At 52.1% G+C, this 47639-nt stretch carries 44 protein-coding genes and 1 riboswitch; of the genes, 10 read left to right on the top strand and 34 right to left on the bottom strand.

The window, feature by feature from the left end; genetic code table 11:
- Positions 1-1027: 1027 nt before the first annotated feature.
- The 4 genes from ACI7RC_RS24390 to ACI7RC_RS24375 form a co-directional block, all read right to left on the bottom strand.
- Complete coding sequence (locus ACI7RC_RS24390; RefSeq protein WP_408110778.1) at positions 1028-1576, bottom strand: NADPH-dependent FMN reductase; 549 nt, start codon at positions 1574-1576, stop codon at positions 1028-1030.
- An 84-nt stretch (positions 1577-1660) separates the two neighbouring features.
- Complete coding sequence (locus tag ACI7RC_RS24385) at positions 1661-2833, bottom strand: MFS transporter (RefSeq protein ID WP_408110777.1); 1173 nt, start codon at positions 2831-2833, stop codon at positions 1661-1663.
- Between the two features lie 83 nt (positions 2834-2916).
- Positions 2917-3501 carry a TetR/AcrR family transcriptional regulator gene (locus ACI7RC_RS24380; protein WP_408110776.1) on the bottom strand — a complete coding sequence of 195 codons (585 nt, stop codon included), beginning with the start codon at positions 3499-3501 and terminating at the stop codon, positions 2917-2919.
- Positions 3502-3612: 111 nt separating this feature from the next.
- Positions 3613-4041 carry an SgcJ/EcaC family oxidoreductase gene (locus ACI7RC_RS24375; protein ID WP_408110775.1) on the bottom strand — a complete coding sequence of 143 codons (429 nt, stop codon included), beginning with the start codon at positions 4039-4041 and terminating at the stop codon, positions 3613-3615.
- A 151-nt stretch (positions 4042-4192) separates the two neighbouring features.
- On the opposite strand from ACI7RC_RS24375, the gene ACI7RC_RS24370 reads away from it, so the two are divergent.
- Complete coding sequence (locus tag ACI7RC_RS24370; RefSeq protein ID WP_408110774.1) at positions 4193-4684, top strand: MarR family transcriptional regulator; 492 nt, start codon at positions 4193-4195, stop codon at positions 4682-4684.
- A gap of 120 nt (positions 4685-4804) precedes the next feature.
- Here ACI7RC_RS24370 and ACI7RC_RS24365 read toward each other — a convergent pair whose 3' ends face one another.
- The 8 genes from ACI7RC_RS24365 to fdhF form a co-directional block, all read right to left on the bottom strand.
- Positions 4805-6388, bottom strand: a complete 1584-nt coding sequence (locus tag ACI7RC_RS24365; protein WP_408110773.1) for a 2-hydroxyglutaryl-CoA dehydratase — start codon at positions 6386-6388, stop codon at positions 4805-4807.
- A 40-nt stretch (positions 6389-6428) separates the two neighbouring features.
- Entirely contained in the window at positions 6429-9920 is a 3492-nt protein-coding gene (locus ACI7RC_RS24360; protein ID WP_408110781.1) for a BadF/BadG/BcrA/BcrD ATPase family protein, read from the bottom strand.
- Between the two features lie 176 nt (positions 9921-10096).
- Positions 10097-10528 (bottom strand): YhcN/YlaJ family sporulation lipoprotein, encoded by a 432-nt coding sequence (locus ACI7RC_RS24355; protein WP_408110780.1) that lies wholly within the window; start codon positions 10526-10528, stop codon positions 10097-10099.
- Between the two features lie 106 nt (positions 10529-10634).
- Complete coding sequence (locus ACI7RC_RS24350) at positions 10635-10862, bottom strand: cation transporter dimerization domain-containing protein (protein ID WP_486303985.1); 228 nt, start codon at positions 10860-10862, stop codon at positions 10635-10637.
- On the bottom strand, positions 10789-11373 hold the full coding sequence (locus tag ACI7RC_RS24345; RefSeq protein WP_408110782.1) for a cation efflux transmembrane domain-containing protein: 585 nt from the start codon (positions 11371-11373) through the stop codon (positions 10789-10791). The genes ACI7RC_RS24350 and ACI7RC_RS24345 overlap by 74 nt, the downstream gene beginning before the upstream one ends.
- Positions 11374-11463: 90 nt before the next feature.
- A complete protein-coding gene (locus ACI7RC_RS24340) occupies positions 11464-11826 on the bottom strand; it encodes a Na-translocating system protein MpsC family protein (protein ID WP_408110772.1) in 363 nt (120 codons plus the stop codon).
- A gap of 32 nt (positions 11827-11858) precedes the next feature.
- Entirely contained in the window at positions 11859-12338 is a 480-nt protein-coding gene (locus ACI7RC_RS24335; protein WP_408110771.1) for a helical membrane plugin domain-containing protein, read from the bottom strand.
- On the bottom strand, positions 12338-15286 hold the full coding sequence (gene fdhF, locus ACI7RC_RS24330) for a formate dehydrogenase subunit alpha (protein ID WP_408110770.1): 2949 nt from the start codon (positions 15284-15286) through the stop codon (positions 12338-12340). Before fdhF ends, ACI7RC_RS24335 begins: the two co-directional genes overlap by 1 nt.
- Before the next feature lie 730 nt (positions 15287-16016).
- On the opposite strand from fdhF, the gene ACI7RC_RS24325 reads away from it, so the two are divergent.
- Positions 16017-17201 carry a benzoate/H(+) symporter BenE family transporter gene (locus tag ACI7RC_RS24325; protein ID WP_408110769.1) on the top strand — a complete coding sequence of 395 codons (1185 nt, stop codon included), beginning with the start codon at positions 16017-16019 and terminating at the stop codon, positions 17199-17201.
- A 121-nt stretch (positions 17202-17322) separates the two neighbouring features.
- Here ACI7RC_RS24325 and ACI7RC_RS24320 read toward each other — a convergent pair whose 3' ends face one another.
- The 6 genes from ACI7RC_RS24320 to ACI7RC_RS24295 all read right to left on the bottom strand — a co-directional run bounded on the left by ACI7RC_RS24320 (position 17323) and on the right by ACI7RC_RS24295 (position 22897).
- Positions 17323-17787, bottom strand: a complete 465-nt coding sequence (locus ACI7RC_RS24320; protein ID WP_408110768.1) for a GlcG/HbpS family heme-binding protein — start codon at positions 17785-17787, stop codon at positions 17323-17325.
- Positions 17788-17891: 104 nt separating this feature from the next.
- A complete protein-coding gene (locus ACI7RC_RS24315) occupies positions 17892-19334 on the bottom strand; it encodes an aminotransferase-like domain-containing protein (protein ID WP_408110767.1) in 1443 nt (480 codons plus the stop codon).
- Between the two features lie 112 nt (positions 19335-19446).
- Positions 19447-20967: a xylulokinase gene (locus tag ACI7RC_RS24310; RefSeq protein ID WP_408110766.1), complete on the bottom strand. Its 1521-nt coding sequence runs from the start codon at positions 20965-20967 to the stop codon at positions 19447-19449.
- Positions 20968-20996: 29 nt separating this feature from the next.
- Complete coding sequence (locus ACI7RC_RS24305; protein ID WP_408110765.1) at positions 20997-21596, bottom strand: class I SAM-dependent methyltransferase; 600 nt, start codon at positions 21594-21596, stop codon at positions 20997-20999.
- 60 nt (positions 21597-21656) lie between these two features.
- A complete protein-coding gene (locus ACI7RC_RS24300; protein ID WP_408110764.1) occupies positions 21657-22142 on the bottom strand; it encodes an SRPBCC family protein in 486 nt (161 codons plus the stop codon).
- A gap of 41 nt (positions 22143-22183) precedes the next feature.
- Positions 22184-22897 carry an ArsR/SmtB family transcription factor gene (locus ACI7RC_RS24295; RefSeq protein ID WP_408110763.1) on the bottom strand — a complete coding sequence of 238 codons (714 nt, stop codon included), beginning with the start codon at positions 22895-22897 and terminating at the stop codon, positions 22184-22186.
- Between the two features lie 97 nt (positions 22898-22994).
- On the opposite strand from ACI7RC_RS24295, the gene ACI7RC_RS24290 reads away from it, so the two are divergent.
- The 3 genes from ACI7RC_RS24290 (at position 22995) to ACI7RC_RS24280 (ending at position 25383) form a co-directional block, all read left to right on the top strand.
- The gene (locus ACI7RC_RS24290; protein ID WP_408110762.1) at positions 22995-23873 is read left to right on the top strand and encodes a DMT family transporter; all 879 of its coding nucleotides are present in this window, start codon (positions 22995-22997) and stop codon (positions 23871-23873) included.
- Positions 23874-24054: 181 nt separating this feature from the next.
- Positions 24055-24780 (top strand): MBL fold metallo-hydrolase, encoded by a 726-nt coding sequence (locus ACI7RC_RS24285; RefSeq protein WP_408110761.1) that lies wholly within the window; start codon positions 24055-24057, stop codon positions 24778-24780.
- 3 nt (positions 24781-24783) lie between these two features.
- A complete protein-coding gene (locus ACI7RC_RS24280; RefSeq protein WP_408110760.1) occupies positions 24784-25383 on the top strand; it encodes a TetR-like C-terminal domain-containing protein in 600 nt (199 codons plus the stop codon).
- A 4-nt stretch (positions 25384-25387) separates the two neighbouring features.
- Here ACI7RC_RS24280 and ACI7RC_RS24275 read toward each other — a convergent pair whose 3' ends face one another.
- From ACI7RC_RS24275 to ACI7RC_RS24265, 3 genes are all read right to left on the bottom strand, one after another.
- Positions 25388-26170, bottom strand: coding sequence for an enoyl-CoA hydratase/isomerase family protein (locus ACI7RC_RS24275; RefSeq protein WP_408110759.1), 783 nt, complete (start codon positions 26168-26170; stop codon positions 25388-25390).
- 154 nt (positions 26171-26324) lie between these two features.
- Positions 26325-27395 (bottom strand): branched-chain amino acid aminotransferase, encoded by a 1071-nt coding sequence (locus ACI7RC_RS24270; protein ID WP_408110758.1) that lies wholly within the window; start codon positions 27393-27395, stop codon positions 26325-26327.
- Positions 27396-27852: 457 nt separating this feature from the next.
- A complete protein-coding gene (locus tag ACI7RC_RS24265; RefSeq protein ID WP_408110757.1) occupies positions 27853-28656 on the bottom strand; it encodes a C40 family peptidase in 804 nt (267 codons plus the stop codon).
- A 177-nt stretch (positions 28657-28833) separates the two neighbouring features.
- On the opposite strand from ACI7RC_RS24265, the gene ACI7RC_RS24260 reads away from it, so the two are divergent.
- Positions 28834-29514 (top strand): response regulator, encoded by a 681-nt coding sequence (locus ACI7RC_RS24260; protein ID WP_408110756.1) that lies wholly within the window; start codon positions 28834-28836, stop codon positions 29512-29514.
- A 36-nt stretch (positions 29515-29550) separates the two neighbouring features.
- Positions 29551-30921: a sensor histidine kinase gene (locus tag ACI7RC_RS24255; protein WP_408110755.1), complete on the top strand. Its 1371-nt coding sequence runs from the start codon at positions 29551-29553 to the stop codon at positions 30919-30921.
- Between the two features lie 12 nt (positions 30922-30933).
- Here ACI7RC_RS24255 and ACI7RC_RS24250 read toward each other — a convergent pair whose 3' ends face one another.
- Positions 30934-32376 carry a potassium/proton antiporter gene (locus ACI7RC_RS24250; protein WP_408110754.1) on the bottom strand — a complete coding sequence of 481 codons (1443 nt, stop codon included), beginning with the start codon at positions 32374-32376 and terminating at the stop codon, positions 30934-30936.
- A 149-nt stretch (positions 32377-32525) separates the two neighbouring features.
- Positions 32526-33764 (bottom strand): D-alanyl-D-alanine carboxypeptidase family protein, encoded by a 1239-nt coding sequence (locus ACI7RC_RS24245; protein WP_408110753.1) that lies wholly within the window; start codon positions 33762-33764, stop codon positions 32526-32528.
- A gap of 162 nt (positions 33765-33926) precedes the next feature.
- Here ACI7RC_RS24245 and ACI7RC_RS24240 point away from each other — a divergent pair, with 162 nt between their 5' ends.
- Positions 33927-34541 carry a lyase family protein gene (locus tag ACI7RC_RS24240; protein WP_408110752.1) on the top strand — a complete coding sequence of 205 codons (615 nt, stop codon included), beginning with the start codon at positions 33927-33929 and terminating at the stop codon, positions 34539-34541.
- 88 nt (positions 34542-34629) lie between these two features.
- On the opposite strand, the gene ACI7RC_RS24235 is transcribed toward ACI7RC_RS24240, so the two are convergent.
- The 8 genes from ACI7RC_RS24235 to ACI7RC_RS24200 all read right to left on the bottom strand — a co-directional run bounded on the left by ACI7RC_RS24235 (position 34630) and on the right by ACI7RC_RS24200 (position 39982).
- Positions 34630-35445 (bottom strand): GTP pyrophosphokinase, encoded by an 816-nt coding sequence (locus ACI7RC_RS24235; protein WP_408110751.1) that lies wholly within the window; start codon positions 35443-35445, stop codon positions 34630-34632.
- A 118-nt stretch (positions 35446-35563) separates the two neighbouring features.
- Positions 35564-36154, bottom strand: coding sequence for a histidine phosphatase family protein (locus ACI7RC_RS24230; protein WP_408110750.1), 591 nt, complete (start codon positions 36152-36154; stop codon positions 35564-35566).
- Positions 36148-36912 carry an adenosylcobinamide-GDP ribazoletransferase gene (cobS, locus tag ACI7RC_RS24225; RefSeq protein WP_408110749.1) on the bottom strand — a complete coding sequence of 255 codons (765 nt, stop codon included), beginning with the start codon at positions 36910-36912 and terminating at the stop codon, positions 36148-36150. The genes ACI7RC_RS24230 and cobS overlap by 7 nt, the downstream gene beginning before the upstream one ends.
- Before the next feature lie 10 nt (positions 36913-36922).
- The gene (cobU, locus tag ACI7RC_RS24220) at positions 36923-37477 is read right to left on the bottom strand and encodes a bifunctional adenosylcobinamide kinase/adenosylcobinamide-phosphate guanylyltransferase (RefSeq protein ID WP_408110748.1); all 555 of its coding nucleotides are present in this window, start codon (positions 37475-37477) and stop codon (positions 36923-36925) included.
- A complete protein-coding gene (gene cobD, locus ACI7RC_RS24215; RefSeq protein ID WP_408110747.1) occupies positions 37478-38596 on the bottom strand; it encodes a threonine-phosphate decarboxylase CobD in 1119 nt (372 codons plus the stop codon).
- A gap of 101 nt (positions 38597-38697) precedes the next feature.
- Positions 38698-38982: a hypothetical protein gene (locus ACI7RC_RS24210; RefSeq protein WP_408110746.1), complete on the bottom strand. Its 285-nt coding sequence runs from the start codon at positions 38980-38982 to the stop codon at positions 38698-38700.
- A gap of 265 nt (positions 38983-39247) precedes the next feature.
- On the bottom strand, positions 39248-39442 hold the full coding sequence (locus tag ACI7RC_RS24205) for an alpha/beta-type small acid-soluble spore protein (protein ID WP_019119536.1): 195 nt from the start codon (positions 39440-39442) through the stop codon (positions 39248-39250).
- Between the two features lie 198 nt (positions 39443-39640).
- Positions 39641-39982 carry a DUF952 domain-containing protein gene (locus ACI7RC_RS24200; RefSeq protein ID WP_408110745.1) on the bottom strand — a complete coding sequence of 114 codons (342 nt, stop codon included), beginning with the start codon at positions 39980-39982 and terminating at the stop codon, positions 39641-39643.
- Between the two features lie 134 nt (positions 39983-40116).
- Here ACI7RC_RS24200 and ACI7RC_RS24195 point away from each other — a divergent pair, with 134 nt between their 5' ends.
- The gene (locus ACI7RC_RS24195) at positions 40117-40992 is read left to right on the top strand and encodes a 5'-3' exonuclease (RefSeq protein ID WP_408110744.1); all 876 of its coding nucleotides are present in this window, start codon (positions 40117-40119) and stop codon (positions 40990-40992) included.
- Between the two features lie 14 nt (positions 40993-41006).
- Here ACI7RC_RS24195 and ACI7RC_RS24190 read toward each other — a convergent pair whose 3' ends face one another.
- Together ACI7RC_RS24190 and ACI7RC_RS24185 are read right to left on the bottom strand one after the other, a co-directional pair.
- Positions 41007-42710: a vWA domain-containing protein gene (locus ACI7RC_RS24190; RefSeq protein WP_408110743.1), complete on the bottom strand. Its 1704-nt coding sequence runs from the start codon at positions 42708-42710 to the stop codon at positions 41007-41009.
- 17 nt (positions 42711-42727) lie between these two features.
- Positions 42728-44032 (bottom strand): AAA family ATPase, encoded by a 1305-nt coding sequence (locus ACI7RC_RS24185; RefSeq protein WP_408110742.1) that lies wholly within the window; start codon positions 44030-44032, stop codon positions 42728-42730.
- A 206-nt stretch (positions 44033-44238) separates the two neighbouring features.
- Between ACI7RC_RS24185 and ACI7RC_RS24180 the strand changes: the two genes are divergently transcribed.
- Positions 44239-45636, top strand: a complete 1398-nt coding sequence (locus ACI7RC_RS24180; RefSeq protein ID WP_408110741.1) for a hypothetical protein — start codon at positions 44239-44241, stop codon at positions 45634-45636.
- 77 nt (positions 45637-45713) lie between these two features.
- Here ACI7RC_RS24180 and ACI7RC_RS24175 read toward each other — a convergent pair whose 3' ends face one another.
- The gene (locus tag ACI7RC_RS24175) at positions 45714-47177 is read right to left on the bottom strand and encodes an amino acid permease (protein ID WP_408110740.1); all 1464 of its coding nucleotides are present in this window, start codon (positions 47175-47177) and stop codon (positions 45714-45716) included.
- Between the two features lie 116 nt (positions 47178-47293).
- A riboswitch (Lysine riboswitch) is annotated at positions 47294-47483 on the bottom strand.
- Between the last annotated feature and the right edge of the window lie 156 nt (positions 47484-47639).

Raw genomic sequence — 47639 nt, 5'->3', positions numbered from 1 at the left:
AGGGTCACTTTTTTCAAAGTGTCCTTCTTATGGGTCACAGTTCAGACTTAATTTTCTCATCCTAGTCTGCAGTTGTTTTTCTTTGAGCGGATCAGTCTAAAACTAATTATCCGGAAGCTGCCAGTATTTCGAATCAAAAACTACGTAGGATTAACAACATCAGTCTATAACTTTATTAACTCTGTACAGGAGAGAGTATCGTATCCGGTCTGGCAGCCCTGATAAGTATCGGCTAACAAATAGGGAATCTCGCTGAGAAATTGTGAAATCAGTGGGGGAGAATAATGTAAAAGTTCGTACCTAGGGGGGGACTGAGACGGAGGAGATAGCTAAAGTGGACCAGTTCAGGCTTGCCTAAACTACGATCAACAAATAAAATCTACAAGCATTTTAGAGGAATCTATAAAATTGGATTCTTTTTTAAAATAACACTCAGAACGAAAACAGATTAACGAACCTGTTCATTAAACAAGTACACTTAAATATAATCAAATGTATGTACGTTTGTACCATAACCATAAAATATATAGTTATGTACTTGTGTTTATCAGTAGAATTTCACACGAAAAGCAAAGTCAAAAAATTACTACACAAAAAAAGGATTTTGTGTAGTAAAATATCAGTTTTCAAGCGATTTATGCAATCACTTTGGTTTTATTTTTTCGTAATGACCGAATTTACTCATATAGGCAGCCACTTTTTCTTAAATGGACAGATGTTGTTCTTACACTCTTGTGCCAATGGAGTAATGTTTACGTCAACAGACAATCAGAATTCCGATCTGAAGTTACTGTTATTCCAGCTCATTTTATTTGTTAACATAATATATATTATCGGACTCAATAAATTTATTTGCGTTCCATCCACACCCCAACCGCCAATAATAAAAAAGCTAATTGCTTCATGCTTCCTGCACAAATTTCTTTATCATCTAACGATCTAACCCGCCAAAATCATACAAGCTCTTCCTGTCGATGAGGAAGAGCTTGTTGAGCTAAGTCTCCTGATATAAAAAGATCGTGTCCCGTTAACTGCGAACCCATTTTAATGCGGCAGACCAGCTGATCACTTGATCCAACATATCGTTCACATGGGCAATATGCAAGTCGGCCGGTTTAAATACTGTGTAATTCTCAAAATCCGTGAACAGATTGAGTGCGGGGTGTGTGCGTACGTCTGCCACTTGCAATTCTGCCAGAATTCCGCGCAAATGTTCAGCGGCGCGCGTCCCGCCTGAGGAACCATAGCTGACGATGCCGGCCGCCTTGTTGTACCATTCCGTTCGCGCGGAATCCAGCGCATTTTTTAACACACCTGGAATGCTGTGATTATATTCAGCCGTAACGAACACAAATCCGTCCAAGCTGGATATTTTCTGCGCCCAGGCAGCCACTTGCTGTTGTCCTGCAGGGTCTCCAAAAAACGGCAAGTTGTAGGCGGCAATATCCACGATTTCATACACCGCGTCACCGCGTTGCCCGGCGATTTCCTTAATCCATTCCCCGACTTGCGGGCTCACTCTTCCAGGACGTGAACTGCCGAGAATAATTCCAATGTTCAAATTATTAGTTGTCATTCTTTTTCCTCCTTATCATGCGATAATTCGCAAATCGTTTGTTAGTTATCAATAACTAACAATCCAATCATAAAAATTTGTTGTCTAGGATGTCATATGAAAATCCTCGCTTCTATCCCCCTCTCTGCGAAGTAATCTTCGCCTTACAAAAACAGCGAAAATCAACAAAGATATGAATCCGGAAACAGCGCAGACAGTAAATAAGAATGAGTAGCCCAAATACTGAGAAACCAATCCTAGTATGATGGACCCCAACCCAATCCCCAAATCTATGGCCGTAAAAAAGGAGGCAATGGCCACTCCTTTTTTCGCAGGAGAAACGAGGTTGAGTGTCGCTGCTTGAAGCGTGGGCTGCGCTGATCCGAAACCGATCCCGTAAAGAATCGCAGAAGCGATGATCCCCGTCAATCCATTGGATATACTCAAAATAAAGAGAGCGATGATGGTAATGATGATTGACGGGATAATGATCGATCCTTCGCTATAACGATCTGCTAACTTTCCTGCAACAGGACGAGTTAGCGTCAGTGCAATGGCATAGACCAAAAAGAAGGTGCCTGCGTTGACTTGGATGGATTCAGCGAACAACGGCAGGAATGTAGTGATCCCCCCGTATGTGAAAGCCAGGAAAAATATAGCCGCAGAAATAGGCAGGACGGATTTGTCGAAGAACTCCATTTTTCTCCTGTTATCCGATCGTATAACAGGAACCTTGGTTGCCAGGGCTATGAGAATGGCCGCAACAGATAAACACGCAGCAAGAACAATCAGACTTTGGAAAGAGCCGCTTTGGACGATCCATACGCCGATAATAGGTCCAATGGCCATCGATACTGTTATCGATATGCCATACCAACCCATTCCTTCCCCCCGTCGGTGTGCAGGGATCACATCGGTAATCGAAGTCCCGATGGATGTGGTGGAAATCGCCCATCCGACGCCATGAAGGATTCGCAAAAGAAACAACCAGAGAATTCCGCCAGCCCAGTTGTACAAAAACATTGTGATTGCGAAGAGAATCAGCCCCGTAATGATAAAGAAGCGCCGGCCGTAACGGTCCAATAGCCCGCCGGTAATGGGACGAGCAACAACTGCTGATAACGTAAAAGCTCCAATGATGAATCCCAACTGTGATTCACTGACACCAAGCTGTTTGATGTACAGCGGCAGCGTTGGGAGAAGGATATAAAACCCCAAGCATAAGAAAAACAGTGTAAACGTCAACCCCAGAAATGATTTCGTCCACAGCCTTGTCATACAACATCCTCCCTTCAAAGAATATTATGCTAAGAATCTAAACATGTGTTAGTTATTAGTAACTAACATAAAGCAGAAAAAAATTAGGGCTTTAAGCCCTTGGCTATAATCGCTATCGCCTCACGCAGGTTATCGTCAGGGAACCCAGGCGTGATTCCCTCTAAAAGCAAACCGGAAACAAATTTCCCATAATTAAACCGCATGAGCGTTAATGCCTGGGTCTCAGGATTGCCCTTGATCACCTTGCCCTTTTGCTGCATGACCTGGAAATATTCTGTGACGATTTTCAAAAACTTTAGAGCTTTATTGTGCAGGCTCAAATGAATTTCAGGCATCGTTTTTCGTTCCATGACCGAAATGAGGTATACTTTTTTATTTTTCTTCAACAAATCATGGTACAATTCACTGATCATCAATAAATCGGTTTCTAACTCATACGTAAGGTTCTTTTGGATTAGCTGATCAATCGGTGCGGAGAACAGGTAATTATCAATGATGGCATCCAATATAGCTTTCTTGGAGCCGAATGTCCGAAATACGGTCATTTCACTGACGGATGCAGCGGCGGCGATTTCCTTAACGGTTACCGCCTTATATCCCTTCTCAGACATAAGATCAACGGTTGACGATAGTATTTTATCGGCGGTGTTTTCTGTTTTGGTACTCAACCCATTCACCCTGACTGATAGTTAGTAACAACTAACATTTTTGTTATTATAATAATTTTTTCGTGAGTGATTGTCAAGCGTTCTTTGTCACGGACCTGCTTGTTCTTCTGGTTAACCTCTGCCGCGTGGCAGTTGTTGAATGCGGCAGTTATGGAAAGCGGTAATTTTCCATGCTCCATTTCGTTTTACCACTACATTCGTGTTAATGGAACTCCGGTCGTCTGGATCCGAGTGAGTTTCGGATAATTTGACCTCCCCCAGCCCATGGACAATGGCTACTTCGGATGTGACAAAGCGCGGAAGCAATTCTGTTTGAGCACTGGATTCCAATAAGGATCCCTTAAGCGGACCGTCAAATAACCACTGATGTACCTCGGCAATCTGTTTTCTGCCCTTCAGGTGCTGCCCCGAGAATGTCACATAATCCGCATCCTCTGTAAAGCACTCCCCGAAAGCCGCTCCGTCTCCCCTGTTCCATGCCTCACGTAAGGCAGCAAATATTTCCCCTATCGCTTTCACATCTTTTTCTTGATGTTCCATCTGGATCAGTCCTCTCATTCACGATTTGTTGGTGATACCCACTTGGCTATGATATACTGTGGTCGAATAAAACTTAATTCGTATGATATCTTAACCAAATATATATCTTAATTTATTGAGATATTTTTCATGATACATCGGAGGTTTTGTCATGTCAACTGATTATTCCAATCATTTCGCCGCCGACCTCTCTTCCGCTCAATGGGAATTGCTCCAGGAAATCCGCATCAACAGCGCAAGAGCCGTCATGCTCCACCAAAAAATATCGGAGAAACTGGGTTTAAACGTGACAGATCACAAATGCCTCGATTTTCTGAACAACGAGGGTCCCGCAACTGCAGGGCGGTTGGCTGAATTAACCGGCTTGACTACCGGAGCTGTTACTAACGTGATCGATCGGTTGGAACGGGCGGGATATGTGGTGAGGGATAAAGATCCCAATGACCGCAGGCGTGTGCTGGTCAAACCAGTAGAAGGAGGGATACAACAGATTTCCCCTTTGTTTGACTCTGTATTTCGCGCAACGGTTCAACTACTTTCAACATACAGTGAACAGGATATCCTCGTCATTCTTGATTTTATGAGACGGAGCAATGAAATGGCATTGGATGAAATGAGTAAATTGGATCAGCCGAAAGGATAATAACTAAAAGTGCTTGGGGAAGCCTCTCGGTCATTACCGTGACTTCCCCCAAGAATGAATCCTAACAATCGAATGCCAAAAATCCGCCAGACCTTGCTTCAGGCCTGGCGGAATTTGCTTTTACATCCAAGAACGGAAGCTGTATACGCTGTTTGCCGCCGTACAGGCGACGACGTGACGGCCAGCCTTCAGCGGGTGGCCAAAGGTGGCCCGATCGGTTACGGACCGAAGCTTATCCGGTGACATTCCCTTTTTCGCCAGAGCTTCGTCAAACTCCCTCTGAGCTGCCTGCTTTGCTTTGAACAGCATCATCTGCACCCGGCTGTACACGTTGATCGCTCCGTCTCCCGTCGTCTCGATCGGCAGGAAAATCGCGTCGGGGTACCTCTCGGTGATCAGCGACTGAACGCCGTCCGAGACGCCGGATGAGGGCATGCAGCCGAATGGTTTGACGGAGATCGTCATGTTCACCTTGCGCTTTGCCACATTCAGTATCAGCTTGCCCACTTCCATGTGGCCTTCGCCGCCGCGCAGATGGTTGTTGTAGTGCTCGTGGGCGACGCGGGCGATTTCGTCCATGTCTGGCAGATGGTAGCCGGAAAGGCCGATCAGCTTGGCATAGCCCTGGAACATCAGCCGTATCATCCGGTCTGCCGCCCACAGCATACGCAGTCGCATGAGGGGATTTTTACCCTCAAGACCGTAACGGCCGGAGTCTTCCCCGCGCAGCTGCATGCGCTTGCGGGTGTCGTATCGTCCTTCCCAGATCAGGTAGAGGATCCAGGCGGTTACGGACTGGACCTCCACTTCCGCTCCTTCGCTCTCCAGAAAACGCTGCAGCTGATAGTTGCCGTCTCCCTCCGTGGTCATCGCCCAGAACTCGCCGATAATGCTGACTTTCGGCTTGACCCGCGTCCGGTCCACCTTCACCGCTTTCAGTTCCTTTCGGCAGCGAAGCAGAGCAAAAGTCAGCTGCTTGCGCTGGCGCATGGCCTCGTACAGGTACTTTTTGCAGCGGTCCAAAGCCGCGTCTGTGGCGCCTGCCTCTACTTCATAGGGGCGAATCCGGTAGCCGATCGCATTCAAAATGTCCCCGATCAGGATGCATTTCAAAAAGCTAAGGAAAAAGGAAGTGTCCAGCTTAAGCGCGGATTCGTCTCCAGTAGCCTGCTTTAGTCCGCTTTGCTGTTGGAACAGCAGGACGCGGAAGCCGTCAAAACCGGCGTCGCGCAGCGCTTTACGATACTCCGTGACATACGTGCCAAAGCGGCATGGGCCGCACGAGCCGCTGGTGATGAACAGGTAGTTCTGCACAATCTCCTCTTTCGACTTGCCTTCGACATCCCGCAGGTAGGTCAAGTGTTTGATCAGATTGCCTACTGTGAAGTATGTCGGGTTGCATTGCCCGCGATTGCCAAACTCTTTTCCGAAACGGAGCGAATCGTTGTCCGGACAATCCAGGTGCTGCACCTTGTAACCCAGTCCTGACAGTGCTCCTTCTACAAGATAATCGTGTACCATGGTCAGTCCGCCGAACAGTACGGTCGTTGCAGCCCTGTCCCTTGCCAAAAACCGGCGGGGTACCGGGTCAAACCATTGGGCCCTTTTGTCGGCCAACCCTAGCTCCCGCTCCTGTTCCTCCTGAAAGCGGCGCAATTCGGCTTCAAAAGGATTGTCGACCGGGATTTCCTTCGTTGTTTCCATGTGTCATTCTCGCCCCTTTTCAATTTGTGAGTACCGTGTTTTAGTTGCCTGTTTGCGACATAGCGGAATGCTCGATCGGGATGATCGGCGCAGGGGACTCAAGGCCAAACAGTTCCTGCCGTTTCTGTTCGATCCGCTGTTGCAGCACTGCCTTTTTCTTTGCCAGGTCCTGCAGACGCTCCTCATGCAGCCCCAGGCTGTGAGCATATGTTTTCACACGAATTTTGATCGAGCCGCTCGGCTTGTTGGCGTCAATGTCGTGCAGCGCGGAGTACGGCGTCCCTGCCGTCGAGATGATCGAGTCGATCAGCCCGTACGTAGGGGCGTCGTGTCCGCATTTAAAACTGGACAAGTCGAGCACGGCGATATTGGGGTGACGCGCGGCAAACTTCGCTGCCCAGACCTTTTGCACGCTGTTGGAGCTGAAGTTCTCCGGCCAGACGTCCGTTACTTCCAATGCGCACTGAACGCGCCCGCGTTCGATATCGCCCTGGAAAAAGCGTCGCAGCCACTCCTCGTCTTTGGGGATGGAGCGCATCGAGAGGATCGGGTAACCCAGCACCTGAAACTCTTCCAGAATCCCGTGATTGAGACCGGGATCGGAGTGATAGGGCCGGCCGATCATCAGGATCGCCAGGCGATTCTCCTGTTCGACTTGTTCCAGAATCGCCTTTCCCTTCTCCTGCATCTCGGCGTCAAACATCTCCAAGGCCTGCCACCCTTGGTCGACAGCAAAATCGCTTTCGTCCTCCGTCACCTGCAAGGCATCCCGGAACGCTTCATACAACTGCTTCTTCATCAAGTGCCGCTCTGTAAAGGAAACGGCCGGATCCAGATAGGTGACGCCCCTCGTCTGAAAAAAGTCGATTTCCTTCGTAAAGGCGGCCTTGATCACGTTGGGAGCTCCCGCCACGATCGGACAGCTCGCCGAGTCCATCACATTGGACAAGTGGGTCGGGATATGGGTAATGCACGGAAAGACGATGTAATCCAGCGGCTTTCGCTCGTGGTGCTTGAACAACAAATTGTGAATGTGGGCTTGTGCTACCTTGGACGGATAGCAAGGGTCGATCGAGCCGTACTTTCCCCCCTCCAGCCACATCTCTTCACTGGTAAAATCGCTGAATACCACGTTGTTTTTGTCGATTCCCAGCGACTCGAAGTACGTCCGCCAGAACGGCGCTGTCGACCAGATGTTCAGGACGCGCGGAATCCCGATGCGGATCTTGCCCCGCTGCTCCATCGCCTCTTGGGATGAACGCTGAAAGCCGCGTTGAACCCTGGTCTTTTTCACTCGGCCCATCCCGAGCCAGCTGCGCACGACCCTGACATCCCAGGTCGGCATTTCCGGTTCGGGCAGCGGCTTGGGATCGTAAAAGTGCTGGTACATACGCTGGGCCTCGTACTCCACCAGGTTCGGGTAGTGTTTTTTCAGTTCTTGCCGCTTTTTCGTGAGCTGGATGACCGCTTCCTTGTTTTCCACCGTTCCTTTTTCGCAGCTGAAGCCTGAGATGTAGCGGGCGGTTTGCCCGTCCGGCGTTTGCGAGTCGATAAAGGTCCTGCTGCAGTGGTTGGGACAGAAGGTGCATCGTGTGGTTTCGTCGTTTCGGCTGACGTACTGCAGGTGAATGGCCGCATCCAATCCCAAAAAGGTGGAATACCCGCGCCGCTTTACGACCCTCAGCGTCTCCATCGCCGCCCCGATCGCCCCCGCTTCCCCTGGATGGGGATTGACGAATACCTCCGCGTCGGGAACGCGCTGCTTGATGTAATCGACTTGCGCCTTTACAGCGGCGAGATTGTACTGTGTGCCGCCCTGCAGCACGAACCGGCGTCCCAATTCGGCCATGCGCGGGATTTGCACGACGTACTGCCAGACATTCTTTGGCAAGACGAGCGCAAGTCCGGCCAGCAATTCCTCCTTCGAATACCCTTCCTTCTGAAAATTGACGCGGTCTGCATCCAGGAAGACCGCACATCCATAGGAGAATTTCGGAGAAAGGTCCGCCTTGAACGCCGTTTCCGCATACTCCTGGACGGGAATGCCAAACTGATCGGCCATCGCCTGCAGCAGCATGCCGTTCCCCGCCGAGCACTGGTTGGATAGTCTGAAATTACGGATGTCCCCGTTTTTCATAAAGAGGACTTTGATATCTTGTCCGCCGATATCGCAGATCACGTCCACATCGCCGAATTCGTGAACAGCGCTCATCATATGGGCTACCGTCTCGACGATGTTGACATCGGCTCTGAGCGTTTTTTCCAAGACGTCAGCGGCATATCCGGTGGCGCCGAATCCAATGATCTCAAGCCGGGCGCCTTGCTCCTTTACCCTCTCGCCGATTCGCTTCAGCATTTCCTTGGTATCTTCCAGGGGATTGCCTTTAGACAGCTGATACTCTTTGAGCAAAATCGTGCCATTTTCATCGACCAGTACGGCTTTGGACGAAGTGGAGCCGCCGTCCAGCCCGATGACCGCCCGTACCTCTTGGCCCGGCGTAAAGCTGGCAGGCGTAAAACGGGGAATGCTGTACTTCCCGCGGAATTCTTCCAATTCCTGCTCTTCGCTGACCAGGGGCGGCCCGGCATTCTCCCCTAATTTCGCTTTGCGGCCGTGGGCGATGAATTCCTTCAGCCCTTCAAGCCCGGTGTATGTACCGACGCCGGCCGGCTCATGCATGCCGTACATGACGGCGCCGTAAGCGGAGTAATACTGGGAGTTGTCCGGTACGAAGATCAAATCCTCAATCGGCATATCCCTGGGATAGTCGTACCCGCGTTCCTCCCAAGTGACTGGGATGCGCTTTCGCCAGCATTCTTGCAAGAAAGGCAGGTAAGTATTGGGACCGCCGAGCAAAAGCACGCGATGACGCAGCGTATTGCCGCGGGTGAGTACAGACAGGTTTTGCATGACGATCGCATCGGCGAGCGAACACATGATCTCGTCAGCAGGAATCCCGCTTTTGACCAGATTGACGATATCTGTTTCCGCAAACACGCCGCACTTGGCTGCCACATGGTGCAATTTGCTGTCGTTAAAGTGAAGCTTGCCCACTTCCTCCATCGGCATTCCCACTTTGATCATGCACTTGTCAATGGTCGCCCCCGTTCCGGACGCACACTTGTCGTTCATCGAGGTGAGGGCTTGTTTATCTCCTGTTTCTTCGTTTGCTTTAAAAATGATAATCTTCGCATCTTGGCCGCCGAGTTCTATCACGCTGCCAACATCAGGGTGAAGCTGCTCCACGGCCATCGTGACGGCATTCACTTCCTGGACAAACTTGGCGCCAATGTGCTCTACAATCGGTCCGGCCCCCGAGCCTGTCATAAAAACGCGGATATTTTCCTGGCTGACGTCGGCAAATTCGTTGCCGATCGTAATGAGAAACTCGAGGACTTTTTCTGCCTGTTTGGTATGGTGGCGTTGATAGTCCGACCAAAGGATCTCATTGGTCACAGGGTTGACCACGGTAGCCTTGACAGTAGTCGAACCGACGTCAATGCCGATAATCAAAGCTTTCAGACTGTTCATTTCGCTGTCCACTGCACCACGTCCTTATCCGCATAGATACATGTATATCCTTTCACGTGAATTTGTCATATATACACAGTGGTAACATCAAAAAACCAGAGGGCTCATCCAACAGCAAAAAGGCCAGGGACATCCATCCCTGACCCATTTCCGGTCAACCTGTATATATAACCCGCTCATCCCTTCATTCTATCTTCAATCTCTTTCATCCGTTTCTTCTGTCTGCAGGCATCATCGCGCTTCGTTGACCAGGGTGTATTGCTTAACATTTGTAAATCATGGATGATCGCCTTGTCGGAGGAAATGTGAATGTTTGACTTCGGGAATGCTTCCTTTAACTTCAGCGCTGCAGCCTTTTCTATGGATTTGAATCTAAGGCGGTTAAAGTTGCTTATTTTGATCCCGACATGCAGTTCTTTATCGATTTGGACAGCGACAGCATCGTCGACACCGGCCACTTGCTCCACCATGGATTTTACGGTTTTCTCCACATGAACATGACGGACAGGCGTCTCTTTGCATTCCGCTGCCGACGCAGCTTTGGTCTGCTGATTGGATTGTGTAGCGCAACCGGTTAACAGTACACACAGCGAAAAAACCAATGCCATGATACGCACAGTACATAACCCCCTAACCACAGTACCGTTAGCATTTCACTAAACTTGCAGATTATGGTTGGGAAATTTTTACATATTAAAAAGGAGGCAGCCGTTCTCAGTGGTCCCAATTTCGATCCATACCGAACATTTCCTTGTTATGGGGATGATCGTCGTCCTCCACTTGGATGGGTACATGTCCGATCCGGAACTTCTCGGCGAGAACGGCTTCTATTTTGCGAATCAAGGTCTGGGTCTCCCTTATAGTGGCATCAACGTTGACCTGGATGTGACCGCTCATTGCATTTCGATTGGACGTCAAACTCCATATATGCAGATCGTGTATATCTTTGACATCCGAAATTGAGCGAATCTCCTTTTCGACTTCTTCGAATGAAATGCCTGCCGGTGTTCCCTCCATTAATACCACATAAGTTTCTTTGATGATTGCGCCAGGCACCAAAAGCCACCAGGATCGCAATCAGGAGGCTCAGAATCGGATCGAGGATGTACCATTTCGTAAAGGACATGAGAACTGCGGCGACGATTACCGCAGCAGAAGCTGCGCCGATACCGGGTTCGTTCGGTTTGTTGACTCCCCGAGGAAGGTCGTAGTTGCTCACGTAGAGCGTGCTTCCGACGAAATGCAAGCTTGCCGGGAACTCCAGCGGCCCCTGATTATCGTTGCCGGCCACCTCTGCCACTTTGCCGTCGGATGTCACTTTGACGATGGAATTGCGTTCGTTCGCACATACGTATAGATCGCCTTTCGGACCGAAGGCGATGCCGTCTGCTCCGTACAGAAGCGGGTCTTTCGCCACGCGCTCCACCCGGCCGAATGTACCGTCTTCACTCACCTTGACCCGGTTGATCTCACCGGAGCTCGTATTGGCGATATAAAGGATTGGGGATTGGAATCTATATCATCCAATTGCCCGTTATTTTCGTCATCCACTTTCTCTATCAAGCGGTTTGTCGAATACGAACACGGTCATGGCGATATCCTCTTCGATATTGATGTCCGAAAAAATCCTCAAGATTTTCGCCTTCACCAACTGCTCCAGCTTTTGTATAACCTCAGGATCGTTGTAGATGTTCTTCACCAGCTTCGTCCGCGCTTCGTGAACCATCCGTCTGCCGTCCTTCGAACCAATCATAAACTTTTCGACATTCGTCAGGTTCCCCTTCATCTCACTGATCGCCCAGGAGTCGACGAAACGAGTCAGAATCTCTTTCGGGCCGTTTCCTACATGCTCTTTTCTGATCTCCCGAACCAGCATGCTGAATTCGTGCTCCAGGTTTTTGGCCATGCGATTTCCCTCCTTTTGCAACTGCCGCGAGGTCAGTCCTTCAAGCCTTCCCCTACACCTTTCAGCAGGTTGATGCCAAATGCGACCGCTCGATTGACGTCAGGATCGCGCAGGGCTTTGATCAAATCGAAAATGCCAATCGCCGCTTCCGCGCGAATCCCCTCTTCCGCCTTTTGCAGCCCTTTCGCCAACCCGCTCATCAGCTTTTTCGTCGTCTCGGGATTCATCGCCGTTAACTCCCCGGCAGCAGCCATCGCATTGTTGATCATATTGGTGACAGGGGGGCGTCCTACTTGCCCCACGACGATTTTGGCAATCTCTTCTTTCGCTTCGACGGCGGCGTTGAGCGCCCCGAGAATCCCGCTTTTGTGGAGCTCCTGAAGCAGTTTGATCGTCTCTTGGATGCCGTCGGCGTTTTGCCCAAGTACTTCCATGACACTTTCCACAGCTTGGTCCTGTCTTTCTTTTTCGGTGACAGGCGTTCTCGCGATATGGGTGATTGGTTTTGCCATTATTTTCTCCCTCCCGTTACATTAACATCTGAGATCGGCTCATAATCGGCTCTTGCCCACTTGCGTTCTACTTGGACCCCCAGCTGCGGATTTCGCTTGGCGAAACGAGGATTGTACCTGGGAAGCGGAATCGTTCCTTTTTCCTCGAGGATCTGCATCCGAACCTTCACCTGTTTGTAGGCCGGGGTATGCGTCTGCACGTCAAACCCGCCTCCGGTGAGCAGATTAACGGCACTTTCATGACTTGCCGAGTGCATCGGAACGTAGATGTCTTTCCCTCGCATGCGGTCGGTCACGAGTGCGTGAAGCTTGATTCGCCCATAAGGGGATTCCAGGCGTACGAGCGTTCCGTCCTGGATCCCCCGCTCCGCGGCCAATTCCGGCGAGACCTCCACAAACACCTTCGGGAGCTTGTATTGGAGACCTGCGGATTTGTTGGTAAGGTTTCCTTCGTGAAATTGTTCCAGCAGACGGCCGTTGTTCAGCGTCAAGTCAAATTCTTCCGGAAACTCCATGGGAGCGACGTAATCAAAGAGCGCCAGCCGGGCCTTTTTATCCGGAAAGTTGAAGCCCTTGGTATGGAGAAGCGGCGTATTGCTTCCGTCCGGCGAACCCCAATGGAAGCTGTTCCAACCTTCCAAAACGTCGTAATTGCATTGCGAGAAGAACGGCGTGAGCGACGCCATTTCTGCAAAAATATCGCTTGGATGGCTGTAATCCCAATCGAACCCCATCCGCTTCGCCAACTGGCTGAAAATCCACCAGTCCGGTTTGCTGTCGCCGACAGGGTCGAGCGCTTGATATAGCCGCTGCACACGTCGTTCGGTATTGGTAAACGTGCCGTCTTTTTCAAGCGAGGGCACCGCGGGCAAAATAACGTCGGCAAATTCTGCCGTCTTGCTGAAGAAAACGTCCTGTACCACGAGAAAATCAAGCTTGGCCAGCATTTCTTGGGTATGGTTGGAGTCGGAATCTACCCATGCCATGTCTTCGCCGGCGATGTACATGCCCCGAAGCTCGCCCCGGTCTACCGCCTCCAGCATTTCAATATTGTCCAAACCGCGTTTTCCAGGGATCTTTACTCCGTAGGCCGCTTCAAATTTGGCGCGAATCTCGTCATCTGTCACCCGCTGGTAACCCGGAAAAATATCCGGCATGGTTCCCATATCTGCGGCCCCTTGAACGTTATTGTGTCCGCGAAGGGGATAAGCGCCGGCGCCCGGACGCATAAAGTTGCCGGTGATGAGGAGCAGATTGGCAATGGCCGTGGACGTATAGGAGCCGGCCACGTTTTGCGTGACGCCCATGCCCCAGCAAACGGCGGTTCCGTCTGCATCCCGGATCATTTCGGCAATTTGGATGATCGTTTCTTTTGAAATGCCGGTCTCTTGTTCGGCGAACTCCAGCGTATACCTCTCCAGCAATTTCACGTATTCCGGGAAGAAGTTCACATGTTCATCGATGAAAGCCTGGTCGTGCCAGTTTTGATCGATCATGTACTTGGCAACGGCTGACAGCCAGACATAATCCGTTCCTTGTCTCGGCCGAATGAACAAATCCGCACGGTCCGCCATTTCATGCTTGCGCAGGTCGACCGTAATCAGCTTTTGCCCGTGCAATTTCTGTGCACGTTTGACTCGGGTGGCAAGTACGGGATGTGCTTCTGCTGTAGCGGACCCGATGATAATCACCAGCCCTGCCTGTGCGATGTCTTGGATTGTACCTGAATCTCCGCCAATTCCTCCTGTCTGCTGAAGCCCCCAAGATGCCGGAGACTGACAGTAGCGAGAGCAGTTATCGACGTTATTGGTTCCGAATACTTGACGGGCCAATTTTTGCATCAAGTAGTTTTCTTCATTGGTGAACTTGGATGAGGAAATAAATCCCAACACATCTCCTCCATAGGTTTCTTTTAGGGAACCCAGTTTGCGTGCAACCAGACTGAGAGCCTCTTCCCAGGTCGATTCCACAAATTCGTCACCCTGTCGAATGAGCGGTTTCGTTATGCGCTCTTCACTGTTGACGAAATCCCACCCGAATTTCCCCTTCATACACGTCGAGATTCCGTTGACGGGCGCTTCCGGAGAAGGTTCGATTTTCAAAATTTTACGCCCTTTCGTCCAGACTTCAAATGAGCAGCCGACACCGCAGAAGGTACAAACTGTTTTTGTTTTCTTGGTCCGCGTCTCCCGCATGGCCGCTTCCATTTCCGAAATGGCAAAAATGCTGCTGTAGCCGGGTTCAACCTCCTTAATCAGGTCGATCATCGGATTCAACAGTTCTTGATCAAGACCGCTCATAAACCCCGCTTCGCCAAGCATCGATTTTTCCATCAGCGCATTGCAAGGGCAGACGGTTACACACTGGCCGCAAGAGACACATGACGACTCGTTTATCGGTTTGTCGTTATCCCAGATGACCCGCGGAATCTCTCGTTCCCAATCGATGGTGAGCGTTTCATTCACCTGCAAATCCTGGCAGACCTCTGTGCATCGCCCGCAGAGGATGCACTGATTGGGATCGTAGCGATAGAAGGGATGTGACATGTCTACCTCGTAGCCTTTTTCCCGGAACGGACGTGTCTGATGCTCGATTTCCAGCAGCTCCGCCGTATTGTGGACCCGGCAGTTTCCATTGTTGTTGTCGCAGACGGTGCAGTACAGCATGTGGTTTTCCAAAATCCGGTCCATCGCCTCCGTCTGGGCCCTCTTTGCCCGCTCGGAAGCAGTGAGAATGTTCATCCCGTCTTCGATATAGGTCGAACATGCACGCATGATCCTGCCGTCGATTTCACACATACACGTGTCGCAAGTCTGGATCGGCCCCAGTTCGGGGGAATAACAAATATGCGGATGTTCGATCCCCTGCTGAAGAAGGTAGTCGAGAACGCGTGTGCCTGCTTCTGTATCGTGCTTTGCTCCATTGACTTGAAAACTCGCTTTTTTCATCATTAAGACCTCCTGTTTACTATAAAAGCCCACCATAAAACAACTTGTGCACATCAGATGCACAAACTGTTTTATGGTGGGCTAACACTTGGCAACGAATGATACCAGTTATCCATCCCGCCATAGATCCTGGGGGTGATCAGGATGTGATCAGCAAATGGTTTTTACCACACATCAATGATCTGACAATTCATTATAGCACAGAATGGAAATGCCTGCGCTATTTTGTATAACGAACGATATCCTGCTTTTGCCGATTCACGACAATTGAAAAACATCCGGGCGGCTGTAATGACCCACCACATCGAAGTCCCGGCTGCCGACGCGTGTGCCAAAATACAGTCCCCGCGGATACCCCGGCAGAAACACCTCGGGAAATACGATGAGTTGAGCCCTTTACCGAGCGGCTTCCTTCGTCATGCTTGTGATTTTGTCCATGGATGATTGCTTGTCAAAAAGAACCGGCGAAGATTGGATGACCGCAACACGAACATTCCTTTTTTCATTTCCGTAATCTCCCCCTCAGTGTAGACATACTTAAAACAAACCATCCAAAAGGCCGCTTTCATCACCAGCCGCTTTGTCTGCATTGGATGATAAAAAAGCTTGAACGATTGGATGGTTGCGAATCTACAGAAAGCCTTTATAATGAATTCAGGAAAAATACAAAAAAAGAAAGCAGAAGGACCCAGCTGCCAGTCGCACACTTTGAGAGGAGTATTAATTGTACGTGAACAGTCAAAACATATCGGCAGGAATATTGTCAGCATTAATGGCTTGCACAGGCGGAGCCATTTTAGTCATGAATATAGGCAATGTGTCAGGATTAAGCCAGGCGGAACTCGTCTCATGGCTATCTATTATTTATTTGGTAGGCGGCAGTCTTAATATTTTGCTGTCACTATGGTATAAAATACCGATTGCAGGTGCCCATTCCATTACGGCAGCCGCTTTTTTAAGCACAGCGGCTGCCCCATTTTCGTCGCAGGAACTAGCAGGAAGCTTTTTGATGGCAGGCGGATTAATCGCTCTGCTTGGTTTTTCGGGAATCTTTAAAAAAATATTGGAACTGATCCCAAAACCGTTGATCGATTCGATGCTCGCAGGGCTGATTCTCAATTATGCCGTTCAAATCGTGCCTGCTTTCAAAGAGGCCCCTTTTGTAGCAGGATTGGCCATCCTGGGATTTTTCCTTGTTCCTAAAATTTCCAGATCCATCCCGCCGCTGCTTGGCGTTCTTGTCTTTGGCGTTCTGGGCCTTTTTCTTGGATATGATTTTCCGATGGCAGCAGAGGCGCCATTTACCTTGCCGCATTTTGTCATACCGGCCTTTACAGCCCAAGGTTTCTTGTCCATTTCCATTCCAGTCGCCGTGCTGATTTTGAGTAACGATATTGCTGTTGCTCTGGCTGCACTGAAAAAAAACGGATTTGACCCGCCTATCAATAAGGCGATTGCCATTTCCGGAGTAGGAACATCGTTTGTCAGCCTGTTCGGAGGACATTCCGCCAATATCGGGGGCATGATGACTGCACTTTGCAGCAGCGATGAGGCAGGCCAAAAGGAATACCGCTTCTGGGCAGCCGTCATTTCAGGCTCGGCAGTTGCCTTGTTTGGATTGTTCGCCTGGAAAATCATTGTTATCCTTGCTTTGCTGCCCGGATTTTTCATTACTCTGATAACCGGATTTTCCTTGTTGGGCGTGTTACTGAGCAGTCTGCAATCCGCCTTCAGAGCGTCTCATTATCGGTACTCGGTCTTGTTTGCCTTTATCATTGCCATTTCGAACGTATCGTTTCTGGGTATATCGTCGGCTGTCTGGTCCTTGGTGGTTGGCGGCATCGCGGCCAAGCTGCTGGGCGAAGGAAAGGTTCAGGAAAGGTCTGAAACAGTACGGCAAAAGAAAGCTGTCTAACAGGAGTTGATCTGTGACGGCTTTTTTCCGTACACGCAGAGCCGGCTATTTGATACGAAAAGGAGGAACCGTGCTCCCATCTTTGAATCGAATGGGACATGTCCTCCTTTCCTTTTGGCGATTAACTGTACTGTTGTGACGAACCGATCTGTGCGTCGATGTTCGAAGTCCGTCCATACATCGACGCGAAATACTGCACCGCCGCATTGGCAATCTCGATGTCTTGGGCGCTGCTTCCCCCGCTGACACCAATTCCGCCGACAATACGTTCCCTATAAACGAGCGGTATGCCTCCTCCCAGAATGACAACTCTGCCGAAATTGGTCGTGTTCACCCCGAACGTTGGACCGCCCGGCTGCGCTGATTGTGCCAGGTTTGCTGTCGGCATTTGCATGCTTACGCTCGTCCAAGCTTTGTTCTTGGAAATTTCAATGCCGGCGATGCGGGCCTGGTCCATACGGGTAAACGCGACCAGGTTCCCGCCGTCGTCTACGATCGCAATATTGCTGGAGAGTCCCATCTGACGAGATTTTTGTTCGGCAACCGCGATTAATCGCTTGGCAGTTTCCAAAGTAAGCCTTACCAAGTTCTCACTCCCCTCCCATACTGCTACAGGATATGGCGACGGTACAAATGCCGTGCATACTCATGACCTTGGCGGCAGCTGCCTTGTCAGGGAGGATATTATGTTCACTTGCTTTTGTCGAAGCTGCGCAAGGCATCAGAGAAGCGGGACATGGCTTGGTAAATCTGCTCACCATCAGCCCGTCCAAAAGTAAATCGAGCGCAGCCTTTCTGTGTCCCAAAAATACTTCCCGGAACGTAAACAACACCTCTGCGGATCGACTCCCGCAACAACAGCTGCTCATCGATATCCTCCTTTACTCTGCACCAGATGTGAATCCCGCCTTGTGGCTTTAGAAACTCCACCTGGTCATCCAGCAGGTCATACAGCGAGAAGACGATTTTGTCCCGGTTATACACCAGTTCGTCACGAAGCTTTTGCAGGTGCAGCGAAAAATCCTGCGAAGACAAAAACTGATTCGCGATCCACTCGGGAATGATGCTATGTCCAAAATCAATCTGCTGTTTGGCATCCGCCAAGCGTTCAATGACTTTTTGCGGGCCAAGGATCCAGCCGATGCGCAGTCCGGAAGCCATGATTTTGCTCAGCGAACTGATGTAGAGAACAGAACCGCTCTCATCCATCGATTTTAATGTGGCGACATCGATATCTCCAAACGCTGTTAAACTGTACGGATCATCCTCGACGATCGGGATTCCGTAGTAGGAAGAAATCTCCAGGATTCGCCTCCTACGTTCCAGGGAGAGATACGAGCCATTTGGATTTTGAAAATTGGGATTAAGAAATACCATTTTGATGCGATGTTTCTTATACAGTTCAACCACATCATCCGGTTGGATCCCCTGTTCATCGACCGGCAGCAAAAAGGCTCTTATCCCGGCAGATTTAAATAAAGGCAATGAGTAACAATAGGACGGGTCTTCAATCGCGATCGCATCACCCGGTTGGAGCAAGCACTGGACGATCAGGTATAGCGCCTGCTGTGCCCCTGAAGTGATGAGGATCGAGGAAGGGGTTGCCGAAATGCTTCTGTATTCTTTCATGTGTACGGCAATGGTTTCACGCAATTGCAGACTGCCTTGAGGATGATCGTAGCCGACATGGTAATTGAAATCTTGAGTCGACATGATCTTACGAAAATATCGGGAAGCAGACAAATCGGGTGAAAGTTCTCCGCTCGCCAGATCGATCAGGTCAAGATCGTACGTCTCTTTTCGGATGGTTCGCACCACTTTTGTGTTCGGCAGAAAAGACCCCGTTTCAATTAGTTTTTCCCAGTTCGGAACCCGTTTGCTGGCGCTTCCCCAAATGTTTCTGCTGACGATCGTGCCTTTTCCCTGTACGCTTTCAACAATGCCCAATGAACGTAATTCTTCATAGGCAGCAACAATGGTCGAACGGTTCACCTGCAGTTCCTTGGCAAGCAAGCGTTCGGAAGGGAGCAGGCTTCCCGCAGGAAATTCTCCATTGGCGATTCGCTGTTCAAGGTATTGGGCAATTTGCTTGTAAACGGGTATGCGACTTTCACGATTGGGCTTCCAATCCATGTTATTTGTTCACTTCCTTCCCTACACCCTGCGTTCCTCCAATAGACTGTCCCCTGCAAATGGACAAAGGATCTGTTTGTTCATTTGCAGGGGGCATCCGTATGAACCGCCATTACCGGTGAAACACATCTTGCAAAGCCGGGTAAAGCATGAGGTATCGTTCGTACTTTTTCTGATACATCTGGCTCAATCCCTTGTCCGGAACGTAACGATCAAACGGCTGACTGGCCAGTCTTGTCCTGGCAAACTGCTCGTAGCTTTCGCTCCAGCCTAGACGGATAAACCCGGCGGCGGCACAGCCGAGTGCCGGGAGAAATTGCGCTTCTTGCGGTACGATTACTTCCATCCCGGTGATGTCGGCAAAGATTTGATTCCATACCCGGCTTTTGGTTCCCCCGCCAATCAAGACAAGCCTGTTGGAACGGTTCGAGACCGACAGCAGTTCCATGACTTGTCGCATCGCCATTGCCACACCTTCCAGTACAGCGCAGCTCATCTCCGCCCTGGTCGTCCTGGAAGTCAAGCCGATGAAGCAGCCGTTTGCCAGCGGATCGTTGACCGGACAGCGTTCCCCGTTCAAATACGGCAGGAAGACGGCACTGCTGTGAGAGCGGTCGCACGCCGCCATTTCTTGCTCAAGCTCGGTGAAAGCTGCCGCTTCGTCTGCTTCACCTTCCGCCCCGCGGCCGCCGAAGACGGACAGTGCCCATTTGTGGGCACTTCCAGCGTTAGAGAGTGGAGTGATGGCGATCAGCAATCCGGACGCCACATGGGCGAGATGGAACCCGCCTCCTCCAATGAAACCGACCTGGTCCGTCGTAGCGGCTACCCAGCCGGATGTGCCTAAATACGCATAGACGTCACCTGGTTCTGTCACTCCCGCCCCGATCGTCGTCGCACCGGCATCGCCAATGCCGCAAAGTACAGGGGTATGGACAGCAAATCCGGTAGCTGCCGCCGCTTCCGGCAGGACGTGTCCAGCAATGCTGTCGGTCGAGAGAAGCTCCGGCATTTTCCCGCTGTCTAAGCCAAACTGGTGGAACCATACCTCACTCCACTGCCGAGTGGACAGGTCCATGGCCCCAGATGTTGCGCCAGTGGTCGGGTCAGCCACATTGCGGCCGGTCAGTTTTCGAATCACGTAATCTTTTGAACTGATCAGAAAGCTTGCCGTTTTCTCGTAGCCTGCTCGCTCTTGTTCCATCAGCCAGAGGATTTTCGGAAACGTCAGCGAGCCGTCCATATGATTGCCTGTGACCTGGCGGATCTTGTCCTCTCCCAGTTCAGCAGCGATTCGCCCCGCCTGCTGTCCTGCCCGTACGTCTGTGTACAAAATGGCCGGTCGAACCGGGTTGCCCATCCCGTCAATGGGAATACAGTCCTGCATCTGGCCGCTCATGGCGATCAGCTGCACATCGGCCGGATTGATGCCGGACGCCCACCACGATTGGGCGATGGCGACGACCGCCTCGTACCACTGGTCCGGATCCTGTTCGATCGTCTGCACCTCCCCTTCCTGGCCGTATTCTGTCCGCAGAGAGATCGTCGTTTCCTCGTGAATCGTAGCGTGTTCCGACACGAGTATCCCTTTGGCGCTCGTCGTGCCGATATCGAATGAAGCGATGTATTTCATGGCGTCAACCCCCGTTTCTCCCAGCCTATCTAGCATGTCTTGCTATTACCTGCTTCCAAAGTGACGAACAGCCCCCGATAATGCGTTTGTGTGCGGATGACTTTGAAGCCCTCCCGCTGCAGCAATTCAACTGTCTTTCGATTCAGCTCGCAGCCGTCACATACGCGTTTCCACAGAGGCGTTACCCAATCCTGTATTTTGCCGATGACCGGGTGGTCCAGACGGACGTGTTCAAACAGGAGAATCTTTGCATCTGGTTTGCACACCCGTCTGATTTCCTGAAAAGCCCGCTCGGGGTCTGGAATGGTACAAAATACCAGCGTCGCTACTGCAGTATCAAAGGTATTGTCCGCAAACGGAAGATTCTCTGCTCCGCCGTCTATCACCTGAATCGGTACGCGACTCTCTCTTCTTCTGTTCATGGACTTGCTTCGCATACGCGGATTGGGTTCGATCGCGATTACTTCTTCTGCATGCTTATAATGCGGAAAGTTGAGTCCGGTGCCGGAGCCGATCTCCAGAACCGCTCCCGTCGCCTTGCTCACCAGTTCTTCGCGAATACCCCGCATGCCCCTTCGCTCCAAAGGATCCATCACCATGTCGTAGAAACGAGCAAACCATTCAGCCACGTCATTTCCCCCTTGGCTGTTTTCCGCAGATCGTTAGAACCCGTGTATACCATAACATCTTCAATCTTTCTTCGCGACCTGGGCTGTTGCCCTAACGTATTTTTCATACCACTTTTCCCATTCGGCCTTGCGGGACTCTATTGTCCTGCCATCCAACAGGGCAGAAATGACTTCGAGACATACATGCCAGCCGGCCAGATCTTTCGGGGTGTGATCCGTCATCACCTTGAGCTTCTCGATCAAGACCAGCAGACAGCCGTCTGCCTCTGGATACAGCTCGAAGCGAACGATGTCATCGCCCCAGGTGTATTCCAAAACCGAATGCATGGAAAGCTCCAGTATTTTCATATCAATAAAAGTGCCATTCTGCATGTCAAACTTGATCAATCCGCCTTCGCGAAGATCTTCTACCTGCAGCTCGGAGAACCATTTTGCCAGTTTCTCATTCTCTGTCAGAAACGCCCAGACTTCCTCGACAGAATGCCTGAAATGACGCTCAAATCGCGCGATATAACCGTCTTCCGTTTTCTTAATATCCGCCAGCATGGCTTTTCCTCCTATTCATTGGATCGAAGTCTCACTGCGTTTTAGCTTTGCTTCTGCACCACTTCGTCTTGCAAGCATACCCCGAATTCGTCGAATAACCCTTTGATTCCGGCATCAGTCAGCCGTACAGCCCGTCCGTCGGGGAAATGCTCGATCCACCCTAGCTCGAACAGCCGTCTTGTCAAGGCAGCCCCCAGGCTCCCCGCCAAATGGTGCCGGCGCTCGCTCCAGTCCAGGCATTTGCGGGCAAAAAAACGGCGGCTTTTAGGGTTCTGTTCCACATCCACCCCAAAATCCTGCAGTCGCTTTTTGCCGGCTTCACGCAAGACGTAATCTTTACCGGATTCCTCGATCAGCCCTAATTCCAGCAGCCGGTCGGTCAGAGCGACGCCGATTTTGCCCGCCAGATGGTCGTAACAGGTACGGGCAAAATGCAGGGCGTTCATCTGCTCTGACTCGCGGAGGGATTTCACCGGTTTGACAGGGGCAATGGCTTGCAGCGCTTCCAACGCGTGTCCAACCTCGCTGCTTGCCAGCCGGAAATACTTATGCCGGCCGTAGGTCTCATGCACAAGCAGGCCGCCTTCCACCATTTTGGCCAGGTGGGTACTGGCGGTTTGCGGTGAGATTCGGGCGGTACGGGCCAACTCGCTGGCTGGCATGGCTTTTCCTCCAAGCAGGCTGACAAGCATCGCGACGCGAGACGTGTCACCGATCAGAGCCGCTACCTTGGCAATATTGGGATTGGCACTCATATCCCGACACCCCCTGAAATAACATTCATACTTCGATCATAACCGAATCGTCATCATGATACAATTTCTGTATCATGATCTTGCTGAGGAGGAATGTATGAATCCTGTTTTGTACGGAATGCTCGTCGTCCTTGCCACCTCCCTGATGGGTTCTTCCTTTGCGGTAGGAAAACTGGGTTTGGCCTACATCTCGCCGCTGCTTCTCGTCGGCATCCGCTTTACGCTTGCCGGGGTGCTCATGGCTCTTTGGGTGAAAAAGAAGCGGCTGCCGACGTCCGGGCGCGATTGGGCGAGAGTGCTTTTGGTAGGACTTTTTCAGACCGCCGGAGTGATGGGCTGCATTTTTTTAAGCTTGCGAACGATTACGGCTGGTGAATCCTCCATTCTCACCTTTGTCAACCCGCTCATCGTCGTCATGTTTGGAACGTGGCTACTGAAGATGAAGTATCGGTTTTCCCAATGGGTCGGGGTTCTGATCGGATTTTTGGGAGTGGTGGTGACGCTCGGATTCCATCTGCAGATCCAGATCGGCACATGGCTGGGATTGGGTTCAGCGCTGTTCTGGGCAGCAGCTACGATCCTGGTGAAGAGATGGGGAGCCCGGTTTGACATCTGGGCGCTGACCGCATACCAGATGCTGTTCGGCGGACTTGTCTTGCTGCTGATGGGCGTGACCCTGGAGACCCCCAAATTGGTCATCACACCAGCGTCGATCGGGATCGTTCTCTACCTCGCGATATTGGGGTCGATTGTGCAGTTTGCCGCATGGTACTACCTGCTCAGTCAAGGCGATCCGGGAAAGACGAGTGCCTTCTTGTTTTTGGCGCCGTTTTTTGGCGTTTTGAGCGGATGGATGCTGCTCGGAGAAGTTGTCCAATGGCAAGTTTATGCGGGAGGTTTTTTCATTCTGATCGGAATTTTTCTCACAAACTGGACACCGACAAGCCAGAAACTCCAGCAGGCTAATGTGAAGTGAAACAATGCTGGCGGGTGGGGAAAGCAGCGGTCTTTCGTCAGGTCTTGATTCCGCAACGAAGACTGCTGCTGTCCACGAACAGTCCGACCCAGAAATAAAAAATTTTCTGCTTGCAAAAACTAATGTCATTAGTTTAAATTAAAACTAACGATATTAGTTTTCTGAAAAGAGGTTATTCTTCATGAAAATCACGCGACTGGGAGCATTGTACCAGCTTTCGTTTTTGCCACGTATTTTTCCCGTCAACTGCTATTTGGTCGAACAGGATGACGGGCTTACGCTGATCGACGCCGCCCTGCCATTTAGCAAGAACGGGATTCTTGATGCAGCCCGGCAGATCGGCAAACCGATCACCCGGATTGTCTTGACCCATGCGCACGACGACCATGTCGGATCGCTTGACGCGCTGAAGGAAACGCTGCCCGACGTCCCGGTCTACATCTCCGCCCGCGACGCCCGCTTGCTGTCCGGAGACGTTTCACTCGATCCCGGAGAACCGAATACGCCGATCCGCGGCGGAGTTCCCAAAAAGCTGAAGACGCGGGCAGACGTGACGCTCGCCGACGGAGATCGAGTGGGATCGCTGTTGGCAGTAGCCGTACCGGGCCATACGCCGGGGTCGATGGCGTTTCTCGATACGCGCAGCCGGGCTATGATCGCGGGTGACGCCATGCAGACAAGAGGCGGCACGGCTGTATCCGGGCAGGTCAAACCACTGTTCCCCTTTCCCGCACTGGCGACGTGGAACCGGCAAGCGGCACTGGCGAGCGCCCGCAAACTGAGGGAATGCCTCCCGACCCTGTTGGCTGTCGGACACGGGCGGATGCTGGATGATCCGCTTCAAGCGATCGACTCCGCCATTCTCACAGCAGAAAGAACCCTCGCTAAAAACGGGAAAGGAGCATAAATCATGTCACCTAGAATCGGATTGGATCAGACGACCCTGCTGCAAGCGGCTGCGGAGCTCGCTGACACACATGGCTTCGATCATGTCACGCTGGCCCTGCTCGCCAGGAAATTGAACATTCGCACTCCATCGCTTTACAACCATATCGACGGTCTGCCGGGATTGCGCAAGAAGTTGTCCGTCTACGGGTTGGCGCAGCTTTTTGAAAAACTGAGCCGCTCGGCAGCCGATCTCGCCGGCGACGATGCCGTCCGGGCCCTGGGGAAAGCGTATCTGGCCTTCGCACGCTCCCGTCCCGGCCTATACGAACTCACCCTGCGCGCAGCCGATCCCGGCGACCCGGAGATAGCGGATGCAGGCGAAAAAATCGTCAAGCTGATCGTGAATACCTTCAGTGCTTACGACTTGGCTGACGATGCCGCCCTCCACGCCGTTCGCGGACTGCGAAGCATTCTCCACGGCTTCGCATCGCTTGAGCAGAAGGGCGGGTTCGGCCTTCCATTGGATCTGGATAAAAGCTTTCAACTGCTGCTTGATGCTTTTTTGGCGGGCATTCACAAGATGCGTGATGATGAGGCCCCAAACGAAAGCCGGCAGCTGTAAGCGTCTACTTTTTACGCCTAAAAAATTGGCGGGAAGCGGTTTGAAACTCCTCGCTTGTAAACCGGTTCGTCTGGTGCATCACTTCCTGCTCCAGAACATCGCCCAGTGAGGAGTTCATCCCTTGCTGCATCAATTGTTTGGATATTCTGAATACGTCAAACGGTCCGCTTGCCACCTGCTGGGCCATCTCCATTGCCCGCTGCTCCAGTTGTTCTTCGGGCAGAACATGATTGACCAACCCCATGTCAAGCGCCTCATCGGCCGCTACAGGGGTGCCCAGATACAATAACTCCAATGCCTTCGCTCTTCCCAGCAGCTGCGGCAGCAGGTAATGCGAACCCAGATCGGGAATGAGACCCATCTGGGAAAACGAAAAGCGGATGCTCGTATCCGGGGCGGCCAGACGGATGTCACATAGCAGCGAAAGAGCGGCTCCTCCCCCTGCCGCATGTCCGTGCATACAGGCAATGGTAGGCAGCGGCAGTTCATACCAGCGTTGGGCAAACCAGTGAAACTTCGAGATATACGTCTTCAGGGCTTTTTTATCCTCCTGCGTTTTCGCTTGAAATGCAGCCAGATCCGCGCCGCTGCAAAAACTGCGACCCGCTCCGGAAAGAATGACGGCGCGATACGTCTCGGGGCAGCCCTTTTCAATTTCGCTTACCGCTTGATGCAATTCTGTGATCATTTCTTCATCGATGGCGTTTAATCTCTCCGGCCGATTCAAGGTGATCCACAAGATGCCAGGAACCGTCTGTTCCGCAAGAAGTGTACGAAACGCCTTCATCACATAACCCCTCTCATTTTCCTATAAGAAAAGCTTCTAAAAGATATCATGCTGCATCAGGATGCTGATTCACGGAAGCTTAAACAATCTGATACAGTAAGAAAAAGCAGCCGGACCTGAAATGCTCCAGACTGCTTTTTTCTTTTTTTCGCCCTTACTCTACCGGAATGGTCCAGCCGAAAGGATCGGGCTGAGTGCCGTTTTGTATGCTTGTCAAGGAGTCGTACAACTTCTTCGATAATTCGCCCGTTTCTCCGTTGTTGATGACCATTTTTTGCCCCTGCCAAAACAGTTCGCCGACAGGAGAAATAACGGCAGCGGTCCCCGTTCCGAATGCCTCTTCCAACGTGCCGTTTTCGTATGCTTGCTGCAGTTCCTCTATCGAGATTCTCCGTTCCGATACAGGAACGCCCCAGTGCCGGAGCAGCTGAAGGACAGAATCTCTGGTAATCCCGTCCAGAATACTTCCGTTCAATGCCGGGGTAATGACTTCTCCGTTGATTTTGAAGAAGACATTCATGCTTCCGACTTCTTCGATGTACTTTCTTTCAACGCCGTCCAACCACAGGACTTGGGAATACCCTTTATCGGTTGCTCCCTCTTGCGCCTTCAGGCCGGCTGCGTAGTTACCAGCTGTTTTTGCCGCTCCTGTCCCGCCCGGTACGGCACGTACGTAATGGTCTTCCACATAAATTTTAACCGGATGAATGCCTTCTTCATAGTACGAGCCAACTGGCGACATGATGATCATAAATTTGTAGTGGTTTGACGGATTGACGCCAAGCGTCGGTTCGGTCGCGATGACAAACGGCCGGATGTACAGGGACGTGCCTTCTGCCGCCGGTACCCATTCCTTGTCAATGCTCACCAATTTTTTCAAGGCCTCGATCAAGAATTCTCCGTCAAGCGGAGGAATGCTCAAACGATCATTCGAACGATTCAATCTTTTCATATTCATGTCCGGCCGGAACAAGAGAATCCGGTTTTCTTGGGTCCGGTATGCTTTCAATCCTTCGAACACGGTCTGACCGTAATGAAAAACCTTAGCGGCCGGGTCTAACGTAATCGGCTGATAAGGGACGATTCGCGGCTCATGCCACCCTTTTTCCGTTGTATAATCCAATATAAACATATGATCCGTATAGTACTTTCCGAATCCAAGTTTGTCGGGCTCTGGTATTGATTTTTTTTCCTCGCTAATCACAATTTCAAGCGAACGGTCCATCTAGGCTGCATCTCCTTGATTATATTCGTAAAAATCATTTCGTTTGCTTACATGCAAGTGTTGGTATTGTCTGAAATTTCCGCCATTCATTACCTAAAAAAAATGACTTACCATCGTCAAATTCAACCATTTACTTCCATCTGCATCATCGTGAAACCTGTTCATCCAAACTTATTCTCCTCTTCTCTTCCCTTTCTCCAAAGCTGCAGAAACACCGGTTTGGAAAAACCTCCGTGACTGTTTCCCGTTTTGGAGCTGTTTCCACCTTCTTGCTTTTGACATTAGGAATGGCGATTCATCTACCCAATAGTTTATACCTAATACAACCAAAATGCAATTATTCCCTGCTGCCCACCTAGACCAATCTTTGCCTATCGACGACTGAGCTTGGAGCAGACGGCATAAGAACAGCCAATCCCCTGTTATCCGGGAATTGGCTGTTCACTATTCTGCCATTTTACTTGGTGATGCGGACGGCACCGACGTAGTGTTGATCCCACCAGCCGCTTGCCATGCTGCTGAAGGTGACACCTGGTTTACCGTACGTGTGGAGGATTTTATTGTTCCCTGCGTAAATCCCGACGTGTCCAATCCGGTTGATCGAACCTGCCGGATATTTCATCGTTGCCTTTGTGGAGAAGAAGACGAGGTCTCCTACCTGCAGATTTTTACGGGCAATCGGAGTCCCTTGTTTGTACTGGGATCTCGCTCCGCCTTTCCCCAGGTCAATGCCGGCTCCCTCCTTGTAGGCGATCATCGTAAAACCGGAGCAGTCCATGGTCGATTTATTCTTACGGCCTCCGCCAAACTTGTACGGCGTTCCCATGTACTTTTCCCCTGCTTTAATGATTTGTTGGCCCCGAGTGTTTGCTTTTGGCGTCTTGACCGCACTTTTTATAGAATTAATGTTCAGCGTCGATGAATCCTGGGCTGCTTGAGGAGCCTCGACAGGAGTTTGCGGGTTATCGGTCTCGACCGAATTGGATGTATTGTCTGATGGATTGGATATGTCAAGATTTTGACCATCTGCATAAGACCGGGTAATGATTTGCCAGTAAAGCGAGTTGGTATCTAACGTGTTGTCGTCATTCTCTTGTCGACCGTCCAGTTGGACCTGTTTTTGCAGCTGGTATTTGTAGGTATGGGAGCCTTCATGATGATTAGAGCTGTTTGATTCGGCGAAAGCTTGTCCCGTCATTAAGCAGGAAGCCCCCACCAAGACAGCCATCAATGTACCTGTTTTCCAGTTCCTTTTTTTCATAACTTCTCATCTCCCTTATTTGGTATAATCGCTTGTTCACATTTTTCATGTTACCGGAGGAAAATGAGATTAGCTGAATAGCCAGATTAAAGTTATCTGAGAATACCATGCAATATTTTCCGATAATCGGTCATACTACCTTTTGAAAACGAGCAGACGAAATCGAGGCGGTGACCCATGTCTGAAGCATCAAAAGGCTACCTTCTGCTGGTGGAAGACGAAGTCAATCTGGCCAGATATCTCGAGCTGGAATTGACCCATGAGGGGTATGACGTGGAGGTTTCCCATGATGGCGTAAGCGCCATACAAAAGGCATTGGACAACGACTACGATCTGATCTTACTGGATATCATGCTGCCTCAATTGTCGGGACTCGAGGTGTGCAGGCGCATACGCGAAACCAAAAGCGTGCCGATCATCCTGTTGACTGCGCGCAGCGAGATTCCGGACAAGGTCGCCGGTTTGGACAGCGGAGCCAATGATTACGTAACGAAACCATTTGCAATTGAAGAATTGTTCGCTCGAATCCGGGCCCATATCCGCAGGCAGGAACAAAAAGAGCTGGAAGAAATCGTCATCGGCAATCTCGTTATTTCTCCCCAGGCGAGGAGGGTCTTTCGCGATGAAGAGATTATGCTGACGCCAAGGGAGTTTGATCTGCTCTTGTACCTGGCGACAAATCAGGGACAAGCCCTGTCCCGCGAGCAGATTCTGCGGGCCGTTTGGGGGTTTGATTTTACGGGGGACACGAACGTGGTAGATGTCTACATTCGCTATTTGCGAGGAAAAATCGAGCGGGATGACGAGCCGAAGCTCATCCATACGATCAGAGGAATCGGATACTCCCTCCGCGAGTAACCTGAAAGCCGCAGTGAAGAAAGGGCGAATGGGTTGATGGCCATCAGATTATTTCCTACTCACCAATCACTCGCTTGGAGATTGACCTTTTTTCTCTCCTGCGGAATGTTTGTCTTTTTGCTCAGTTTCTCCATTTTTGTCTACATCAACACGACACAGCTGTTTAATCAGCACGAGCAGCGGCTGTTGGAACAGAAGGGCCAGTCGATCCGCAGCGACCTGACCGCCGCGATGATTGAAAATCCGGTGTTTGGGCTCGCCGACCTGACACAAACACTGTCGCTCTATTCGGATGTCAATCAGTCCATTCTCCTGGTTTCGCCAGAAGGGAAAGTCCTGGCTGCCTTCCCTGGCGTCGGATGGAAGGAAAGTCAAAAAAAGGCATATCGAAATGTGATTGTCACCAGCCAAACCATCAACCTGCCCGGGTACAGCGGTCCCTTGCAGATCACGATTCTGCAAAGCCTGGAGCCGTTTTTGCCGTTTTTTCACTACCTGCTGATCACCCTGTCACTGGCTTCCATCGGCATTCTCGCTTTTTCTGTCTTTGGCAGCTACTGGCTGACGCAGCTTGGCCTCCGCCCGCTCACCCGCTTTATCTCGCAAATCCACACGATGAACAAATACCAGTTGATCCACCCGATCCCAGTGAACTCTAACATGGTGGAGATCGACGAACTGATTGTCGCTTTCAATACGCTGCTAAAGCGTGTCGAGGAAGCCATGGCCAAACAAAAACAGTTTATCGATGACGCATCCCATGAATTCCGCACGCCGCTGACGATTATCGAAGGGTATTTGCGCCTTCTCATGCGATGGGGCAAGGAGCGGGAGGAAGTGCGGGAGGAAGCCCTGACAGCGATGCGCCATGAATGCACGCGCCTGTTTCGCTTGATCGACGACTTGCTGCGTCTGGCCAAACTGCAAAACAGCTCCGTCCAGGCTTATCAGATCGAGCTGCAGTCGCTGATCCCCATTCTGGAGGAGACGAAGCTGGCCTGGTCCACGGTGTATGTCAGACAGGTAGCGTTGTTTTTTGAGTGGGACGAGCCGCTCTCCGCCCCTGTCGACAAAGAGAAAATCCGCCAACTGCTGGATATCCTGTTGGACAACGCCCGCAAGTATACCAAAGAAGGCGAAGTGCGGGTAACCGCCCATCGCCATGCGGGGTGGATCCATCTGCATGTCATCGACACCGGGATGGGCATACCCGAGGAGAAAATCCCCCATCTGTTCGAACGATTTTACCGCGTGGAAACCTCCCGCAACCGGGAACAGGGCGGCAGCGGTCTTGGCTTGGCCATCGCCCATTCCATTGTCGAAGCCCACGGGGGGACGATTTCCATCAACTCACCCCCTGCCGGCGGAACAGATGTGCACGTAAAGCTGCCCGCTGTACAGCCGTAAGCCTTATCTCCCCTAGCCCTCCAGAATGATTTGTTTGGCCGTCTCCCGCTGAGCCTTCGTGACCAGCACGTAGAGGATGTCGCCCGCCTGCAGTGACGTCGTTCCTCTGGGCGTCACGATCTTGTTGCCGCGAATGATTGCCGTGATCAGCGTATCCTCGGGAAGTTCAAGCTCGCGCAGTTCCTTTCCGACCACGGCTGATCCTTCTTCGATGGTCATTTCGACGATCTCGCTGTTCGTCCTGCCGATCGACACCAGCTCCAGGCTGTAAGGCGCGGGGGCCTTTGTCTCCCCGGTAAACCCCAGTTTTTGCGCCAGCACAGAGATGGTCGCGCCCTGGAACAGAGCCGAGGTGAACACGACGAAGAAGACGACATTAAAGATCATCTGGCTGTGCTCCAACCCCGCTATCAACGGGAAAGTAGCGAGAACGATCGGTACCGCTCCCCGCAATCCCGCCCATGAGATGAACACTTTTTCCTGAAACGAGTACTTCATGAACATCATCGACAAAAACACCCCGATTGGTCTGGCTACGAACATCAAGAGAAGCGCAAGGGCCATTCCCTGCCAGGCGATGCTGACCAGTTGGTTCGGGAACACCAGCAACCCGAGCAGGATAAACATCAGGATATGCATCATCCAGCCGAAGCCTTCGTTGAAGCGAATGATGGAAGTCCGGTAAGTCAGATCAGAGTTGCCGACAAAAATAGCCATTACGTAGACGGCAAGCAGTCCGCTGGCGTGGACGAAGGACACCGTGCTGTACGTCAGAACAGCTAAAGCCAGGGACAGCACCGGATAGAGGCCCGAGGAATCCAGGTTGATCTTGTTGATCATCCAGACGGCTACCTTGCCCCAGAGCAGCCCCAGAACAAGGCCGATGCCCATCTCCCAGAAGAAGCTCAACACCAGGGACAGGAAATTCATCTCGTGAGACTGGATGAGGGTGATAAACGATACCGTAAGGAAAATGGCCATCGGGTCGTTGGAGCCGGACTCCGCTTCCAGCGTCGCCTTCAGCTTGGTGCGAATATTCTTGTTCCCGAGGACGGCAAAAATCGCAGCGGCATCCGTTGAACCGACGATCGCACCGAACATCATTCCTTCGAGCCATTCCAGCTCAAGGATATAGGTCGCGAAAAAACCGATGATCAGCGTTGTTGCAATGACCCCGATCGTCGCGAGCGAAGCAGACGGGAGCAGCACTTTTCGCACGTGACACCATTTGGTGGTCAGGCCTCCTTCGAATAGAATCACAATCAAGGCCAAAATCCCAAACAGTTGGGCCAGGTAGGCATTGTCGAAATAGATGTAGTGATTGAGGGCCATGCCGACAGCGATGAAAAAAACAAGAGACGGCAGGCCTAAGCGGGAGGAAAATTTCGTGGTAATGACGGCAATCACCAGCAGGACGGCAAACAGTAAAATGACATTCGTAATCGTAAATTCCATCAGGTCACCTCGCATTGGTGAGAACATAAAAAAGGAAAATAGCAGCTGCTTCTACAAGTCTATTGCATAAAATCTTTTATATTTTAGCACAGGAAAGGAGTAAAATGGAAGAAACAAACAGGTTCCCGCATGCAGGAACCTGTCGTGTTTTACGAGTTGGCGCGCCTATGCATCTGATGAAGCCGGGCCTGCATCGACAGCCGCTCTTTTTGTCTGCGTTTGACTCGCAGGTAAGTATAAGCGACCAGCAGCAGATTTAACAAGAGCCAGGTGGAGAAAAGGAGGTAATGGGGCAGAAGGGACACTTTTTTCTGTTGTACGGGTTTGGGTGCCGCATGTACTACCGGCTGCTGTTTTTGCTTCAGTGGCAGGGTTGCGGTAAAGCCCGAATCCCCCCGGACGATCAAATCTCCGTTGATCGCCGCCTCCGCCTCCAGTGTTTCCCCTTTTGGGGCCGTCACGAACAGAGGCTCGTCCGTGTAGAAGATCTGCGGCTGCTGATCCGGCAGAACCGACTTCATCGTATACGTCTGCCCGGCGTCTGCCACCTTTTTCGTCTCGTAATGGGCAAAGCCGTAGTCGAGCATGCTCATCGTGTCATGATACGTCGCCTGCTTCGAGCTTGCCTTCAACGTGACGGCGATCAGTTCGGTATCTCCCCTCTTGGCTGAGATGACCAGCGTATGCATCGCTTCGTCCGTAAATCCGTTTTTGATTCCCGTCGCCCCCTCGTAATCCCAGAGCAGCCGGTTGTGATTGACAATCGTCGTCTTCCATTCCTTGCCGTCCCACGGCAGGGTCTTCGTCGCGACGATCTCCCGGAAAGTAGGGTTTTTCATCGCGTAGCGGGCGATCTTGGCCATATCCGAAGCGGTCGTGTAATGGTCGGGATCGTGCAGCCCGTGGGGATTGGTAAAATGGGTTTTGGTCACTCCGACCTTCTCTTTCAAAAACGCGTTCAACTTTTCGGCAAAGGCTTCATTGCTGCGCTCCAGATGTTCCGCGATGGCAGTGGCTGCGTCGTTGCCCGAATTCATCAGCAATCCGTATTCCAGCTTTCGCAGCGTTACCTGCTCGCCTTCTGCGAGGTAGACTCGTGTGCCCTCTTCGCCGCGGGCACGTTTCGATACCGTGACGATGTCGTCAGGATTGCCGTTTTCAATCGCGTAAATCCCGGTGGCGATTTTCGTGATGCTGGCGGGATACATCGGAACGTCGGGATCCTTTTCAAACAGAACGGTCCCAGTGGTGCCGTCTATCAAAATGGCTGATTGTCCATCGATCATCTCCGGGGTCATTTGGTCGTCGCCTTGTGCGTGTACGGCCTGTCCCGGTACAAATGCCAACAGGTTTGCAAGCAGAAATAGACAGAGTAAGAGTAGTCGCATGGGTCTGTAATCCTTTCTTGAAAGTCAAAAAACACTTTACCAATAATACATAGCCAAGGACAAGTTACAAAGAAAAGGAAAAACCCTATTCGAGAGGTGGTTGTCATTTCATGGAATACTAAGTCAGCAGGGATACGCTTGACGAGGTCAGGGTTCCGGCCGATGTCTACTATGACGCGCATACCCAGCGCACGGTGGAAAATTTCTTCGATAAGCGGACTTCGTCTGCCGCGGGAATTCATCAAATCTCAGGGAAAAATCAAGGCTGCGGCAGCACAGGCCAATAGGGCAGTAGGAGCGCTGCCTGAAGAACTTGGCAAGTTCATCGTGCAGGCTGCAGAAGAGGTGATCGATGGGAAGCGGGACGTTCAGTTTGTCGTCGACGTGTTCCGGGCCGGAGCCGGCACTTCCCAAAACATGAACGCGAATGAGGTCATCGTCTGCCGCGATAAGCGTAAGCACGATGCGACGATTACAGCAGCGGACATGGACTCACAGCAGGAAATCAACGTCATGATTCCTGTGATCGCTTACAATCTGCTGCATTCGATCAGTATCATAGCCAATGCCATCGAAGTTTTCCACACCAGGTGCGTCGACGGGCTGATCGCCAACGAGGACCGGTGCAGGTACTATGTTGAACATAGTTTAGCCTTGGCTGCTTCTTTAAATCCGGCCATTGGCTACGAAAGAGCGGCGGCGATCTCCAAAACCGCTTTTGCGTTGGGGAGAAAACGATCAAGGATGTGGCCGTACGGGACACTGCTTCCCCCCTGAACAGCTCAGCCAGCTGTTAAACCCGGAAAAATTGATTGCAAGCCAAAAGCCTTTTTACGTTGGCAGAAGGCGCTTTTATTAGCTGTTATTAATGGCCAAACCGCTTCCCGATCAATTCGTAAATCATCTGGAATTTTGGATTGTCGCGGAATGCGTCTTCGTAGCCGCTGAGGTGATCGCGGTACATCTTTTCAGCAGATTCCACATCCTGCTTGACAAACAAGGAGAAAATCTCCTCCAGTTTTTCTTCCATCGACGTATCGATCGGCGCTGGCGCCAGGATTTCCTGACGCAGGCTGTTCATCAGCTCATCCAATTGGTGGGTGATGGTAGAGGCCTCATTTAGCTGCCTCAATACATTTTCTGGCATATTTCCAGCGTACTTATACCGAAGCTCATGTTCATTGGTCGCCCAAAAATTCATGCCAAGCGTACGAATCTGAATTTCACAAAACAGCGTCTTCTTGTCGCTGCCGTGATAGACAGTGTAGGAAACGATCATATGGATACTGCGGTATCCGGATTCTTTTGGGTTGGAGATGTAATCCTTCACATCGTGGATGACGAGATCTTCCCGTTCATGCAGCAGCGCCAAAACCTCTCGGACGTCATCAATGTAGCGGCAGACGATTCGCAGTCCGGCGATGTCCGTTATCTCCTGGGCAAGCTCCTGGGCCCAGTTGTCGCGGTGTAAATCGATCCCCTTTTCACGCGCCTTCTTCAAAAGGCTGTCCATTTTCTTTACCCGTCCGACGACGAATTCAATCGGCGAATATCGTCCGCTTTTTAAAAAGCCGTATTTGATGCCTTTCAGTTTCAGCTTTAATTCTTCTACGGCTTGTTCGTACGGTGCCAGAAAATGTACCAGACTATTGAGTACTTTTTTCGGGACTTGTGCATTCATTTGTGCTAACCTCCGTCTGCCCGAAAACCAGGCAGCAGAATTCTACAAATAAAAAATTTCAACACATGGAAGGAAATTTCCTGCTGCTGGTTACTCTTTCTAGATTTTACTGAAATTTTCACCAGGTATAGCGCCATCCATCCATGGTTTGTTCCGCCGTACACCGAAGGTACTCGCCATGCGATATGGATAATGCGAACAGTTTACTGCGATCCTGCATCAGGTATAAAGCATAAAACAGTCGAATGACCCCTCCGTGGCTGACGATCAGCACAGTGCCGCGCTGGTGCCTGGCGAGCAAGTGATGCATAAAAGCATCCAACCTATGCTGCATCTGGACCAGCGACTCGCCGCCGTTCGGCGGGTTGGTCCAGGGATCATCGTAAAACCTCGTCAGCAAATCGGGATCTTGCCTGACGATCTCGTCATATGTTAATCCTTCCCATTCGCCAAATGACAATTCGCGCAGAAGGGGCGTTTTGCTGACAGAAACCCGGGGATGGCAGGCAGCGATGATCGCTGCTGTCTCCTCCGTCCGCCGCAAGTCACTGGTGTAAACCGCACGCAGGCGGCACTCTGCAAGCCGGTCGGCAAGCCTTGCAGCCTGCTCCCTGCCCTCTTCGCAAAGCGGAACGTCTAGATGGCCGATGTAGCGCTTCTGCCTATTTTCCGCCGCTGCCCCGTGCCGGGCCCAGACCAGCGTCACCATCCGACACTCCCCCCGAGATGCAGATAAGCGGCTCCAATCGCCAGCAGCACAGCTTCGCTTCCCTCTACCAAAGCTCCGTACGCATCCCCGGAAAGCCCGCCCAGCTTGGCTGTGATCATCCGGTTGAACAGGCAGGCAAAGATCAGCCAAGCGGGCAATAATACGACACAAGCCCAAAAACCTGTCAGCAGCCATACAGCCAACACGGCAAGCGCAAGGGAAGCCGCATAGCGTTGCAACGTCAGTCCCGCCTTGAGGGAACGGGCCATGCCGGCGGATTGTTCGTGCAAGTACGGCCAGTGACGGATCGAAAGCAGCAAACCAGTCCGGGACAAGAGCGGGATGGCGGCAAGGAGCAGATGCCCGCTTGCGGGCGCAGCCAATCCGTCGATGGCCGCTCCTTTTACCAAGAGTATAGCGATCGCCGCGATCACACCCATTGCCCCGACACGGCTGTCTTTCATAATCTCGATCATCCGCTCGCGGGAGCGTGCGGAGCCGATCCCGTCAGCCACATCCATCAAGCCGTCGAGATGAAGCCCGCCAGTGATCCAAATCCACCCGGCCAACGTGATCACGCTGGCCAAAAAGGAAGGAAAAGCCAGGTGGCTGACCCATGAGAGCACGCTAATCGCCAGACCGATGATCAGGCCGACCAGCGGATAAAAGGCGGTGCTGCGAGGCCAAGCCTCCGGTTTCGGATGAAATCTCACTGGCAGCCTGGTCAAAAACGTCAAAGCCTGCAAAAAGGCATTCATTGTACACAATCTACTCCTTATTACCCTTCAACAGCAGCGGTAAACCTGCTGCCACAAAATACACTTCGTCGGCAAGGGCTGCCGCCAGTTGATTCGCATCTCCAACGAGATCCTGAAAAGCCCTGCCGAGAGGTGTGGCTGCGACGCCGCCGAGGCCGGCTTCATCGCTGACAATCACCCAGGTGTGCCGGGTAGACGACGCGCAATGCTTTAAGAACTGCTCTACCCGTTCGCGTATCTCGCCGGCAGCTTGCGGACACCCCCACTTCTCTTCCGGATAGGTGAACAGCAGGTTGGCCACCCAACCGGACAACGTCTCCAGCAGTACGGTATGTACATTGATGCCGTCCGTCGCAATGTCGGACAAAGCAAGCGGCTCTTCACGCGTCTGCCAGCTTGCCGGGCGGCGTATTTGATGGTTTTTGATCCGCTCGGCCATCTCCTTGTCCCACGCTTGACCGGTTGCGACGTACAAGACTGAGTCACCGCCGGACCTTGCAGCCAGCTGTTCAGCAAACGCACTTTTGCCGGAGCGGATTCCTCCCAAGACAAACAAGATGCTCATTTACCTCTCTCCTTCAAGAGCCTGGGCCAATGCGTTCACGAGACGCCTGTTCTCCGCATCCCCTTTGACGGCCACTCGCACATAGCCGTCCTCAAGCCCCGGATACATGCTGCAATTTCGGATCAACATGCCGTGTGCCGCCAGCCGTTGCTGCAGATCATACGACGATACCCCGCCCACGCGGAGCAGCAGGTAATTCGTCCGGCTTGGAAAGACCCGTACGCCGTTTATTTGCGCCAGGGAAGCAGCCAAACTCTCCCGCTGCGCAGCTGTAAACTGCTGTGACGTAACGATAAAGTCCTTATCCTCAAGCAGGTATTCGCCTGCGACCTGTGCCAGGTGGTTGACGCTCCAAGGAATCTGCTTTTCGGCCATGCGGGCAATCACCGATTCGGAGGCGGCCGCAAAGCCTAATCGCAGACCCGGAATCGCATACATTTTCGTCAAGGAGCGAAATACGATGAGATAGGGAAATTCATTCAATCGAGAGAGCAGCGAAAGCGCCTCTCCATCAGGCAAAAAATCGATAAACGCTTCATCGACGCACAAATATGTCTTGTGCGAAGAGCAAGTCCGGGCGGCTTCCAGCAGTGCGGCAATCGGCAGGTGATTGCCAGTCGGGTTGTTGGGATATCCCAAAAACACCATGTCGGATCTGTCGATTAAGGCGAGCAGCTGATCCGTTTCCGGCAAAAAATCTTGTTCTGCACTCGTATACAGCGGTATAATCTCGCAGCCGGCTTTTCGCGCTGCGCTTTCGTATTCGGAAAAGGACGGATATACCAATCCGACGTACCTTGGGGCAAGTGCCGTCACGGCAAGCTGGAGGCATTCTGCCGCCCCGTTGCCGATGAGGAGCTGTTCCGGGGCAACCCCCAGGTGTCCGCTCAGCTTGCGGCGAAATGTCCGGCAGGTAGGGTCGGGATAGCGGGTAATGTCCGGCAGGGCTTGTGCCAGCCTTGCAAAAAGTCCGTCCGGCGGACCCAGGGGATTGATATTGGCACTGAAATCAAGCAGATCCAGCGGGTTTACCCCAAAAATTTCCCCGGCAGACCATAAATCGCCGCCGTGTCCGTGTCTCTCTACTTGTGCCATCGGCAATCCCCATTCCTGTTTCATGTTTCTCATCATTACCTAGGGTAGCACAAGCCTCTGCCTCAGGGAAGGGATTTCCAAACTATGTTTACATAAAAAATAGGCACCGGAAAAAGTGCCCATCTTTAGTTGTTTTGTTTTTTCGCCGCTTCGACTTCCGCCATCATCCCCATGACAGCATTCATGTTCTCCAGCACTTCAGAGATCCGTCTGGCCTTGCTAGCCAATTGACCAAAATCAAATGAAGTAAATAAGCGTTTACGCTGGTTGGCGGTCTGCCATTCTGAAAACATTTGCTGTATGGAAGCAGGATTTCTACGGACTGTCTTGACTCTGTCAGGGTGTTGTTGTATCCATGCAGAAAATTCCGGATGATCGCGCAACAATTTTTTTCTATCTTTTTTAACCATGTTGGCTTCAACTCCCATCTCTCATGGATGCGTCAGTTAGCAATCTAAAGTCGTACTAACGATGACGAGCAGGATGAACAGGACTAATACGATTAAAAAGTCGTCAAATCCACACCGGGACATCTACTCCACCTCCTCCAAAACACGAGTATGAACACTGTATCCTATGACTAGTCCAGAAAGACGGTTCGTCATTCTGCCTGTTTTTCGAGAAAAAGGCAAAAAGGATCCCCGCAGGGATCCTTCATCCAGCTATTCAGTTTGGTTAACGGGAGAGTTGTTGTTCGGCGAAGCTTACCAGACGCTTGGTGATTTCTCCTCCAACAGAACCGTTCTGACGGGAGGTCGTATCTGCGCCAAGCTGTACGCCAAATTCTGCGGCGATTTCGTACTTCAGTTGATCCAGGGCTGCGTTCGCTTGCGGAACCAACAGGTTGTTGCTGCTACCGTTGTTAGCCATTTGTTTTGCCTCCTTAAGCAGAATTTTTTCTCCCGGGACGGATTTGCACCGTCAGCCGTCAGGCTTCCTCCCAAGGGACCGAGAGACGATGGCAACCGTCTCGCCAGCCGCAGCAAGGCGTCTGGTGTTACTATCATCCCTCGGTCCAAGCGTTCAAATACCTGCATCAGCGAAGCAATATCTGTTAAGCGAGCCGTTTTACACCCAGTCTCCCAGCCTCCATCCATCGCTTTTCCTCACCATTTTGCGGTTTTGAATGATGGCATCCTGATTTAAGGCACCGTAGATGTGCGGGTAAAGCAGACCGTCTTTAGCCTGCTCGTATTTGATCTCTGCAGCAACTTTGGATTCGTCGATCACCAGCACCAACAGTTCACCTGTAAAATCGCGGTAGACGCGATTGGCCACTTTGACGAGCAGATCATCACCTTTTGTGGCGTGAATGAACCCCTCCTCGGCGTAATCGCGCGGTATGTATTCCGTTTTTCCGGCATAATCCTGCCAGTATGCCGCCGGTACGAGACAGTATATCGTTTCCATACGTCCTCCTGCTCATTCGTTTGTTTTTTATTGTATCGCGAAGCGGCAGGGCCCGCCAGACGGATTTCCCTCTTTTCGCTGCGGACATGCTATAATAGACAAGTTAACGTGGTTTTTCGGAAAGGGGTTTGACTGTGAACAACCATACCATATTGCTTATCGACGGCATGAGCTTCCTGTTTCGCGCCTTCTACGCCTCATCGTGGGGCGGCAGCGTCCGGCAGACGACGTCAGGCGTCTACACCAATGCCGTCTACGGCTTTACCAAGATGATGCTCGATTACGTTGGGCTGACTCAGCCGACCCATGTCGCCGTAGGCTGGGACGTCGCATCCAGAGAGACGCTGGTCCGCAGCCAGTGGTATGACGGGTACAAAACGAACCGGGCCCTCCCCCCTGAGGAGCTTGTTCCGCAATTTGACTTGGTAAAGGAACTGACCGACGCGTTTTCTGTGCCAAGCGTCGGCTGTCCCGGGTTTGAGGGGGATGACATCCTGGGAACGCTCAGCACGCGCTTTGCCGCTGACGGTCATCAGGTCATCATCGCAACCGGGGATTACGACAGCCTGCAGTTAGTCGGCCCGCAGGTGAGTGTCAAGATACTGAAAAACGGCGGAAAACACGAACACTACACACCGGACAGCCTGCTTGAGCTTCGCGGCATCACCCCGCAGCAGGTAATCGACTTGAAAGCGCTGCAGGGAGACGCTTCGGACTGCATCCCGGGTTGCCCGGGAGTGGGCGAAAAAACCGCGCTCAAGCTGATTCGCGAATACGGCAGCGTTGACGTGCTGTACGACAATCTGGACAAGATCTCGGGTAAACTGCGCGACCGCTTGGGTGAATATCGCGAACAGGTCTATTTGAGCCGCAAGCTTGCGACGATTTTATGCGATGTTCCGGTTGAACTGTCGCTCGAGGAAGCGGCATGGAATTACCAGCGGGAGCGTGTGGCGGAAAAATTTGCTGAGTTGGAATTTGGACCTACCCTGCTGAAGCGGGTCGTCTGACGCTCCGGCTGCGTTTAACCGAAAACATCGAGCAGCAGCCCGGTATTTTCTTCTTCGGTACTCTCCCAGCTGGCAGCAAAGCGAATCCGGTGGGAGACGCCGTGAATGTCGTACCGGGAGACGAGATGCTGGCGGGCCGAGCCGATCAACAGCGTATGCAGCCTGAGCTGTTTGCGTCCTCCGGCATCGGCCAGCATCGCCTGTACATAGGGGGAAATCGCCCCGATTCCGTCTGTTACCATGACCAGATCTGCACCTTGAAACGCCGGATTCTGCTCGACAATCTGGATTCCGCGTTTCATCGGCGCATCAAAGTGCGTCCCGCCGCCAAAAGCCATTCGGGCCAAGGCGTAGAACGCTTCCCAGTCAGGCCGGCGGTGGTACAGCGGCTGCTCGATCAGCTCCCCCCTGGCCCCGAACAGCAGCAGGTAAAAGTCGCGGCGCTCCAGCAGGCAGAGTGCCGCAAACGTCATGACGAACACCTGGGCGAGCCGAAGCTTGCCGCCGCGCATCGAGTGGGACGTGTCCAGCATACAGATGACCGGACCTTTCGGCGGTTCTTCGGTCCAACCGCTGGCGTCATAGGTAAACAGTTTTTGCTCCACCCATTTTAAGGAAAAATACGTCTCCAGATCCGGGTCGGCCAGGAGAACGGCTTCACTCGGCAGCATGTGCGATACATCATTGGACTGACGCAGGTCAAAGTATTCCTCAGGGATGTTTCGGGAGCGGATTTCCCTGCGCTTGACGCGGAATTGCTGCACGCTGCGGCCGACGTCCTCAAGGAAGGCGATCAACTCCGGATTCCGCTTTAACTTGTTAACCCACTGGAGATACTTTTCATACGTTTGCCGGCGAAGCTTCCCAAGCTCCGTTCCCCAGCGGCGGTTGGCAATTCGCTGGCTGGCCTGAAGCAGTTCATCGACGAGCAGCGTCTCATCGTCCTGTTCCCCTAATGCCGCCTGCAGGGATTGGCCCAGCCATCCCCCCAGTTCACTCTCAATCGCAGCAAGTGCTTCCCGCTCCTGTCGAGAGAGCCTCTCCTGCTGTTTCTCCCGCTGTGACAGCTCTTCTTTCAGCTTTTTGAGCTTCTGCTGCAGCTTGCCTCGCTTGGTGAACTGCGTCTTCATCTCCTCTTGCGCCTCTTGGATCCGCTCGCGGAGCGCGCGGATTTCCGCTTCAACCAGCGGCTTCGTATCGCTTTTTTGTTCCTGCTCTTCGATGCTTCGCTTGCCGTACTGGAGCGTGTAGCCGACCAGTTGAAGCTTTTCCAGCTGCGCCTTGGTCAAATGCTCGTTGATGCCAAACGATTCCTCGCCCTGTCCTCCCTGTTCGCCCTGCAGTCCGATTGTGTTTGCGGCCTGCTCCTTCTCGCGCTTGGCGGCTTCTTCGGCAAAGGATTCGCTGAGCCACATCAGCGCTTTGACTGCCGTTTTAAACGCGGCAGCCTCCTGGTTGACCGTCCGCGGATGAATGCTGTGAAAAAAGTACTGCTTTAACAGATTGCGCACCATCCAGCGGTGGAACAGGGGGACGTCCTGGGTTTCGTCTATTTCCGGATTCTCCAGGAAAAAACAAAGGAAAAAGTCAGCCAGCAGGTCCCGATCAAGCCAGGGAGTCCTTTGCTTGGCTTCTTCGATCCACTCGATCGCGACCCGGGACGAATGAAAATACGCGTCGAACACATACTGGTCGACGCGATGGCAGCGTATGATCATCTTTTGCCTCCTGCATGCTACAGCGTGTAATCGTACTCCGCACCGGGGATCTCCCGGTCGAACACCGTCCGGTAAAACCCCTGCAGCATCTGTAAAATCCGCTCCCCTTCGATTCGCAGATGGGCGTATTTAACCGTATACTTTTCCATCTGCAGCAGCAAAAAATTCTTCTTGCGGATCATTCCGGCCAGATCCCGCTCCTTGGCCTGCCAGTCGACGAGCTTGTCGCGGAGCAAGCGGGCGGTCTCCTCTACCTCCTGACGGCTTTCCTCCAGGAGCATGCGGTACTCCTCCTGAGCCTCTTTGCCGAGCCGGGAGCCGATTTCCTTTTTAAACTGGAAGGCGTGCAGATCCGCTTCCTTGTCCAGCCACTTGTCTGCCACCTGCTTAAACCGGCGCAGCGGCAGTTCATTTTGCACTTCGGCTTTCAACAGCTCCGTAAAACGGGCGTCGAATACCTGCTGCACGGCCTCCAAATCCTCCGGCACCTCCCACAGCATGTGCGGGGTATACACGGTATCCCAGGCGTTTACGACCTCGCGTCCGTTCAAGGCGGCAGACGTTTTCCAGACGTGGCCGATCTTGCTCCACCTGCGGTCTGACAGGGTAAAATCCTTCTCTTCCAAATCCTGCTTCAAGCGGTAGAGAAAGTAGACGATCGATTCCGGGATCGTCACCTGCTTTGCCGCTGCTTGAATATCCTTTACGTCGTATAGCGAGAAGAGTACCGGCAGCGGTTCAGCCGGAAGCTGGAACATCGCTTCATAACTGGAAGCGGTCTGCAGATACCGGACTTCGTAGCGGATTAAAAAGCGGTCGTAAAGGGCGGCTAGCTGCTCGTACTCGTCGGGCAGCTCGTTGGAGGCCGCAATTAAAAACAGCAGCGGAACCTCTTCCCGCTCCCGTCCGTTAAAAAAGACGCGTTCATGCAAAATGGATAGCAGCGCGTTGAGGATCGCGCTGTTCGCCTTGAAAATTTCATCCAGAAAAGCGAACTGGGCCGTCGGCAGGTAACCGTCGGTCTTGCGGACGTACTGATCCTGCTTCAACTGCTGCAGCGAAACCGGACCAAAGATTTCATCCGGCGTGGTAAACCGGGTCAGCAGGTAATCGAACCAGTGCTCCGTCCCAAACAACTGGGCCAGCGACCGGGCCAACTGTGACTTGGCTGTGCCGGGGGGGCCGATCAGCAATGCGTTTTCACCGCTCATCATGCCTAAAAACAGCAGCCGGATCAGCTCGCTTCGCTCCAAAAACCGCTTCTCCAACAGCTCAATCGCCTGCACCAGTTTTGCTTGTAGCTTTGCTGTGTCAGTCTTCATCTATGTCGGCGCCGCGCCCGCATCCCGCCAGGCACAGGGGCGCCTCTCCTCCTATGTGCATGTATGCTTTCTATACATCCTTTATAGTGTCATAACTCCGCTAAAAAAGCTAGTCGATGCCGGGGCGATCCGCCATCACCCATGCCTATTGAAATGCATAGGGTAAAGCAGATGATTCCCGTTTTTCAGTTGAAGGAGGTATGCATATGGGTGTCGATCTCGTCTGGTTGCACGGCATCTACGTCCTGTTCGTCCTGGTCATTATCGGCATGATGGTTGCCAGAAGGGACACCAGTCTTGTCAGCATCCTCGGAATCATGCTGCTCGGTCTCACGGCTACAGGCTCATTGGTCACCGCTATTGGCGGAATTTTCGGCAGCTTCATCTACGCGATCACGGAGCTGTTGCCGACGATTCTCGTGATATGCATCATTGTCGCGATGAGCCACGTCCTGACGGAGACCGGCGTCAATGAAACGATGATTCGCCCGATGGCATCACTCGTTCGCAATCCGACCCTCGCCTATTGGGTGATCGGATTCGTCATGATGGTCATATCCTGGTTTTTCTGGCCTTCGCCCGGTGTTGCTCTGGTCGGGGCAGTAATGCTGCCGGTGGCGATCCGGGCGGGACTGCCTGCGCTCGGCGTGGCGATCGCCATGAACCTGTTCGGACACGGAATTGCTCTGTCCGGTGATTTTATCATTCAGGGGGCGCCGACCTTGACGGCAAAAGCCGCCGGAATCCCTGTCACAGATGTCATCCAGGCGAGTGTCCCGCTGGTGATCGTGATGGGGGCAGTCACTACCATCACTGCCTTTTGGCTGCTTCGGCGGGATTTGAAACGGGGCAGACTCTCTGTCGGTCAAACTGCAGATATGACAGCAGAGCCGTCCGGCAAAAGCCAGCCAGCCCTGCTGTCAGCCGGCATGCGCCGGGGCTTGGCAGTGCTCGTTCCGCTCCTGTTCCTCTTGGATGTGCTTGCCATGTTCTGGTTTGACTTAAAAGGCGGCGACGCCACCGCGCTGGTCGGCGGAACAGCCCTGCTGATCCTGCTGTTATCGGTCCTCCTGGCCTACAAGGGAAAGGGGCTTGAACAGGCGACGGAATGCCTGATCAAAGGCTTTCAGTTCGGCTTCAAGGTATTCGGTCCAGTGATCCCGATCGCTGCTTTCTTTTACATGGGGGACAGCGGCTTCACACAGGTCTTCGGAGAAGTGCTGCCTTCAGGGTCGCAAGGCATCGTCAACGACCTGGGTGTCGCCCTTGCCAACGCGATCCCGCTGAACAAGGAAGTTGCCGCTGTGACCTTGACGACAGTAGGGGTCATCACCGGCCTTGACGGCTCCGGGTTCTCCGGGATTACCTTGGCGGGTTCAGTCGCCCAGTTATTTGCCCACGCGCTTGGCACCGGTATCGCCACGCTGACGGCGCTGGGCCAAATTGCCGCCATTTGGGTCGGCGGCGGAACGATCATCCCCTGGGCATTGATCCCGGCGGCGGCGATCTGCAACGTCAGCCCGTTTGAACTGGCTCGCCGCAACCTGCTGCCGGTCGTGATCGGGCTCGTCGTGACGACGATTGTCGCCATGTTCCTGATGTGAGCCCCCGCCCCTTTCACCAAGAAAAAAAAGGCCGGCACCCGGATCTCCCGGAAGTGCACGGCCTGTTCATCTGTTATCTATGCGGTCTGATCATCTTGCAGCTGGCATTGATCCAATGGAATAACTTTGGTCTTTTTGACGAATTTGTACACCAGCCACACGATCAAAAACATCGGCAGGCCGATATAGGAGACCAGCACTCCGTTCCAATCGATGTTTCCGCCCAGAAACGCCTGATAATTTTGCCCCAGGATCACAATCAGGCAAATGGCAAAGGCAAAGATTGGCCCAATCGGAAACCACTTGGCTCGAAACGGCAATTCGGCAAGCTGATGCCCTTGTGCCAGGTATGCCCTGCGGAAACGGTAGTGGCTGACGGCGATACCCAGCCAGGCGATAAAGCCGGACATGCCTGACGCATTAAGCAGCCAGATATAGACGGCCCCGTCGCCAAACAGCGAAGACAAAAACGCGAGTGCTCCAATAACCGTGGTGGCAAGCAGGGCGTTCAGCGGAACGCCGCGTGAATTCAGCTTTGCCAAAAACCTGGGAGCGTGTCCCTCTTTGGCCAGTACCCAAAGCATCCGCGTCGAAGCATACATCCCGGAATTTCCGGCGGAGAGGACCGACGTAAGAATGACAGCGTTCATCACCGAGGCGGCAAAGGCCAGCCCCGCTTTTTGAAAGACAAGGGTAAACGGGCTCATCGCCACGCTGTCCACGTCGCCGCTGATCAAATTCGGGCTGTCGTACGGGATTAACAAGCCGATCACCAGAATGGCCAGAATGTAAAACAGCAGGATGCGCCAAAAGATCTGTCTGATCGCCCGAGGAATATTTCTCCTGGGATTTTCGCTCTCCCCAGCGGCAATCCCGACCAGTTCGGTCCCTTGGAAAGAGAAGCCGGCGATCATAAATATCCCGAACATCGCCATAAATCCGCCGTGAAATGGCGCGTCGCCCGTCGTGAAGTTGCGGAATCCGACCGCTTCTGTGCCCATGATGCCAAAAATCATCAGCAGCCCGACGATGAGGAAAATGATGATCGTCGCCACTTTGATGAAGGCAAACCAGTACTCTGATTCCCCGTACCCTTTGACGGACAAGTAGTTCAGCATAAAGATCAGGACCAAAAACAGGCCGCTCCAGAGAATCGACGGGCTGTCAGGCAGCCAGTATTTCATAATCAGTGCGCCTGCAGAGATTTCGACGGCGATGGTAATGGCCCAGTTGTACCAATAATTCCACCCCAGCGCAAAACCCAGCGACGGATCGACAAACTTGCTGGCATACGTGCTGAACGACCCGGATACCGGCATGTACGCGGCCATTTCCCCCAAACTGGTCATCAGAAAGTAGACCATCAGCCCGATCGCCATGTAGGCGACGATCGCACCGCCGGGACCTGCTTCACTGATCGTGGCGCCGCTGGCCAAAAACAGACCTGTCCCGATCGACCCCCCGATAGCAATCATCGTCAGATGTCTTGCCTTTAACCCCCGCTGCAATTGCCCGGATGTATCAGGCGATTCTTGTCTCATGTTCACAAACACCTCTTCTTTCTATTCTCCGAGATCTCTCACGAGGTGCAGGGGTTGATAATAAAAAATACCGCCAAAAGTGATGGACGGCATTCTCTTAACCACACCATACCTTCGTTGAAGATAGCTCTCCACGATTCCCGTATGACGGAACCGTGACAGTTCTGCCCCTTTCGAGTGCAGCCCCAGCCCGCCTGTCCAGAGAAAACAGGCAAACTTCGGCGAATTTTCCTTTTATTCGGGTTCATTGATGTTCTCGGCATCTTCCCCAAATGACTCTTAAAATTCGCGACCTCTACCTCACCGTTTGATGAGGGTTGCTTATTTAATTGATTTATAACATAGTTTAGTGTAATCAATTGATCAATTCTTTTCAAGCAAATTTTTTTGCCAGAAAAAAAGCCGCCAACCGTTGGGTTGAACTGTGACCCATAAGAAGGACACTTTGAAAAAAGTGACCCT

This window comes from Brevibacillus sp. B_LB10_24, assembly GCF_046036945.1.
In the GTDB taxonomy this organism is placed as follows: domain Bacteria; phylum Bacillota; class Bacilli; order Brevibacillales; family Brevibacillaceae; genus Brevibacillus_C.
The sequence above is the reverse complement of the archived record's forward strand: the minus strand, read 5'-3'. Positions and strand labels throughout refer to the sequence as shown.

What these genes read in the sequence shown, in the direction of transcription:
- ACI7RC_RS24365 (WP_408110773.1), bottom strand. Translation starts at nt 6,388, where the DNA reads ATGGAAACAACGAAGGAAATCCCGGTCGACAATCCTTTTGAAGCCGAA.
- ACI7RC_RS24190 (WP_408110743.1), bottom strand. Translation starts at nt 42,710, where the DNA reads ATGATCATACGCTGCCATCGCGTCGACCAGTATGTGTTCGACGCGTAT.
- ACI7RC_RS24240 (WP_408110752.1), top strand. Translation starts at nt 33,927, where the DNA reads ATGTCTACTATGACGCGCATACCCAGCGCACGGTGGAAAATTTCTTCG.
- ACI7RC_RS24385 (WP_408110777.1), bottom strand. Translation starts at nt 2,833, where the DNA reads ATGACAAGGCTGTGGACGAAATCATTTCTGGGGTTGACGTTTACACTG.
- cobU (WP_408110748.1), bottom strand. Translation starts at nt 37,477, where the DNA reads ATGAGCATCTTGTTTGTCTTGGGAGGAATCCGCTCCGGCAAAAGTGCG.
- ACI7RC_RS24335 (WP_408110771.1), bottom strand. Translation starts at nt 12,338, where the DNA reads ATGGCAAAACCAATCACCCATATCGCGAGAACGCCTGTCACCGAAAAA.
- ACI7RC_RS24275 (WP_408110759.1), bottom strand. Translation starts at nt 26,170, where the DNA reads ATGAAGGCGTTTCGTACACTTCTTGCGGAACAGACGGTTCCTGGCATC.
- ACI7RC_RS24180 (WP_408110741.1), top strand. Translation starts at nt 44,239, where the DNA reads ATGGGTGTCGATCTCGTCTGGTTGCACGGCATCTACGTCCTGTTCGTC.
- ACI7RC_RS24235 (WP_408110751.1), bottom strand. Translation starts at nt 35,445, where the DNA reads ATGAATGCACAAGTCCCGAAAAAAGTACTCAATAGTCTGGTACATTTT.
- ACI7RC_RS24205 (WP_019119536.1), bottom strand. Translation starts at nt 39,442, where the DNA reads ATGGCTAACAACGGTAGCAGCAACAACCTGTTGGTTCCGCAAGCGAAC.
- ACI7RC_RS24265 (WP_408110757.1), bottom strand. Translation starts at nt 28,656, where the DNA reads ATGAAAAAAAGGAACTGGAAAACAGGTACATTGATGGCTGTCTTGGTG.
- ACI7RC_RS24200 (WP_408110745.1), bottom strand. Translation starts at nt 39,982, where the DNA reads ATGGAAACGATATACTGTCTCGTACCGGCGGCATACTGGCAGGATTAT.
- ACI7RC_RS24290 (WP_408110762.1), top strand. Translation starts at nt 22,995, where the DNA reads ATGAATCCTGTTTTGTACGGAATGCTCGTCGTCCTTGCCACCTCCCTG.
- ACI7RC_RS24355 (WP_408110780.1), bottom strand. Translation starts at nt 10,528, where the DNA reads ATGGCATTGGTTTTTTCGCTGTGTGTACTGTTAACCGGTTGCGCTACA.
- ACI7RC_RS24270 (WP_408110758.1), bottom strand. Translation starts at nt 27,395, where the DNA reads ATGGACCGTTCGCTTGAAATTGTGATTAGCGAGGAAAAAAAATCAATA.
- ACI7RC_RS24245 (WP_408110753.1), bottom strand. Translation starts at nt 33,764, where the DNA reads ATGCGACTACTCTTACTCTGTCTATTTCTGCTTGCAAACCTGTTGGCA.
- ACI7RC_RS24250 (WP_408110754.1), bottom strand. Translation starts at nt 32,376, where the DNA reads ATGGAATTTACGATTACGAATGTCATTTTACTGTTTGCCGTCCTGCTG.
- ACI7RC_RS24255 (WP_408110755.1), top strand. Translation starts at nt 29,551, where the DNA reads ATGGCCATCAGATTATTTCCTACTCACCAATCACTCGCTTGGAGATTG.
- ACI7RC_RS24175 (WP_408110740.1), bottom strand. Translation starts at nt 47,177, where the DNA reads ATGAGACAAGAATCGCCTGATACATCCGGGCAATTGCAGCGGGGGTTA.
- ACI7RC_RS24280 (WP_408110760.1), top strand. Translation starts at nt 24,784, where the DNA reads ATGTCACCTAGAATCGGATTGGATCAGACGACCCTGCTGCAAGCGGCT.
- ACI7RC_RS24360 (WP_408110781.1), bottom strand. Translation starts at nt 9,920, where the DNA reads ATGAACAGTCTGAAAGCTTTGATTATCGGCATTGACGTCGGTTCGACT.
- cobD (WP_408110747.1), bottom strand. Translation starts at nt 38,596, where the DNA reads ATGAAACAGGAATGGGGATTGCCGATGGCACAAGTAGAGAGACACGGA.
- ACI7RC_RS24375 (WP_408110775.1), bottom strand. Translation starts at nt 4,041, where the DNA reads ATGGAACATCAAGAAAAAGATGTGAAAGCGATAGGGGAAATATTTGCT.
- ACI7RC_RS24260 (WP_408110756.1), top strand. Translation starts at nt 28,834, where the DNA reads ATGTCTGAAGCATCAAAAGGCTACCTTCTGCTGGTGGAAGACGAAGTC.
- ACI7RC_RS24340 (WP_408110772.1), bottom strand. Translation starts at nt 11,826, where the DNA reads ATGGCCAAAAACCTGGAGCACGAATTCAGCATGCTGGTTCGGGAGATC.
- ACI7RC_RS24210 (WP_408110746.1), bottom strand. Translation starts at nt 38,982, where the DNA reads ATGGTTAAAAAAGATAGAAAAAAATTGTTGCGCGATCATCCGGAATTT.
- ACI7RC_RS24390 (WP_408110778.1), bottom strand. Translation starts at nt 1,576, where the DNA reads ATGACAACTAATAATTTGAACATTGGAATTATTCTCGGCAGTTCACGT.
- ACI7RC_RS24285 (WP_408110761.1), top strand. Translation starts at nt 24,055, where the DNA reads ATGAAAATCACGCGACTGGGAGCATTGTACCAGCTTTCGTTTTTGCCA.
- ACI7RC_RS24185 (WP_408110742.1), bottom strand. Translation starts at nt 44,032, where the DNA reads ATGAAGACTGACACAGCAAAGCTACAAGCAAAACTGGTGCAGGCGATT.
- ACI7RC_RS24370 (WP_408110774.1), top strand. Translation starts at nt 4,193, where the DNA reads ATGTCAACTGATTATTCCAATCATTTCGCCGCCGACCTCTCTTCCGCT.
- cobS (WP_408110749.1), bottom strand. Translation starts at nt 36,912, where the DNA reads ATGAATGCCTTTTTGCAGGCTTTGACGTTTTTGACCAGGCTGCCAGTG.
- ACI7RC_RS24230 (WP_408110750.1), bottom strand. Translation starts at nt 36,154, where the DNA reads ATGGTGACGCTGGTCTGGGCCCGGCACGGGGCAGCGGCGGAAAATAGG.
- ACI7RC_RS24315 (WP_408110767.1), bottom strand. Translation starts at nt 19,334, where the DNA reads ATGGATTGGAAGCCCAATCGTGAAAGTCGCATACCCGTTTACAAGCAA.
- ACI7RC_RS24295 (WP_408110763.1), bottom strand. Translation starts at nt 22,897, where the DNA reads ATGAGTGCCAATCCCAATATTGCCAAGGTAGCGGCTCTGATCGGTGAC.
- fdhF (WP_408110770.1), bottom strand. Translation starts at nt 15,286, where the DNA reads ATGAAAAAAGCGAGTTTTCAAGTCAATGGAGCAAAGCACGATACAGAA.
- ACI7RC_RS24310 (WP_408110766.1), bottom strand. Translation starts at nt 20,967, where the DNA reads ATGAAATACATCGCTTCATTCGATATCGGCACGACGAGCGCCAAAGGG.
- ACI7RC_RS24300 (WP_408110764.1), bottom strand. Translation starts at nt 22,142, where the DNA reads ATGCTGGCGGATATTAAGAAAACGGAAGACGGTTATATCGCGCGATTT.